Annotated in this window: 53 protein-coding genes and 1 other RNA gene (2 of these 54 running past the window's edge); 44 read left to right on the top strand and 10 right to left on the bottom strand. The window is 64.5% G+C overall.

Annotated elements, in window-relative coordinates:
* Positions 1–1,143 carry the 3' portion of a serine hydrolase gene (locus LCM4576_RS08820; protein ID WP_071031750.1) on the top strand. 240 nt of this gene lie to the left of the window's left edge, so only the last 1,143 of its 1,383 coding nucleotides appear in the window; its start codon lies off the left edge, out of view; it ends in the stop codon at positions 1,141–1,143.
* 9 nt (positions 1,144–1,152) lie between these two features.
* On the opposite strand, the gene LCM4576_RS08815 is transcribed toward LCM4576_RS08820, so the two are convergent.
* Genes LCM4576_RS08815 through LCM4576_RS08805 form a run of 3 tightly spaced genes read right to left on the bottom strand, consistent with a single transcriptional unit; the run spans position 1,153 to position 6,790 of the window.
* Positions 1,153–1,818: a class I SAM-dependent methyltransferase gene (locus LCM4576_RS08815; protein WP_071031726.1), complete on the bottom strand. Its 666-nt coding sequence runs from the start codon at positions 1,816–1,818 to the stop codon at positions 1,153–1,155.
* Entirely contained in the window at positions 1,815–3,113 is a 1,299-nt protein-coding gene (locus tag LCM4576_RS08810; protein ID WP_071031725.1) for a DUF3419 family protein, read from the bottom strand. Before LCM4576_RS08810 ends, LCM4576_RS08815 begins: the two co-directional genes overlap by 4 nt.
* A gap of 44 nt (positions 3,114–3,157) precedes the next feature.
* The gene (locus LCM4576_RS08805) at positions 3,158–6,790 is read right to left on the bottom strand and encodes a hydantoinase B/oxoprolinase family protein (protein WP_071031724.1); all 3,633 of its coding nucleotides are present in this window, start codon (positions 6,788–6,790) and stop codon (positions 3,158–3,160) included.
* Positions 6,791–6,965: 175 nt separating this feature from the next.
* Between LCM4576_RS08805 and LCM4576_RS34560 the strand changes: the two genes are divergently transcribed.
* From LCM4576_RS34560 to LCM4576_RS08775, 7 genes are all read left to right on the top strand, one after another.
* On the top strand, positions 6,966–7,172 hold the full coding sequence (locus LCM4576_RS34560) for a hypothetical protein (protein ID WP_082047404.1): 207 nt from the start codon (positions 6,966–6,968) through the stop codon (positions 7,170–7,172).
* Between the two features lie 135 nt (positions 7,173–7,307).
* Positions 7,308–8,027: a DnaJ family molecular chaperone gene (locus tag LCM4576_RS08800; protein ID WP_071031749.1), complete on the top strand. Its 720-nt coding sequence runs from the start codon at positions 7,308–7,310 to the stop codon at positions 8,025–8,027.
* Positions 8,024–8,809, top strand: coding sequence for an N-acetylmuramoyl-L-alanine amidase (locus LCM4576_RS08795; protein WP_071031723.1), 786 nt, complete (start codon positions 8,024–8,026; stop codon positions 8,807–8,809). Before LCM4576_RS08800 ends, LCM4576_RS08795 begins: the two co-directional genes overlap by 4 nt.
* 167 nt (positions 8,810–8,976) lie before the next feature.
* Positions 8,977–9,684: a lytic transglycosylase domain-containing protein gene (locus LCM4576_RS08790; protein WP_071031722.1), complete on the top strand. Its 708-nt coding sequence runs from the start codon at positions 8,977–8,979 to the stop codon at positions 9,682–9,684.
* Positions 9,685–9,819: 135 nt separating this feature from the next.
* An RNA gene (gene rnpB / locus LCM4576_RS08785) (RNase P RNA component class A) lies at positions 9,820–10,215 on the top strand.
* A gap of 151 nt (positions 10,216–10,366) precedes the next feature.
* Positions 10,367–10,651, top strand: a complete 285-nt coding sequence (locus LCM4576_RS08780; protein WP_040982280.1) for a type II toxin-antitoxin system ParD family antitoxin — start codon at positions 10,367–10,369, stop codon at positions 10,649–10,651.
* A complete protein-coding gene (locus tag LCM4576_RS08775) occupies positions 10,648–10,926 on the top strand; it encodes a type II toxin-antitoxin system RelE/ParE family toxin (RefSeq protein WP_244510718.1) in 279 nt (92 codons plus the stop codon). The genes LCM4576_RS08780 and LCM4576_RS08775 overlap by 4 nt, the downstream gene beginning before the upstream one ends.
* 21 nt (positions 10,927–10,947) lie before the next feature.
* Here LCM4576_RS08775 and LCM4576_RS08770 read toward each other — a convergent pair whose 3' ends face one another.
* Entirely contained in the window at positions 10,948–12,063 is a 1,116-nt protein-coding gene (locus tag LCM4576_RS08770; protein ID WP_071031720.1) for a cystathionine gamma-lyase, read from the bottom strand.
* A gap of 396 nt (positions 12,064–12,459) precedes the next feature.
* On the opposite strand from LCM4576_RS08770, the gene mraZ reads away from it, so the two are divergent.
* From mraZ to LCM4576_RS08665, 21 genes are all read left to right on the top strand, one after another.
* On the top strand, positions 12,460–12,918 hold the full coding sequence (gene mraZ / locus LCM4576_RS08765; RefSeq protein WP_071031719.1) for a division/cell wall cluster transcriptional repressor MraZ: 459 nt from the start codon (positions 12,460–12,462) through the stop codon (positions 12,916–12,918).
* On the top strand, positions 12,915–13,931 hold the full coding sequence (rsmH, locus tag LCM4576_RS08760) for a 16S rRNA (cytosine(1402)-N(4))-methyltransferase RsmH (protein WP_071031718.1): 1,017 nt from the start codon (positions 12,915–12,917) through the stop codon (positions 13,929–13,931). Before mraZ ends, rsmH begins: the two co-directional genes overlap by 4 nt.
* A 4-nt stretch (positions 13,932–13,935) precedes the next feature.
* Positions 13,936–14,331, top strand: a complete 396-nt coding sequence (locus LCM4576_RS08755) for a hypothetical protein (protein WP_071031717.1) — start codon at positions 13,936–13,938, stop codon at positions 14,329–14,331.
* Positions 14,328–16,052, top strand: coding sequence for a penicillin-binding protein 2 (locus tag LCM4576_RS08750; protein ID WP_071031716.1), 1,725 nt, complete (start codon positions 14,328–14,330; stop codon positions 16,050–16,052). Before LCM4576_RS08755 ends, LCM4576_RS08750 begins: the two co-directional genes overlap by 4 nt.
* Before the next feature lie 54 nt (positions 16,053–16,106).
* Complete coding sequence (locus LCM4576_RS08745; RefSeq protein ID WP_071031715.1) at positions 16,107–17,561, top strand: UDP-N-acetylmuramoyl-L-alanyl-D-glutamate--2,6-diaminopimelate ligase; 1,455 nt, start codon at positions 16,107–16,109, stop codon at positions 17,559–17,561.
* Positions 17,558–18,991, top strand: coding sequence for a UDP-N-acetylmuramoylalanyl-D-glutamyl-2,6-diaminopimelate--D-alanyl-D-alanine ligase (locus LCM4576_RS08740; protein ID WP_071031714.1), 1,434 nt, complete (start codon positions 17,558–17,560; stop codon positions 18,989–18,991). The genes LCM4576_RS08745 and LCM4576_RS08740 overlap by 4 nt, the downstream gene beginning before the upstream one ends.
* Positions 18,992–19,018: 27 nt before the next feature.
* Positions 19,019–20,101 (top strand): phospho-N-acetylmuramoyl-pentapeptide-transferase, encoded by a 1,083-nt coding sequence (gene mraY, locus LCM4576_RS08735; protein ID WP_071031713.1) that lies wholly within the window; start codon positions 19,019–19,021, stop codon positions 20,099–20,101.
* A 10-nt stretch (positions 20,102–20,111) separates the two neighbouring features.
* A complete protein-coding gene (murD, locus tag LCM4576_RS08730; protein WP_071031712.1) occupies positions 20,112–21,515 on the top strand; it encodes a UDP-N-acetylmuramoyl-L-alanine--D-glutamate ligase in 1,404 nt (467 codons plus the stop codon).
* Positions 21,515–22,666 carry a putative lipid II flippase FtsW gene (gene ftsW / locus LCM4576_RS08725; protein WP_071031711.1) on the top strand — a complete coding sequence of 384 codons (1,152 nt, stop codon included), beginning with the start codon at positions 21,515–21,517 and terminating at the stop codon, positions 22,664–22,666. The genes murD and ftsW overlap by 1 nt, the downstream gene beginning before the upstream one ends.
* Before the next feature lie 6 nt (positions 22,667–22,672).
* Positions 22,673–23,797, top strand: a complete 1,125-nt coding sequence (gene murG, locus LCM4576_RS08720) for an undecaprenyldiphospho-muramoylpentapeptide beta-N-acetylglucosaminyltransferase (RefSeq protein WP_071031710.1) — start codon at positions 22,673–22,675, stop codon at positions 23,795–23,797.
* On the top strand, positions 23,794–25,200 hold the full coding sequence (gene murC, locus LCM4576_RS08715) for a UDP-N-acetylmuramate--L-alanine ligase (protein WP_071031709.1): 1,407 nt from the start codon (positions 23,794–23,796) through the stop codon (positions 25,198–25,200). Before murG ends, murC begins: the two co-directional genes overlap by 4 nt.
* The gene (murB, locus tag LCM4576_RS08710; protein WP_071031708.1) at positions 25,197–26,162 is read left to right on the top strand and encodes a UDP-N-acetylmuramate dehydrogenase; all 966 of its coding nucleotides are present in this window, start codon (positions 25,197–25,199) and stop codon (positions 26,160–26,162) included. The genes murC and murB overlap by 4 nt, the downstream gene beginning before the upstream one ends.
* A gap of 312 nt (positions 26,163–26,474) precedes the next feature.
* Complete coding sequence (locus tag LCM4576_RS08705) at positions 26,475–27,401, top strand: D-alanine--D-alanine ligase (protein WP_071031707.1); 927 nt, start codon at positions 26,475–26,477, stop codon at positions 27,399–27,401.
* Positions 27,389–28,333, top strand: coding sequence for a cell division protein FtsQ/DivIB (locus tag LCM4576_RS08700; protein ID WP_071031706.1), 945 nt, complete (start codon positions 27,389–27,391; stop codon positions 28,331–28,333). Before LCM4576_RS08705 ends, LCM4576_RS08700 begins: the two co-directional genes overlap by 13 nt.
* A complete protein-coding gene (gene ftsA / locus LCM4576_RS08695) occupies positions 28,330–29,637 on the top strand; it encodes a cell division protein FtsA (protein ID WP_071031705.1) in 1,308 nt (435 codons plus the stop codon). Before LCM4576_RS08700 ends, ftsA begins: the two co-directional genes overlap by 4 nt.
* A gap of 68 nt (positions 29,638–29,705) precedes the next feature.
* The gene (ftsZ, locus tag LCM4576_RS08690; protein ID WP_071031704.1) at positions 29,706–31,370 is read left to right on the top strand and encodes a cell division protein FtsZ; all 1,665 of its coding nucleotides are present in this window, start codon (positions 29,706–29,708) and stop codon (positions 31,368–31,370) included.
* Positions 31,371–31,749: 379 nt separating this feature from the next.
* Entirely contained in the window at positions 31,750–32,697 is a 948-nt protein-coding gene (gene lpxC, locus LCM4576_RS08685) for a UDP-3-O-acyl-N-acetylglucosamine deacetylase (protein WP_071031703.1), read from the top strand.
* Positions 32,698–32,899: 202 nt separating this feature from the next.
* Complete coding sequence (locus tag LCM4576_RS08680) at positions 32,900–33,769, top strand: outer membrane protein assembly factor BamD (protein WP_071031702.1); 870 nt, start codon at positions 32,900–32,902, stop codon at positions 33,767–33,769.
* A gap of 8 nt (positions 33,770–33,777) precedes the next feature.
* Entirely contained in the window at positions 33,778–35,451 is a 1,674-nt protein-coding gene (recN, locus tag LCM4576_RS08675) for a DNA repair protein RecN (protein ID WP_071031748.1), read from the top strand.
* 134 nt (positions 35,452–35,585) lie between these two features.
* Positions 35,586–37,793: an NAD-dependent DNA ligase LigA gene (ligA, locus tag LCM4576_RS08670; protein ID WP_071031701.1), complete on the top strand. Its 2,208-nt coding sequence runs from the start codon at positions 35,586–35,588 to the stop codon at positions 37,791–37,793.
* Positions 37,793–38,485 carry a DUF2461 domain-containing protein gene (locus LCM4576_RS08665; protein ID WP_071031700.1) on the top strand — a complete coding sequence of 231 codons (693 nt, stop codon included), beginning with the start codon at positions 37,793–37,795 and terminating at the stop codon, positions 38,483–38,485. Before ligA ends, LCM4576_RS08665 begins: the two co-directional genes overlap by 1 nt.
* Positions 38,486–38,617: 132 nt before the next feature.
* On the opposite strand, the gene LCM4576_RS08660 is transcribed toward LCM4576_RS08665, so the two are convergent.
* Entirely contained in the window at positions 38,618–39,376 is a 759-nt protein-coding gene (locus tag LCM4576_RS08660; RefSeq protein WP_071031699.1) for an SDR family NAD(P)-dependent oxidoreductase, read from the bottom strand.
* Positions 39,377–39,555: 179 nt separating this feature from the next.
* On the opposite strand from LCM4576_RS08660, the gene LCM4576_RS08655 reads away from it, so the two are divergent.
* From LCM4576_RS08655 to LCM4576_RS08605, 11 genes are all read left to right on the top strand, one after another.
* Positions 39,556–40,965, top strand: a complete 1,410-nt coding sequence (locus LCM4576_RS08655) for an aldehyde dehydrogenase family protein (protein WP_071031747.1) — start codon at positions 39,556–39,558, stop codon at positions 40,963–40,965.
* Positions 40,943–41,782, top strand: coding sequence for an N-formylglutamate amidohydrolase (locus LCM4576_RS08650; RefSeq protein ID WP_071074223.1), 840 nt, complete (start codon positions 40,943–40,945; stop codon positions 41,780–41,782). The genes LCM4576_RS08655 and LCM4576_RS08650 overlap by 23 nt, the downstream gene beginning before the upstream one ends.
* 172 nt (positions 41,783–41,954) lie before the next feature.
* The gene (locus tag LCM4576_RS08645; RefSeq protein WP_040982255.1) at positions 41,955–42,539 is read left to right on the top strand and encodes a helix-turn-helix domain-containing protein; all 585 of its coding nucleotides are present in this window, start codon (positions 41,955–41,957) and stop codon (positions 42,537–42,539) included.
* Positions 42,540–42,678: 139 nt separating this feature from the next.
* Positions 42,679–43,404, top strand: coding sequence for an ABC transporter ATP-binding protein (locus LCM4576_RS08640; protein ID WP_071031697.1), 726 nt, complete (start codon positions 42,679–42,681; stop codon positions 43,402–43,404).
* A 42-nt stretch (positions 43,405–43,446) separates the two neighbouring features.
* A complete protein-coding gene (locus LCM4576_RS08635) occupies positions 43,447–44,601 on the top strand; it encodes an ABC transporter substrate-binding protein (protein WP_071031696.1) in 1,155 nt (384 codons plus the stop codon).
* Between the two features lie 16 nt (positions 44,602–44,617).
* A complete protein-coding gene (locus tag LCM4576_RS08630) occupies positions 44,618–45,322 on the top strand; it encodes an ABC transporter ATP-binding protein (RefSeq protein ID WP_041007815.1) in 705 nt (234 codons plus the stop codon).
* Positions 45,323–45,328: 6 nt separating this feature from the next.
* Positions 45,329–46,228 carry a branched-chain amino acid ABC transporter permease gene (locus tag LCM4576_RS08625; RefSeq protein WP_041007813.1) on the top strand — a complete coding sequence of 300 codons (900 nt, stop codon included), beginning with the start codon at positions 45,329–45,331 and terminating at the stop codon, positions 46,226–46,228.
* Positions 46,229–46,243: 15 nt separating this feature from the next.
* The gene (locus LCM4576_RS08620) at positions 46,244–47,341 is read left to right on the top strand and encodes a branched-chain amino acid ABC transporter permease (protein ID WP_244510716.1); all 1,098 of its coding nucleotides are present in this window, start codon (positions 46,244–46,246) and stop codon (positions 47,339–47,341) included.
* Positions 47,342–47,370: 29 nt separating this feature from the next.
* The gene (locus tag LCM4576_RS08615) at positions 47,371–48,765 is read left to right on the top strand and encodes a glutamine synthetase family protein (protein WP_071031745.1); all 1,395 of its coding nucleotides are present in this window, start codon (positions 47,371–47,373) and stop codon (positions 48,763–48,765) included.
* 213 nt (positions 48,766–48,978) lie between these two features.
* A complete protein-coding gene (locus LCM4576_RS08610) occupies positions 48,979–49,707 on the top strand; it encodes an AzlC family ABC transporter permease (RefSeq protein WP_071031695.1) in 729 nt (242 codons plus the stop codon).
* Positions 49,704–50,000 (top strand): AzlD family protein, encoded by a 297-nt coding sequence (locus LCM4576_RS08605; protein ID WP_071031694.1) that lies wholly within the window; start codon positions 49,704–49,706, stop codon positions 49,998–50,000. Before LCM4576_RS08610 ends, LCM4576_RS08605 begins: the two co-directional genes overlap by 4 nt.
* Before the next feature lie 236 nt (positions 50,001–50,236).
* Here LCM4576_RS08605 and LCM4576_RS08600 read toward each other — a convergent pair whose 3' ends face one another.
* From LCM4576_RS08600 to LCM4576_RS08590, 3 genes are all read right to left on the bottom strand, one after another.
* On the bottom strand, positions 50,237–52,081 hold the full coding sequence (locus LCM4576_RS08600; protein ID WP_071031693.1) for an aminopeptidase P family protein: 1,845 nt from the start codon (positions 52,079–52,081) through the stop codon (positions 50,237–50,239).
* Positions 52,082–52,179: 98 nt separating this feature from the next.
* On the bottom strand, positions 52,180–53,052 hold the full coding sequence (locus LCM4576_RS08595; protein WP_071031692.1) for a 50S ribosomal protein L11 methyltransferase: 873 nt from the start codon (positions 53,050–53,052) through the stop codon (positions 52,180–52,182).
* A complete protein-coding gene (locus LCM4576_RS08590) occupies positions 53,052–53,636 on the bottom strand; it encodes an SCO family protein (protein WP_071031691.1) in 585 nt (194 codons plus the stop codon). The genes LCM4576_RS08595 and LCM4576_RS08590 overlap by 1 nt, the downstream gene beginning before the upstream one ends.
* A 237-nt stretch (positions 53,637–53,873) precedes the next feature.
* On the opposite strand from LCM4576_RS08590, the gene LCM4576_RS08585 reads away from it, so the two are divergent.
* From LCM4576_RS08585 to LCM4576_RS08575, 3 genes are all read left to right on the top strand, one after another.
* On the top strand, positions 53,874–54,302 hold the full coding sequence (locus LCM4576_RS08585) for a CreA family protein (RefSeq protein ID WP_083354877.1): 429 nt from the start codon (positions 53,874–53,876) through the stop codon (positions 54,300–54,302).
* A gap of 68 nt (positions 54,303–54,370) precedes the next feature.
* Entirely contained in the window at positions 54,371–55,012 is a 642-nt protein-coding gene (locus tag LCM4576_RS08580) for a DapH/DapD/GlmU-related protein (protein ID WP_071031689.1), read from the top strand.
* 207 nt (positions 55,013–55,219) lie between these two features.
* Positions 55,220–55,501 carry a hypothetical protein gene (locus LCM4576_RS08575; protein ID WP_071031688.1) on the top strand — a complete coding sequence of 94 codons (282 nt, stop codon included), beginning with the start codon at positions 55,220–55,222 and terminating at the stop codon, positions 55,499–55,501.
* Positions 55,502–55,602: 101 nt separating this feature from the next.
* Here the strand turns inward: LCM4576_RS08575 and LCM4576_RS08570 are convergent, their stop codons facing one another.
* Entirely contained in the window at positions 55,603–57,258 is a 1,656-nt protein-coding gene (locus LCM4576_RS08570) for a hypothetical protein (RefSeq protein WP_244510720.1), read from the bottom strand.
* On the opposite strand from LCM4576_RS08570, the gene LCM4576_RS37120 reads away from it, so the two are divergent.
* On the top strand, positions 57,146–57,610 hold the full coding sequence (locus LCM4576_RS37120; RefSeq protein ID WP_407067365.1) for a low affinity iron permease family protein: 465 nt from the start codon (positions 57,146–57,148) through the stop codon (positions 57,608–57,610). The genes LCM4576_RS08570 and LCM4576_RS37120 overlap by 113 nt on opposite strands.
* An 8-nt stretch (positions 57,611–57,618) precedes the next feature.
* Here LCM4576_RS37120 and LCM4576_RS08560 read toward each other — a convergent pair whose 3' ends face one another.
* Positions 57,619–57,671: the final stretch of an SDR family NAD(P)-dependent oxidoreductase gene (locus LCM4576_RS08560; RefSeq protein WP_071031744.1), read on the bottom strand. The gene runs 814 nt beyond the window's last position; only the last 53 of its 867 coding nucleotides appear in the window; its start codon lies off the right edge, out of view; its stop codon occupies positions 57,619–57,621.

Here is a 57,671-nt window from a genome sequence, read left to right as displayed (position 1 = left end):
AGAGAAAGGGGGATGGTTTCGRCTGGGCTGCTCTGGGTTTTCGGCAAGAGCGTTGCCGTAGAACGCTTCGGCGTCGGCTGCGCATCGGTTCCCGACGGCGATACCGGCAAAGCGCGGCAGACCTCGCTGCGTGCGGTGCCGCCCGCCGCGGCGCAGCCTGATGCGCTCTGGCCCGAGGGCGAGCGGGTGGATGCTTCGCAGAACCCGGAAGTGGCGAAGATCGTCGACGATGCCGCCATGGCCGGCATCGGCATGCGCGCCATCGTGGTGGTGAAGAACGGCCGCGTCGTAGCGGAACGTTATGGTGAGGGTTTTTCGGCCAAGACGCCGCTGCTCGGCTGGTCGATGACCAAGACGGTGAATGCGGCCATCGTCGGGACCCTGGTCAAGGACGGCAAGCTGGCGATCGACAACAAGGGCCTGTTCGYGCCGTGGAAGGCCGATGGCCGCGCCGCCATCAGCCTTGCCGACATGATGGCGATGTCGAGCGGGCTGGCGTTCAACGAGGATTATGGCGATGTCGCCGATGTGACGCGCATGCTCTATCTCGAGCCGGACATGGCGGGCTTTGCCGAGGCCCAACCGCTGACCGGCGAGGTGGGAAAAGTATTTTCCTATTCGAGCGGCACGGCGGTGATGCTGTCGAGATTGTGGCAGGACGCGATCGGYGACAAGGCGAAGGCGCTGGCATGGCCGCGCACGGCGCTGTTCGAGCCGCTCGGCATGAAGAGCGCCGTGCTCGAAACCGACGAGCAGGGCACTTTCGTCGGCTCGTCCYATCTCTACGCCACGGCGCATGACTGGGCGCGCTTCGGCCAGTTTCTGCTGCAGGGTGGCGTCTGGAACGGAAACCAGATCCTGCCGGCCGGGTTCGTCGACTGGATGCGCGAGCCGGCGCTGGCCTCGAAGGTCTATGGCAAAGGCCAGCTCTGGATCGAGGGCCCGGGCGATGAGGAAAAGCCCGGTGYGGGCGTCGCCGCAGGCTTGCCCAAGGACACCTATTGGATGGAAGGCCATGACGGCYAGACGGCGGCGATCATCCCGTCGGAGCAACTGGTGGTGGTGCGGCTTGGGCTGACGCCGGCGAAATTCGGCTATCGGCCGCAGACCATGGTGGGCGCGCTGGTGAAGGCGCTGCATTGATAGCGATTGCTATCTGCCGGATCCGATCACGCCCAGCCAGGCATAGCCGCGATAAAGCGTTCTGAAACGGAAGGTTGCGCCGGTGCGCTGCGATTCCGATTCAAGCACGTCGCGCAGCGACGCGCGTGGTGTGACATGGAATTTCCGCAGCCAGCCGCGCAGGAGCGCGCGGAACCAGCGCGGCAGTCCTTCCTGCTGGCCGAAATCGACGACGTGCAGCGAACCGCCGGGGGCGAGCGCAGCAAGGGCGGCCGATACGGTCTTTTCCCAGCCGGGGATCATCGACAGCGAATAGGAGACAAAGACGCGGTCGAAGCGTTCGATGCCGAAGAGAGCCTTGGCGTCGAAATCGGTGGCGTCGCCGCGCGCCAGGCTGACCTTGCCGGAGAGACCTTCACGAGCGATGGCCGCGTTTGCCGTCTCCAGCATCTCGGCCGAGATATCCAAACCGAAGAAGCGGGCCTGCGGATAGCGGCGGGCGGCAAGCGCTATATTGCGGCCGGTGCCGCAGCCAAGCTCAAGGACGGTGCCGCCCTGCGGCACGTCCAGCCCGCGGATCAGACGGTCACGGCCGAGCAGGTAGTACTTGCGGGTGAGGTCATAGATATGGCGCTGCCAGCGGTAGACGCCGTCCATCAGTTCGGCGTGGCTGGCCGGCAGGTCCGTCGTGCTCATGCGRCACGCTTCACATAGAGGTGGAAGCCGCCATAGATCGCCGAGCGGTCTTTTGCCGAGAATTCGCGCGAGGCGTCGGCCTCGTAGGTCCATTGGTCGAGCAGCGAACTGGAGACGCGGCCAGGCAGCAAGCTGGGCTCCGCCGCGGTGCGGAATATGACGCKCGCGCCCACCGAAGCGGTGCGGGTGATCTCGGTCCACAGCGCGTTGAGCAGGTCGTCGGTCATCCAGTCCTGCGCGTCGAGCAGGACGAAGCGGTCGACGCTGCCCGCCTCCTTGGCCGCCAGGAACTTGATCAGGTTGGCATGGTGGATGGCGACGCGATCGATGTTGTCGCGGATCGTCTTGTAGTTGCGCTGTTCCAGATAGGCCGGCAGCGCTGCCTCGCCAGGTTGTGGATAGCGGCGGGCGAAGGCCTGCCAGGCGAAGTAATTGTTCTTCAGCGGGAAGTCGCAGGCTAGCTTTTCCAGCCGTGCCTTCAGCACGCTCGCCATCGAGCCGTCGCCGGAGGTGATCAGCGAATCGTACTGCGCCGGCGGAATGYCGAGGCCGAACAGAGAGGCTTTGCGTGACGTCGCCCAGCGCAGGAGCTTCTTGTCGAAGACCGGCGCCAGTTCCTCGTTGAAGAAGCGACGCTGCTCGCCGATATTCTGCGCCTTCATGATGCCGGCCGGGTCGACACCGAACAGCTTGCCGACACGATGGCCCATGGCGATGAATAGGCCGAGCAGGCCGGTCTGGTAKAAGTTGCGGTCGAAGACCGAGATGCGGCGGCGGCCGCGCCAATTGCGGCGCTCCCAGTAATGGCGACTCACCGGATCGAGATGCGGTGCGATGAAGCGGTCATAGGCGTCCGAATTGTGGCTGGTGCCGGCGGCGCCGAAGAAGCGGAACAGGTCGCCTTGCGACGGCAGGTGTCGCACYGCTTCCAGCTTCATGCGGTTCAGCGCGATGTGCGCGGCGTTGAGATCGACGGCGTCGACCCKGGCCGGCGAGCGGGTCAGGTAGGCCAGGATGTTGCAGCCGCCCGAAGCGATCGTGACGACCCGGTGACCGGCGCCAAGCTGCATGGCCTCCATGTCGACGTCGGGGTCTTCCCAGATCTGCGGATAGACGAGGCCGGAGAACAGGAAGGCGAAGAGCCGCTCGGAAATGCCATCCTTCGACAATGCCCGGTTCTGGTAGACCGCCTTTCCGACTTCCTTGCCACGACGATAAACGAGTTCTCCGGATACGTCCGACATGGAATGGCGATTCCCCGTTTGCGTTGGCGCAAGCGGGTAGCGCAGCGTCATGACAGGCAGGTGACAGCCTGTTGACGGCAGGCCGTCACGAATTCTTACGATTTTCCGAACGCCCCCGGCGTCGGCGTGGTGACGATGACGGCCTCGCCGGCGTCGAGCGTGGTCTGGTCGCAGGCCTTCAGTACATCGATCGAGCCGTCATTGCGCCTGACCTTGGTCGAGCCGGCCTCGCCGTCGCCGCCGCCTTCGAGGCCTTGAGGAGGCCGATTGCGGTGCGAGGACAGGATCGCGCATTCCATCTTTTCAAGGAAGCGGATGGTGCGCCTGGTGCCGTCGCCGGCATTCCACTTGCCCTTACCGCCGGAACCCTCGCGGATGTGGAAGTCTTCCAGCACGACGGGGAAGCGCAGTTCCAGCACCTCCGGGTCGGTGAGGCGCGAATTGGTCATATGGGTGTGCACGCCGGAGGTGCCGGCGAAGCCGCGGCCCGAATTCATTCGGCCGGCCGGCGAGCCGGAGCAGATCGTCTCGTAATACTGGTATTTCCTGTTGCCGAAGGTGAGGTTGTTCATCGTGCCTTGYGCATTGGCGATCGCGGCCATCGCGCCGAACAGCGCGTTGGTGACATGCTGCGAGRTCTCGACATTGCCGGCGACGACGGCGGCAGGGTAGGCGGGCTTCAGCATCGAGCCGTCTGGGATGACGATGTTGATCGRCCGCAGACATCCGGCATTCATCGGGATCATGTCCTCGACCATGACGCGGAAGGCATAGAGCACGGCGGCGCGCGCTACCGGCTCCGGCGCGTTGAAATTGTTCTTCATGACCGGCGAGGTGCCGGTGAAATCGACGGTCGCCTCGCGCTTCTGGCGATCGACGGTGATCTTGACCCTGATCACCTGGCCGGTGTCGGTGGGGTATTCGTAAGCGGCGCTGTCGGGAAGCCRTTCGATCACGCGGCGCACGCTCTCGGCGGCATTGTCCTGGACATGGCCCATATAGGCTTCGACGACATCGAGGCCGAAATGCGCGACCATCTTGCGCAGTTCCGCCACGCCCTTTTCGTTGGCGGCGATCTGCGCCTTCAGGTCGGCGATGTTCTGGACGGGATTGCGCGCGGGGTAAGGATGGTCGGTGAGCAGCGTCTCCAGCTCCTTCTCACGGAAGCGGCCGCGATCGACGATGCGGAAATTGTCGAACAGCACGCCTTCCTCGTCGACCGTCGTGGCCAAAGGCGTCATCGAGCCGGGCGCGGTGCCGCCGACATCGGCGTGGTGGCCGCGCGAGGCCGCCCAGAACAGGATCTCCTCGCGCGCATCGTCGAAGACAGGCGTCACCACGGTGATATCGGGCAAATGCGTGCCGCCATTGTAAGGCGCATTGAGCGCGAACACGTCGCCCGGATGGATGTCGCCGGAATTCAGGCGGATGATGGTTTCGACGGAACGGTCCATTGAGCCGAGATGCACCGGCATGTGCGGTGCGTTGGCCACCAGCGCGCCATGGCGGTCGAAGACGGCGCAGGAGAAGTCGAGCCGTTCCTTGATGTTGACCGAATAGGCGGTGTTCTRCAGTGTCACGCCCATCTGCTCGGCAATCGACATGAAGAGGTTGTTGAAGACCTCCAACATCACCGGATCGGCCTCGGTGCCGAGCGCCGCGACGCGCACCTTCCGTTCCATCCGGCGGATCACGACGTGGTCGAGGCTGGTGATTTCGGCCCGCCAGCCCGGCTCGACGACGATGGTCTGGTTCGGCTCGATGATCAGCGCGGGTCCCGCTACCGTGTTGGACGGTCGCAGGTTTTCACGGCGATAGACGCCGGCTTCGCGCCAGCGGCCCTCGGTGTAGATGCGCCRGCTTTCCGAAGGCTTGACCTCGACCCCCGCCGATCGGGCAGGGGCATACGCTTCGGCCTTGTCCTGTCGAGCCGTCTCCATGCCTTCGACGGCAACGGTCTCGACGACGATCGGCTTGTCGTCGTAGACGAAACCGAACTGCGCCCTGTGCGCGGCCTCGAAATCGCTCCTCGCGCGGAAGGTCGAGCCATGCTCGAAATTCACCGGCAGCGCCGTATCGGTGCCGTCATAGCGAATATGCAGGACAGGTCTCGTTGAAACCGCGTCCTCGGCAATGCCCTGCTTGCCAAGCTCGGCGACAACGTCGGTGCGCAAGGCAGCGATGAGTGTCTCGATCGCCGCGCGGGATTCTTCGGCAAGCGGCTCCAGCAGCGCCTGCTGGCGTGAGGCGAAGACCGACGAAAGGCCGATGYCGTAAGCCGAAAGCAGCCCCGAAAAAGGATGGATGAGCACGGCCTCCATGCCGAGCGCGTCGGCGACGAGGCAGGCGTGCTGACCGCCGGCACCGCCGAAGCAATTGAGGAGGTATTCGGTGACGTCGTAGCCGCGCTGCACCGAGATCTTCTTGATGGCATTGGCCATGTTCTCGACAGCGATGGTGACAAAGCCTTCGGCCACCGCCTCGGGCGTTCGGCCGTCGCCGATCTCGGCGGCAAGTGCTGCAAATTTTTCGCTAACCGTGCCGATGTCGAGCGGCTGGTCCTGGCTCGCGCCGAAGATCGCCGGGAAGAAATCGGGCTGCAATTTGCCGAGCATGACATTGGCGTCGGTGACGGCGAGCGGACCACCGCGCCGGTAAGCGGCTGGGCCTGGATTGGCGCCGGCGGAATCCGGACCGACGCGGAAACGGCCCGCTTCATAATGCAGGATCGAGCCGCCGCCGGCGGCGACGGTGTGGATGCRCATCATCGGCGCGCGGATGCGCACGCCGGCGACCTCGGTGTCGAAGGCGCGTTCGTATTCCCCATCATAGTGGGCAACGTCGGTCGAGGTGCCGCCCATGTCGAAGCCGATGACCTTCTCGAAGCCTGCGAGCTTCGCCGTCTCGACCATGCCGACGACTCCGCCTGCCGGCCCCGAAAGCAGCGCGTCCTTGCCCTGGAAYATGTCGGCGGCGGTCAGTCCGCCAGACGACATCATGAACATCAGGCGCGGGCCGGGGCCTAGCTCTCTCGCCACCCGCCGCACGTAACGCGACAGGATAGGCGACAGATAAGCGTCGACCACGGTGGTGTCGCCGCGGCCGACCAGCTTGATGAGCGGCGAGACCTCGTGGGAGACCGAGATCTGGCTGAAGCCGATCTTGCGGCAGACTTTCGCGACGGCCTTTTCGTGGTCCGGATATTTCCAGGCATGCATGAAGACAATGGCGACCGCGTCGATGCCGTCCGCCCTGGCCTGTTCGATCGCCGGGCGGCAGGCCGCGATGTCGAGCAGGCGCTCGACGCAGCCGTCGGCGCGCACGCGCTCGTCGATCTCGACGACGCGCTCGTAGAGCTGCTCCGGCAGGATGATCTCCTTGGCGAAAATGTCCGGCCTCGCCTGATAGGCAATGCGCAAGGCGTCGCGAAAACCCTTGGTGATGAGCAGAAGCACGCGGTCGCCCTTGCGCTCGAGCAACGCATTGGTGGCAACGGTCGTGCCCATTTTGACGTCGCCGATCGCGGCGGCGGAAATGGBGGCGCCCGCTTTCAAGCCCAGCAGGTCGCGGATRCCCTGGATAGCGGCGTCCGCATAGGCCTCGGGATTCTCGGAAAGAAGTTTTCGAGGGTGCAAGTGTCCCTGCGGATCACGGCCGATGATGTCGGTGAAAGTGCCGCCGCGGTCGATCCAGAAGTCCCATTTATTTGTTTCCGCGGCTGCCGGCATTCTGCTTATCCATCATGTCTTCGAGCGTATGTTCTGTTAGTTTGGGATTTCCGCGCCAGCAATCGCAAGTTGATGTTACACATAGAAATGCAACGTTACGAAACCGGCAGCCTGCTGATGCATTTCCCCTGCGACCGCTCACCGAAATGTGAGCGTCTGTCGAAGGAGAGATACCATGAAGAAGATCATCCTGGCGTCTGTGTCGGCGCTCGCCCTGTTGGGGGTCGCGGCTTGTAGCGACAATGGTACCGACAAGACCACAACCCAGAGCACCACTCCCCCGGCCAACGAGCAGCCCATGAAGCCAGCTTCGCCCGACGCTTCGAAGCCTGCTGAACCGGCTCCGGCAACAAATCCGGCTCCTGCCGCGCCCGCGCAGTAAGAGCCTGACCGACAGCATCGAAGAAGGCCGGCAATGCCGGCCTTCTTTTTGCGCCATCGATCCCGTACATCGCGATTACCCCTGCGGCATCGTCCCGGCTTGATAGAACCGCCCGGTTCGCACTATGAAGCCGACATGTCGATTTGGGACCGCCTTGGCGACTTCATCGCTCGTGTTTCGTCGTCGGCGTCCTCGGGAGTCGCGGATGTCGTGGAAGCCGTGCGCACCGTGTTTTCCGGCGATCCGGACCTGCGCCGGCGCGTGGCTTTCTCGGTGGYAATGATCGCGCTTTCGGCCAAGATGGCCAAGGCCGACGGCATCGTGACGCAGGACGAGGTGCGCGCCTTCCAGGAAATCTTCGAGGTGCCGCCGAGCGAGACACGCAATGTGGCGCGGCTTTACGATATCGCCAAGCAGGACGTCGCCGGCTTCGAGACCTATGCCCAGCGCATGGCGCAGCTCTGCGGTTCCGGCCATGYCAACTGCATGATGCTGGAAGACATACTCGACGGGCTGTTCCATATCGCCAAGGCGGACGGGCTCATCCATGAGCGGGAAGGGCAATTCCTGCACCGGATCGCCGAGATCTTTCGGATCGACGAGGTGCATTACGAGGCGATCCTGTCCAGGCACGTCAATCTCGGCGCCGCCGATCCTTACGTCGTTCTGGGCATCGAACGCGGCAAGCCGTTCGAGGAGATCAGAAAACGCTATCGCAAGCTGATCTCCGACAATCATCCGGACAGGTTGATCGCGCGCGGCCTGCCGCAGGAATTCATCAAGATCRCCACGAGCAGGGTCGCGGCGATCAATGCCGCCTATGAGATGATCGAGYGGGGCCTCAGGCACGCATGAGCGGCTTTTCGCCCGACCAGCCAGGCGCCGAGGTCCGGGTCTCGCCGAATTTCGGTCCGCGCCGCGAGACGCTTCGGCCCGATATGATCGTGCTGCATTATACCGGCATGGCAAGCGGCGCCGGCGCCGAGGCGTGGCTGTGCGATCCGGCAAGCGAAGTATCCTCGCACTATCTTGTTCATGAGGACGGCCGCATCGTGCAGATGGTGCGCGAGAGCGACCGCGCCTGGCATGCCGGCAAGAGCTCCTGGCTCGGCCGTACCGACATCAACTCCTGTTCGGTCGGCATCGAGATCGTCAATCCCGGGCATTCGCTGGGCTACAAGGCTTTCCCGAGGCGGCAGATCGGCGCCGTGATCGAGTTGTGCGCGGGTATCGTGGGCCGTTATTCGATCCCCGCGGCAAGGGTGCTCGCGCATTCGGATGTGGCCCCGGGCCGCAAGGTTGATCCCGGCGAGAAATTTCCCTGGAAGGCGCTGTTCGCGGCCGGTATCGGCCACCTCGTGCCGGCCGCGGCGATAAAGCCCGGCGCCGCGCTGAAGGCCGGCGACACAGGCTCCGATGTCGAGACGCTGCAGTCGATGCTGGCGCTCTACGGCTATGGCGTCGAGATATCGGGTGAATACGACAAGCACACGGAAATCGTCGTGGCAGCGTTCCAGCGACATTTCCGGCGGCGCCTGGTCGATGGCGTGGCGGACAAATCGACGATCCGCACGCTGGAACGGCTCCTGGCTACCCCAAAGGCAGGCACCGTCAAACAGTCGCCACAAGTTCCTTAAATTACAATCTGTCATTTAAAGTGAATTGCGCCGCCTTCATTGGCRCCAATTCCGCCTGCAAATGCCCGTCCTGCAAGTTGTCGGGCGTCTATCCCCCCAAGGCGCCCGATGTTGAGTTGACCTAACTGCGTGAAGTTCTTCGCGCGGCTCTAACAGAACAGGACTACATGCAAAGATTGACCGTTGTAGCGGCAGCCGTTGCTGCCGGAGTGATGACTCTTGCCTTCAATCCAGCGAACAGTGCCCCTCTGAGCTTACGGGGTGACAATGGCTTTGCGGCCGCCCCCGCGGCACCGAAGGCAAGCCCGGCCGCCACGGGTTCAAAGATCAAAAGAACCGCCCCGACCAAGCTAGAGAAGGTCGCTGTCGCCAAAGCGGCGAAAAAATCAGTAAGGCGCAATTCGAAGCGCAACAGGCAGACCATCGACCTGACCGCGACAGCCTCCATCCATCCTGAGAAGCCGGCTTTGTCGGCCTCCGCGACGGGGGGCGGCCAATATTCGGCGATCATTGCCCGCTATGCCGGGAGCTATGGTGTGCCGGTGTCGCTGGCGAGGGCCGTCATCAAGATCGAAAGCAACTACAGGCCGAACATGGTCGGCAGCGCCGGCGAGATCGGCCTGATGCAGATCAAGCCGGCCACGGCGCGCATGATGGGCTACACCGGTTCGGCCAAGGGGCTGTTCGATCCCGACACCAACATCAAATACGGCATGAAGTATCTCGCCATGGCGCAAGGTCTCGGCGGCGRCACCACCTGCGGCACGATCCTGAAATACAATGCCGGCCATGGCGCGACGCGGATGAATCCGATCTCGGCCGCCTATTGCAGCAAGGTGAAGGTGCAGATGGCGGCGCTGGGTTCGCCGGCCTGAGYCCGTCGTCGAAGTGGATTTGGGCAAGGCGTGTCTATTTCATGCATGTCGTTGTCCCAGATCCACTGCGCTTCGGGCGCTCACCCCAGCTTTTTCGTTTGCGTTTTCAAGCGGGAATCCCTTTATACGCCCTTGCCARCTGGCCGGGCGGCCGCGCCCGCGAGAGCCGAAAGGCTGCGGGTGAGGAAAGTCCGGGCTCCATGGAGACACGGTGCCGGCTAACGGCCGGCGGGGGCAACCCCAGGGAAAGTGCCACAGAAAGCAAACCGCCCCGGCATTGCCGAGGCAAGGGTGAAAGGGTGGGGTAAGAGCCCACCGCGCGACTGGCAACAGGAGCGGCACGGCAAACCCCACCGGRAGCAAAACCGAATAGGGGCGGTGCGAAGGGAAACCTTCGAGGGCTGTTTCCGGCCCACCGTCCGGGTAGGTTGCGTGAGGCGCGTGGCAACATGCGCCCAAGATGAATGGCCGCCACGTTCTCGCCGCGAGGCGAGGGCCATACAGAACCCGGCTTACAGGCCAGCTGGCATTTTCTCGTGGCGATAGCTGAACGGGATCAGGAGGTTACGCCGGAAGGCGTGTCTTTTGATTCAACATCGGGGGCGTAATCGCCTGAACGCGGTGAACTGTTCCTTGAAGCTGGTGCGATTAAATCGTACCTTGAGCGAAATAGGAGCACGTTATGGGCCAGGTCGACAAACGCAGCATCACACTTTCGCCGGAGCTGGCGGCGGCCGTCGACGATGTCGTCGCTGCCGGCGAATACGCCTCAGCCAGTGAAGTCATCCGCGACGCGCTCAGGCAATGGAAGGAGCGCCGCGACCTGCTCGGCTACACCATCGAGGAATTGCGGGAGCTGGTGCAGGAGGGCATAGACAGCGGGCCGGCGCTGGACGGCCCTCCCTTGATGGAGCGATTGCGCGCCAAATATGCGGAGATGGCGGAAGCCAAAGGCGCTGACGAGTGAAGTACCGCCTGCTTCCACAGGCATTGGTCGACCTCGAAGCTATCGGCGACTATATCGCCGCGCACAATCCTAATGCCGCAATCCGTTTTGTGGAAACTCTTCAGCAGCGATGGGACTTGCTCACCCTCCATCCCCGATCAGGCGCACCGCGCGACGACATCCTGCCGGGCATTCGCCACCTTGTTGTCGGGGAATACCTTACGTTTTATCGAATTGGCGACGATGCGATCGAAAATCCTCCGCGTGCTGCATGGCCGGCGCAAAATCGTGGCTGACGATCTGATTTAGCGGTCGGACTAGCTGGTGACTTTGTCCAGCGACGACTCGATCGCCTGCCAGAGTTCCTCGACCGGCTCGCAGCCGATCGCCAGGCGCACGAAGCCCGGAGGCACGGCATCGCCGCGCTTCGAGCGCCGCTCGGCCGATGTGTGAACGCCGCCAAAGGACGTTGCGGCTTCGATAAGCGGACAACCGTCGATGAACGCCTCAGCCTGTTCTTCGGAGGCGAGCTCGAAGGAAATCAGGAAGCCGAAGCGCTCCATCTGGGCGCGCGCCAGATTGTGCGAGGCATCGCCCTCGAGCCCGGGGAAGCGCAGGCCGCTGACGGCGCGGTGTCCCTTCAACCGCCGCGCGATGGTTTCAGCCGACGAGCACATGCGGTCGAAGCGCACTTCCAGCGTCTCGATGCCGCGATGCACGAGCCATGCCTCGAACGGACCGGGGATGCCGCCGGCCGTCTCGCGCCAATCCTTCACCCTGGCGACAATGTCGGGATCGCGGCTGGCGACATGGYCGAACAGAACGTCCGAATGGCCATTGATCGCCTTGGTGTCGGCCGACACCACAATGTCCGCGCCAAGATCGAGGGGGCGCTGGCCGAAAGGCGTCATCGTCGTGTTGTCGACGATCAGGACACCTCCTTGCGCATGGACGGCCTTGGCGACGGCGATTATGTCGCAGATGTCCAGTCGCGGGTTCGACGGGCTCTCGACGAAGACCGCCCGGTAGCCGGCGAAACCGCCGTCGAGCATGCTTGCCGTGGGCCGCACGTCATAGCCAACGCCGAGCGGTTTCAGGAAACGTTCGGCCAGCGCGCGGGTCGTGTGATAGCCGTCCGACGGCAAGAGGACGCGGTCGCCCGATTTTACGAGCGCGAAGAAGGCCGCGGAAATCGCCGCCATTCCCGACGGGAAGGCAACGCATTGCGCATCTTCCAGATGGCCAAGCGCATGCTCGACGGCATGCCAGGTCGGGTTGCTGAAGCGGCCGTATTGATCGAAGCCGGTCGCGTCGCCGGGCGCGTGGAAGATCGAGGCCATGGTCAGCGGCAAGGGGATGGGATCGCCCTTGGCGAAACCGGCGCTGCGCAGATGGGCAAGTGTCGCGGCGCGTGACTTCGCGGTGTCGGGCATCAACTCGATCCTTGGCTAGGGCAGAAAACTTCAACCGACGCTATGCGCGCCGGCCGTCCGCAGCAAGCTGCGTCTTTTTGGGCCAGAGGGCTCTAAACGCTTCGTTAGGCTTAATGGACGATAAAGACGAGACGTGCGTTCAGCCTGCGCTTTCTGGTTGTGGCGTGCGTGTTTGTGATGCCTGTTCCCGTTGACGCCCATAGCACCCCATGTTATCCCATTCGCATCATCAAGCTTTCGTTCCGCGTCAGGGTGAAGCGTACGCCAATCGGGCAGCCGCGGCGGCTGCGCGTTTGCCGGTTTTCGCCCCGGTGAGCGAAGCGATTTGTCGCGAGCGCCAGGGCGCGGAAAACAACATGGGAAGGGGTACAGCGGCGGAAGCGGCTGTAGCGTTCATTGGACCGGTTTCTGTCAAATGCGGTGAACAGGATCGATGCGAAGGGGCGGGTGTCCGTTCCGGCGCATTTCCGCGCCGTGGTGCAGAAACGCGGCTATTCGGAACTCTATGCGCTGCGCTGCCTGGACCTACCGGCCATGGATGTTGGCGGCCTCGATTTGCTCGACCGCTACGAGCAGCGGATCGCGCTGGAGGATCCATTCCTGCAGACGGCGGACGACATGTCGTTCTTCTGCCATGGCGACGGCGCGTTTCTGAAACTGGACCAGGACGGCCGCATCACCATGACCGATTTCATCCGCGAGCATACGGGCATCTCGAACGAGGTGGCCTTTGTCGGCCGCGGCAATTTCTTTCAGGTTTGGGAGCCGGGACGGCTTGCCGCCTATGGGGCGCAAGCGCGGGCCAGGCTTTTGCAGCTTCGGCAGGGGACGAAGCCCGGGGAGCGATCGGAATGATGGCTGGCCACGGCGATGACCCTCACGCCGTTGGCGGACTGGCCCGTCACATTCCGGTCCTCCTTGCCGAGGTGCTCGACGCGCTCGCGCCGAAGGCCGGCGATACCATCATCGATGGGACATTCGGAGCCGGCGGCTACACCGGCGCCATCCTCGATCGCGGCGCTTCTGTCGTCGCCATAGACCGCGACCCGGACGCGATCGCGGCGGGCAGGGCGCTCGAAGAACGGGCCGGCGGCCGGCTGAGGCTGGTCCAGGCGCCGTTCTCGACGCTGGACGAGCATGTCGAAAGCGCCGACGGCGTCGTGCTCGACATCGGCGTCTCGTCCATGCAGCTCGACCAGGCCGAGCGCGGTTTTTCCTTTCGCGCCGACGGGCCGCTCGATATGCGCATGGCGCAGGCGGGTCTCTCCGCGGCCGACGTCGTCAACACCTTCAAGGCGGGCGATCTTGCCCGCATCTTCGGCTTTCTCGGCGAGGAACGTCATGCCGGACGCATCGCGCGCATGATCGAGAGCCGGCGCGAGAAGAAGCCTTTCGAGCGCACGCTTGATCTCGCCGACGCCATCCAAACGCATATCGGACGGGGGCCGAAGGACAAGATCCATCCGGCCACGCGCGTCTTCCAGGCACTGCGCATCTTCGTCAATGACGAGCTTGGCGAGCTGGCAAGAGCGCTGCTCGCCGCCGAGCGTGTGCTGAAGCCCGGCGGACGACTTGCCGTGGTGACGTTCCATTCCCTGGAAGACCGCATCGTCAAGCGCTTCATCGCCGACCGTTCCGAAGCCGCAAGCGGCTCTCGCCACATGCCCGATGCGCCCCAGCACGTCGCCACCTTCCGCAAGGCCGGCGGCGGCGTGACGCCCGGAGAAGCCGAGCTGGACGCCAATCCGCGGGCGCGCTCGGCCAGGCTGCGCGCGGCGATCCGCACCGATGCGCYGGCGCGCGCCGGCGATTTTTCGATTTTCGGCCTTCCAAAGCTTCCCGCCGTCGAGCGGCCGGGGGAGAGGTGAGCACGTGTTTCGTACCAGCGACATAGTCCTGATCGCCGTCATGGTCTCGGCCGCGGCCCTGACCTACAAGACGAAGCGGGAAGCCGAAGAGCAATTGGCGGCGGTGCAAAAGATCCAGGCGCAGATCCATTACGAGGAAGAAACGATCGATCTCCTCAAGGCGGACTGGAGCTTGCTCACCCAGCCGTCGCGGCTGCAGAAGCTTGCCGACGTCTATAAGAGCCAGCTCGGACTCGAGCCGGTCAATGCGCACCAGATCGGCAGCCTCGACGACATTCCCGTGAAACCCGTGACCATCGAGGACCTCTCCTCGCAGCGGCTTGGCGGCATGGCCGACAATTCGGGCAAGGAGCCAACGGACGGCAAGGATCCAGTGGTCACCGGGAGCACCGTTCAATGATCAGCCGGCTTCCAAGGATCGGTGACCTRCTGAAGCGCCGAAAGAAGCAGGCTGAGGACGGCTCGATCGTCGTCGATGCGGCCCGCAAGGCGACGGGCGGCAAGGCAAGGACGCGCATCGTCATGACCATGGCGGTGTTCTTCACCATCTATTCGACCATTGCCGGCAGGCTCGTCTATCTCGGGCTGCAGAATCCGGATCTTTCGGGCGGACCGGAGAGCCGGGTCACGGCGTCGCGTCCGGATATCGTCGACCGCAACGGCGAAGTGCTGGCGACCGACATCAAGACGGCGTCGCTGTTCGCCGAGCCGCGCCGCATCGTCGACGCCGACGAAGCGATCGAGAAATTGTCGACCGTGTTGCCCGAGATCGACTACGAGCAGACCTACCGCAAGCTCAAGAGCGGCGCCGRCTTCGTCTGGCTGCAGCGCCAGCTGACTCCGAAGCAGCAGTCCGACATCCTGGCGCTGGGCATCCCGGGCCTCGGCTTCCGCACCGAGAAGCGGCGCTTCTATCCGAGCGGTGAGACCTCGTCCTATATCGTCGGTCTGACCAACATCGACAACCAGGGCATCTCCGGCATGGAGAAGTATATCGACGAGCAGGGGCTGAGCGACCTGCAGGCGTCGGGCCTTGCGGTGGCCAGGGATCTCAAGCCGGTCAGGCTTTCGATCGATCTGCGCGTCCAGCATGTGGTGCGCGACGAGATCGCCGCCGGCCTGGAGCGTTATCGCGCCATGGGCGCGGGCGCCGTCGTGCTGAACATCAAGACGGGCGAAGTGATGGCGATGGCCTCGGTGCCGGACTTCGATCCGAACAACCCTTACAATGCGCAGGAAAAGGACCGGCTGAACCGCATGTCCGCGGGTCTCTACGAGATGGGCTCGACCTTCAAGAGCTTCACCTCGGCCATGGCGCTCGATTCCGGCAAGGCGACGATGAACAGCCGCTTCGACGCGTCGCATCCGATCCGGGTCGGCCACCAGGCCATCCACGATTTCCACGGCAAGAACCGCGTGCTGTCGCTGCCGGAAGTGTTCCTCTATTCATCCAACATCGGCTCGGCCAGGGAGGCCGAGCTGGTCGGCATCGAGGGGCACCGCGAATTCCTGCACCGCCTTGGCATTCTGGACAGGATGCAGACCGAGCTGCCCGAGGTCGCCCGTCCGACCGAACCCAAGGTCTGGAAACAGGTCAACTCGTTCACCATCGCCTTCGGCCATGGCGTGTCGACGACGCCGCTGCAGGCCGCCGTCGGCTGCGCGGCGCTGATGCAGGGCTATCTGATCGAGCCGACCTTCTTGGTCCGCAGCGAGGAGGAGGCGATGGCGGTGGCCAAGAGAGTGGTCAGCGACAAGACGGTCGAAGGCATGCGCTACCTCTATACGCTCAACGCCGAGAAGGGATCGGCCAGAAACGCCAGGGCTCCCGGCTACCGGGTCGGCGGAAAGACCGGAACGGCCGAGAAGGTCATCAACGGCCGTTACTCCAAGGAGTTGAATTTCAACACCTTCGTCGCCGCCTTCCCGATGGACGATCCGCAATTTCTGGTGTTCACGATCGCCGACGCTCCGCATCCGGAAAAGCCCGGGATGACGGACGTCGCCGCCAACAATGCGGGGGTTATGGCCGGCAACATCATCAGGCGTTCTGCGGCCATGCTTGGCGTGAAGCCAGATTTCAGCCATGAAAATGGTGCAACGCTGGTTTCCTATCAGTGATTCTTCGGGCGCGCCGGCAACTGCGCGCTATTTTGTTGCGGTGAACGGGACTCAATGCATCTAAAAGACCTAGCCGGTATCCTGCCTGTCGAGGGAACAGCTTCCCACGATCTGGAGGTGACCGGGATTTCCTCCGATTCCCGCCAGGTTAAACCCGGCGTGGTCTTCTTCGCGCTCGCCGGCAGCAAGGCCGATGGCTCGATCTATGCGACTGATGCCGCCAGCCGTGGGGCGGCTGCAATCGTCGCCGGCAAGGGAACGGCCGTTTCCGGCCTGTYGATCCCGGTTCTTTCCGTCGACGATCCACGCCGGGCGCTGGCGCTCAGCGCGGCACGCTTCTTCGGACGCCAGCCGGCGACCATGGTCGCCGTCACCGGCACCGCCGGCAAGACATCCGTCGCCGCCTTCACCCGCCAGATCTGGGAGCAGACGGGTTTTGCCGCCGCCTCGATCGGCACGACCGGCGTCGTGGCGCCCGGCCGCAACGAATATGGCTCGCTGACGACGCCCGATCCGGTGGCGCTGCACCGGTTGCTGAAGGAACTTGCCGATGCCGGCGTCACCCACGCCTCGATGGAGGCCTCCAGCCACGGTCTCGACCAGCGCCGCCTCGACGGCGTGAAGCTTTCGGCCGGCGCCTTCACCAATCTCGGCCGCGACCACATGGATTACCATCCGACGGTCGAGGATTATCACCGCGCCAAGCTGCGCCTGTTCGACACGCTGCTGCCGAGGGGCGCGCCCGCGGTCGTCTTTGCCGACGACCCGTGGTCGGAGCCGACGATCAAAGCCGCGAAGGCCGCGGGCCTGAACGTGCTGACCGTAGGCCGCCATGGCGATTTCCTGACACTGAAGCGCGTCGAGCATGAGCGCCATCGCCAGCGCGCCGAAATCGTGGCGGACGGCGTGCTCTACGAAGTCGACCTGCCTTTGGCCGGCGATTTCCAGATCGCCAACGCGCTGGTCTCGGCTGGCCTTGCCATCTCGACTGGAACGCCGGCAGACAAGGCCTTGGCGGCGCTGGAGAAATTGAAAGGCGCGCCGGGTCGGCTCGACCTCGTCGGCACCACCGGCGCCGGCGCTCCCGTCTATGTCGACTACGCCCACAAGCCCGATGCGCTGGAGAATGTGCTGACCTCGGTCCGGCCTTTCACCACGGGCCGCGTCGTCGTGGTGTTCGGCTGCGGCGGCGACCGCGACCGCGGCAAGCGCCYGATCATGGGCGAGATCGCGACGCGRCTCGCCGACATCGTCATCGTCACCGACGACAATCCGCGCAGCGAGGTGCCCGAAACCATCCGCGCGGCGATCCTTGCCGCCGCACCCGGCGCCATCGAGATCGGCGACCGCCGCAAGGCGATCCACGAAGCAGTGGCGATGCTGCGCGCCGGCGATACGCTCATCGTCGCCGGCAAGGGGCATGAGGAAGGCCAGACGATCGGCTCCGAAACCTTCCACTTCTCCGACCATGAGGAAGTGCGCGATGCGCTCAAGGAGCGCGCCGCATGAAACTGCTGTGGACGTCGGAAGCGCTGGTTGAAGCTATGGGCGGCAGGCCGATCGGTTCGCTRCCGGAGGGCATCACCGGCATTTCGATCGACAGCCGCAGCCTGGAACCCGGAGACGCTTTCTTCGCCATCAAAGGCGAGGCCATGGACGGCCATGATTTCGCGACAGCGGCGGTCAAGGCCGGAGCGGCCGTGCTGGTCGTCGCCGAGGGCAAGCTGCCCTCGCTCGGTCGGCTGACGGCGCCGATGATCGTCGTGCAGGATGTGCTGGCCGCGCTCGAGAAGCTCGGCATCGCTGCCCGCGCCCGCTCGAAGGCCAGGATCATCGCGGTCACCGGTTCGGCCGGCAAGACGACCACCAAGGAAGCGCTGCGCCATGTGCTGTCTGCCGTCGGCAAGGTGCACGCCTCGGCGCAGTCGTTCAACAACCATTGGGGCGTGCCGCTGACGCTCGCCCGCATGCCGCAGGACTGCGACTACGCGGTCTTCGAGATCGGCATGAACCATCCTGGCGAGATCAGGCCGCTGGTCAAGATGGTCAGGCCGCATGTCGCCATCGTCACGATCATTGCCGCTGCCCATCTCGGCTTCTTCAAGAATCTCGACGAGATCGCCATGGCCAAGGCCGAGATTTTTGAGGGGATCGAGCCCGGCGGTTCAGCACTGCTCAACCGCGACGATCCGCGCTGGAAGCTGCTTGGGAAAATGGCGAGAGAGGCGGGCGTCGAGCATGTCTTCGGTTTCGGCGAAAATCCCCGTTCGGCCTTCCGCCTTGTCGGCTGCGAGCTCTATGCCGACCATTCCGACATCGCTGTCAAGATCGGCAAGAAGGACCTGACGGCCCGCGTCGGGGCGCCGGGCCGCCATATCGTGCAGAATGTGCTGGCCGTGCTTGGCGCCGCGCACCTGGTCGGCGCTGACCTCGACAAGGTCGCGGCCGCGCTGGCCGATCTTTCGGCCGAACGCGGCCGCGGCCGGCGCCACGTCCTGCATCATCCCAATGGGCCGATCACGCTGATCGACGAGAGCTACAACGCCAATCCGGCCTCGATGGCGGCGGCCATGGCGCTGCTCAACGYCACGCCCGTCTCCGGCGAGGGGCGGCGCATCGCGGTGCTTGGCGACATGCTGGAGCTCGGCAGCCATTCAGCCAAGCTCCACGCGGCGCTTGYCGAGCTGATCGTCGGCACGGGCACGCGCAACGTCTTTCTCGGCGGGCCGGAAATGCAGGCGCTGGCCAAGGTTCTGCCGGCCGATATCCAGGCGGAGTATCGGGCAGGCGCCGATGAGCTGAAGCCGATCGTGATCTCTGCGCTCAGGCCCGGCGACGTGGTGATGGTCAAATCGTCGAAAGGCATCGGGTTTTCAAAGCTGGTCGAGGCATTGCTCGGCAAATTTCCGGCGGAAGCCACAAACATTAAGCCGACTTGAGGTCGGGTTCCGGGGGACGGAAAGACCATGTTCACACTGCTCGTCGATTTCGCGGACAAGATCTCGTTCTTCAACGTCTTCCGCTACATCACTTTTCGCACCGGCGGCGCGCTGATCACCTCGGCGCTGATCGTCTTCATCTTCGGGCCGACGATCATCAATTCGCTGCGCCTGCGGCAAGGCAAGGGCCAGCCGATCCGGGCCGACGGCCCGCAGACGCATTTCAAGAAAGCAGGAACGCCGACCATGGGCGGGCTGATGATCCTGTCCGGCATCATCGGGTCGTCGGTGCTATGGGCGAACCTGTCCTCGATCTATGTCTGGGTGGTGCTTTTGGTCACCGTCGGCTTCGGCTCGATCGGCTTTTACGACGACTATCTCAAGGTCACCAAGCAATCGCATCTGGGATTTTCCGGCAAGGCGAGGCTGGCGATCGAGTTCGTCATCGCGGCAATCGCCGCGTGGGTGATCATGCACAATGGCCAGGCCCCGTTCTCATCGTCGCTGACCTTTCCCTTCGCCAAGGAATTCCTGATCAATCTCGGCTGGTTCTTCGTGCCGTTCTCCTGCTTCGTCATCGTCGGCGCGGGCAATGCGGTGAACCTGACCGACGGCCTCGACGGCCTGGCGATCGTGCCGATCATGATCGCGGCGGCGTCCTTCGGCGTCATCGCCTATCTCTCGGGCAACGCGGTGTTCGCCGAATATCTGCAGATCCATTTCGTGCCCGGCACCGGTGAGCTCGCCGTCGTGCTTGGCGCCRTGATCGGCGCGGGCCTGGGCTTCCTCTGGTTCAACGCGCCGCCGGCCGCGATCTTCATGGGCGACACCGGCTCGCTGGCCATGGGCGGGCTGATCGGGACCATCGCGGTCGCCACCAAGCACGAGATCGTGCTGGTCATCGTCGGCGGCCTGTTCGTGGTCGAGATCCTGTCGGTCATCATCCAGGTCGGCTACTTCAAGATGACCGGCAAGCGCGTCTTCCTGATGGCGCCGATCCATCATCATTTCGAAAAGCTCGGCTGGACCGAAAGCCAGGTGGTGATCCGCTTCTGGATCATCGCCGTCATCCTGGCGCTGGTCGGCCTCTCCACCCTCAAGCTCAGATAGGACTTGCCGCTTGATCCCCRCCGCTTCCTTTTCCGGCAAACGCGTTTCGCTCTTCGGGCTTGGCGGCTCGGGGATCGCCACCGCGCATGCGCTGATCGCGGGGGGCGCCGAGGTGCTGGCCTGGGACGACAATCCAGACAGCGTCGCCAAGGCGGCGGCCGCGGGCATTGCGACCGGCGACCTGCGTGCAGCCGACTGGCCGCGTTTCGCCGCCTTCGTGCTGTCGCCAGGCGTGCCGCTGACGCATCCGAAGCCGCATTGGACGGTGGAGCTCGCACGCGGCGCCGGTGTCGAGGTGATCGGCGATATCGAGCTGTTCTGCCGCGAGCGCAACAGCCGCGCGCCGGCAGCACCCTTCATTGCGATCACCGGCACCAACGGCAAGTCGACGACGACGGCGCTGACGGCGCATATATTGAAGTCGGCGGGCCGCGACACGCAGATGGGCGGCAATATCGGCCGTGCCATCATGACGCTCGACCCGCCCGAGCCTCAACGGCACTACGTGGTCGAGTGTTCGTCCTACCAGATCGACCTTGCGCCTTCGATCAACCCGACCGCCGGCATCCTGCTCAATCTCACGCCCGACCATCTCGACCGGCACGGCACGATGGCGCATTACGCCTCGATCAAGGAGCGGCTGGTCGCCGGCAGCGACACCGCCATCATCGGCGTCGACGATTCCTGGTGCGCCCAGATCGCCGACCGTCTGGAGCGGGTCGGCCGGCCGGTCGTTCGTATTTCCAAGCGCCTGCCTTTGACCGACGGCTATTTCGCCGACGGCACCAACCTGATGGAAGCGGTGCATGGCCACTACAGCCGCGTCGCCTTCCTCGAAGGCATCGGCTCGCTGCGCGGCCAGCACAACGCGCAGAATGCGCTGGCCGCTGTCGTCGCCTGCCTGAAAGTCGGGCTCGAGCTCGGCGAGATCCAGGCCGGGCTGGAAAGCTTCCCCGGACTGGCGCACCGCATGGAGCAGGTCGGCCGCAAGGACCATGTGCTGTTCGTCAACGATTCCAAGGCGACCAACGCTGATGCGGCCGCACCCGCGCTGTCGAGCTTCGCCAACCGTATCTACTGGATAGCCGGCGGCCTGCCGAAGGAAGGCGGCATCGAGCCGCTGCGCGGCTTCTTCCCGYGMATCGCCAAGGCCTATCTGATCGGCGAGGCGGCGCCCGCCTTCGCGGCGACGCTCGGCGAAGCGGTGCCCTATGAGATATCGGGAACGCTTGCGGMGGCGGTCGAGCATGCCGCCCATGACGCGGCAAACGACGCCGGCGGAGAGGCCGTGGTGCTGCTGTCGCCGGCCTGCGCCAGTTTCGACCAGTTCAAGAATTTCGAAGTTCGCGGCGAAGCCTTCAGGCAAGCTGCGACTGCTATTGATGGTATCAAATCCATCGGAGGGCCACGTTGATGCAAAGCCGTCTCGACAAAAGTCCTGTCGCCACCTGGTGGTGGACGATCGATCGCTGGTTCCTGGCGGCATTCCTGTCGCTGATGGGGCTGGGCATCATTTTGTCCTTCGCGGCGAGCCCCGCGGTGGCCGAGMGTATCGGCCTCGACAGCTTTCACTTCGCCACCAGACAGGTCATCTTCACCATCCCGGCGCTCATCGTCATGCTTGCGGTCTCCTTCCTGGAAGCGCGGCAGATAAGGCGTATGTCGCTGGTGATGCTCTGCATCATGCTGGTGCTGATGGTGGCGGTGCTCTACATCGGCGTCGAGGTGAAAGGCGCGCGGCGCTGGGTGTCGCTCGCCGGCCTTTCCATCCAGCCGTCCGAATTCCTGAAACCCGCCTTCGTCATCATCTGCGCGTGGCTGTTTGYYGAGCACAAGCGCCAGCCCGACATTYCCGGCAATCTGTTCGCCATGCTGTTGCTTGCGCTGGTCATCTCGCTTCTGGTGGCGCAGCCCGACCTCGGCCAGACCATGCTCGTGACGGGCACCTGGGGCGTCATGTTCTTCATGGYCGGCCTGCCGTGGCTGTGGATCGTGGCTCTCGGCATCGTCGGGGCAAGCGGCCTGTTCGCCGCCTATTCGGTGTTCCCGCACGTTGCCTTGCGCATCGACAAGTTTCTGACCGGCGAAGGCGATACGTTCCAAGTCGACATGGGCCGCGAGGCACTGATCAACGGCAGTTGGTTCGGTGTCGGGCCAGGTGAAGGAACCGTCAAGCGCATTGTTCCGGACGCTCATACCGATTTCGTCTTCTCGGTCGCGGGCGAGGAGTTCGGGCTGATCATGTGCTTCTTCATCATGTCGAWCTTCGCCTTCATCGTGCTGCGCGGCTTGAGCATCGCGCTCAAGGAACATGATGATTTCACCCGCTATGCAGTCGGGGGCCTCGTCACCGTCTTCGGCCTGCAATCGGCCATCAACATGTGCGTGAACCTGCAGCTGATGCCGGCCAAGGGCATGACGCTGCCCTTCATCTCCTATGGCGGCTCTTCGCAGATCGCCATCGCCGTCTCGATGGGCATGGTGCTCGCACTGACGCGCAAGCGGCCGGAAAAGCGCAAGCAGATGGGCTTCGTCCTCGCGCAGCGCGCAATGCCGGCGGAATGAGGCCGGATGTCAAAGGGTGTCATCCTGCTTGCGGCCGGTGGAACGGGCGGACATCTGTTTCCGGCCGAGGCGCTCGCGCATGAGTTGATCGACCGCGGCTGGAAGGTGCATCTTGCCACCGACCATCGCGCCGAGCGCTATTCCCGCCATTTCCCGGCAGCCGACATTCACACGATCCCTTCGGCCACGCTGGGTTCCAAGAACCCAGTCGCCATGCTCTCGGCCTTCTGGAAAATCTGGCAGGGCGTACGGGAGGCCAGCCGGGTGATCGCCAGGATCAAGCCGGAGGCGGTCGTCGGCTTCGGCGGTTACCCGACGCTGCCGCCGCTCTATGCGGCGACAAGACGAAGAGTGCCGACGCTGATCCATGAGCAGAACGCCGTCATGGGGCGCGCCAACAAGGCGCTCGCCGGCCGCGTCGACGCGATAGCCGGCGGCTTCCTGCCGGAAGGAGCGAGCGCCGCCGGCGCAAAGACCGTGACCACCGGCAATCCGGTCAGACCGCAGATCCTCGAAGCAGCGAAGACGCCCTATGTCGCTTCGAACGAGGGCGAGCCGTTCCGATTCCTGGTGTTCGGCGGCAGCCAGGGCGCGCAGTTCTTTTCCGATGCGGTTCCGGCTGCGATCGCGCTTTTGGCGGAAGATCTGCGCAAGCGGCTGGTCATCACTCAACAGGCGCGCGCCGAGGATGTCGCGCGGGTGAAGTCGGCCTACGCCGATCTCGACGTCGACGCCCAGGTTTCGCCCTTCTTCACCGACATGGCGGCGCGCATCGGGGCGGCGCAGCTGGTGATGTCGCGCTCCGGCGCCTCGACGGTTTCGGAAATCGCCGTCATCGGCCGGCCGGCGCTGCTGGTGCCTTACCCGCACGCGCTCGACCACGACCAGGCGGCTAATGCCGCGGCGCTCGCCGCCGCCGGCGGGGCCGAGCTCCATCCGCAGTCGACGCTTTCGGCGGAGCGGATCGCCGAACTGGTCGGCGGGCTGATCAAGGATCCGAACCGGCTGGCGACCATGGCCGCCGCCGCCCGCTCGGCCGGGAAACCGAACGCGGCGCGGTTGCTCGCCGATCTGACAGAGGCTATTGCGTCCGGCAAAACGGTTTCGGACTACAGGAGGACGCGCGCATGAAGATGCCGCAGACGATCGGCCTTGTGCATTTCATCGGCATCGGCGGCATCGGCATGAGCGGCATCGCCGAAGTGCTGCACAATCTCGGCTACAAGGTGCAGGGGTCCGACCAGGCCGACGGCGCCAATGTGCAGCGGCTGCGCGACAAGGGCATCGAATGCTTCGTCGGCCACAKGGCCGAGAATCTCGGCGACGCCGAAGTCGTGGTCGTTTCGACCGCGATCAAGAAGTCCAACCCGGAACTGAAGGCCGCGCGGGAGAAGTTGCTCCCCATTGTCCGCCGAGCCGAGATGCTGGCCGAGCTGATGCGTTTCCGCCAGGCCATCGCCATCGGCGRCACGCATGGCAAGACGACGACCACGTCCATGGTGGCGACGCTGCTCGAAGCCGGCGGACTTGACCCGACCGTCATCAATGGCGGCATCATCAACGCCTACGGCACCAATGCGCGCATGGGCGACGGCGAGTGGATGGTGGTCGAGGCCGACGAGAGCGACGGYACGTTCCTGAAACTGCCGGCCGATATCGCCGTCGTCACCAACATCGATCCCGAGCATCTCGACCACTATGGCAGCTTCGACAAGGTGCGCGAGGCCTTCCGCCAGTTCGTCGAGAACGTGCCGTTCTACGGCTTCGGCGTGATGTGCACCGACCATCCGGAAGTGCAGGCGCTGGTCGGCCGCATCGAGGACCGGCGCGTCATCACCTATGGCGAGAACGCGCAGGCCGACGTGCGCTTCACCAACCACCGCATGGAAGGCGCGACCTCGGCGTTCGATGTGGTGATCCGCGACCGCAAAGGGCGTGGAACCTCGACGATCAAGGATTTGCGCCTGCCGATGCCAGGCCGACATAATGTCTCCAACGCGACCGCGGCAATCGCGGTCGCGCATGAGCTTGGCCTCTCGGCCGAGGCGATCAAGAAGGGCCTGTCGTCCTTCGCCGGTGTCAAACGGCGCTTCACCCATACCGGCTCGTGGAACGGCGTCGAGGTGTTCGACGATTACGGCCACCATCCGGTCGAGATCGCGGCGGTGCTCAAGGCCGCGCGCAGCGCGACCAAGGGGCGTGTCATCGCCATCGCGCAGCCGCATCGCTTCACCMGGCTGCGCGACCTCTTCGAGGAATTCTCGGTCTGCTTCAACGATGCCGACACGGTCATGGTGGCGCCGGTCTACGCGGCCGGCGAAGAGCCTATAGAAGGCGTGACTTCCGACGCGCTGGTGTCGCGCATCCGCTCTGGCGGCCACCGCGACGCACGCTATATCGATGGCGCGGCGGCGATCGCGCCCGTCATTCGCGAGCTTGCCAAGCCCGGCGACTTCGTCGTCTTCCTTGGCGCCGGCAACATCACGCAGTGGGCCTATGCGCTGCCCAAGGAACTTGGTGGGACGCCTTCATGATGCGCGGCCAGGACCTCATCGATAAACTCGGCGACAAGCTTTCCGRCCTGCGCGGCCGCGTCACGCCGAACGCCGAAATGGACAAGATCACCTGGTTCCGGGCCGGCGGCTTGGCGGAGGCGCTGTTCCAGCCGGCCGACGAGGAAGACCTGGCGGCTTTCCTGCGCGCCGTGCCGGAAGAGATACCGGTCATGGTGGTCGGTGTCGGCTCGAATTTGCTGGTGCGCGACGGCGGCATTCCGGGCTTCGTCGTCAGGCTCTCGGCCAAGGGTTTCGGYGAGGCCGAGGCGACCGGGACGACCACGATCAAGGYCGGAGCGGCAACGCCGGACAAACGTGTCGCCGCGGTGGCTTACGAAGCCGGCATCGGCGGCTTCCATTTCTACCACGGCATCCCCGGAGCGGTCGGCGGCGCGCTCAGGATGAATGCCGGCGCCAACGGCGTCGAGACCCGCGAGCGGGTCGTCGAGGTGAGGGCGCTGGACCGCAAGGGCAATCTCCATACGCTGAGCAACGCCGATATGGGCTATGCCTATCGCCACTCATCCGCGCCTTCCGGACTGATCTTCACCTCAGCCATTTTCGAAGGGTTTTCCGAAGACAAGGCGGCCATCAAGGCGGCGATGGATGCCGTGCAGAACCATCGCGAGACGGTGCAGCCGATCCGCGAGAAGACCGGCGGCTCGACCTTCAAGAATCCGGAAGGCACCTCGGCCTGGAAGGAGATCGACAAGGCCGGCTRCCGCGGGCTGTTGATCGGCGGCGCGCAGATGTCGCCGATGCATTGCAACTTCATGATCAACACCGRCACGGCCACGGGCTACGACCTCGAATATCTCGGCGAGACGGTGCGGGCGCGGGTGCTCGAGAATTCGGGCATCCGGCTGCACTGGGAGATCAAGCGCCTCGGCAATTTTAGACCCGGCCATGAGGTGCAGGAGTTCCTCGGGCAACTTCTTTAGCGCAGGCTGAAGTTCATGTGATGCTTGAACTTCCAGCGGTCTGAACCGGCAGCAAACCGTTGCCTTAAAGACTCACAATTCACTTTTTGCTGCCGTTTTCGCGGAAAGTGAATCTCTCGGAATCATAGGTACTTGCCAGCGAATCAACTCTCTGATTCTCTGCCCTAAAGCGTTTCCTGATTTGAGTCGTTCGACGCGTTCAGCCGCGTTTTCCGTCTGGGGGGGCAACCTGCCGGAAGACTCGGACTCAATGCTCGGAAATGCGGTGCGGGAATATCGGTTGCAGGCCCGGCGTGAGAGGGGATGACGGGAATGAAGAAGAAGCATGTGGCTGTCCTCCTGGGTGGATTCTCCTCGGAGCGGCCCGTGTCTCTGTCCTCGGGGAAGGCGTGTGCGGATGCGCTGGAGAATGAAGGCTATCAGGTTACCCGTGTCGATGTTTCGCGCGACGTCGGTTCTGTGCTTGCCGAGCTCAAGCCCGACGTCGCCTTCAATGCGCTGCATGGTCCGTTCGGCGAGGACGGCACCATCCAGGGAATTCTCGAATATCTCACAATTCCCTACACCCACTCGGGTGTGCTCGCTTCGGCGTTGGCCATGAACAAGGAGCAGGCCAAGAAGGTTGCCAAGGCGTCCGGCGTTCCGGTCGCGGAATCCAAGGTGGTCAATCGCTTCGCCGTCCAGAACAAGCACCCGATGAAGCCGCCTYATGTGGTCAAGCCGGTCAATGAGGGGTCGAGCTTTGGTGTCGTCATCGTRCATGAAGGGCAGTCGCATCCACCGCAGGTGATCGGCTCGACCGAATGGCAATATGGCGAGATCGTCATGGTCGAGCGCTACATCCATGGGCGCGAATTGACCTGCGCGGTGATGGGCGATGTGGCACTTGGCGTGTGCGAGATCATTCCGACCGGGCATTCCTTCTACGATTACGATTCAAAATACGTTCCCGGCGGATCAAAACACGAAATCCCTGCTAAAATTTCACCGAATATTTACCAAAAAATACAGACACTGGCCCTCAAGGCTCATCTTGCCATTGGTTGCCGGGGCGTTTCCCGATCGGACTTCCGTTACGACGATCGCCACTCCGAAAACGGCGAGGTTGTCTGGCTCGAGGTCAATACTCAGCCGGGCATGACGCCGACGTCTCTGGTGCCTGAAATCGCCGCGCAAGCGGGACACTCGTTCGGCGATTTGTTGAGTTGGATGGTGGAGGACGCTTCGTGTCTGCGTTGAGGTGGGGGCAGGGTAATGGCGGTGGCGCGGCTCGGCCCGCGCTGTTCGGCATGTCGCTGTCATTCGACCRTTTCGTGTTGCCACGCCAGCTCCGCCGGCCGATGCGCGTGCTGGCGCGCCTGTGCGACGGCGAGTATGAGGCGCCGCGCTTCTCCGCGGCGATCCTTTCCGCTGCGCTGATCGCATCCAGCAGCGCCTATGGCGCCTTTCTCGGCGGCTACGCCGACAGCATCGTGCAGGGCATCACGGCCCGCACCGGTTTTGCCGTCGATCAGATCAAGGTCGTCGGCAACCGCCAGACATCCGAGATCGATGTGCTGGACCGGCTCGGCCTCGATGGCTGGACCTCGCTGATCGGCTTCGATGCCGAGGCGGCGCGTGAGCGCATCGCGACGCTGCCCTGGGTCGAGGGCGCGGCGGTGCGCAAGATCTATCCGCATACGCTGGAAGTGCGCATCGAGGAGCGCGAGCCCTTCGCGCTCTGGCAGCAGGGTGCCTCGGTTTCCGTCATCGAGCGGTCCGGCGAGATGATCGCGCCATTCTCGGGTGGCAAGCAGGCGCTGCTGCCGCTGATCATCGGCGCCGGCGCTCCGGCGATGGCGCCGGCCTTTCTCGCCAAGATCGAACGCTATCCGGAGCTTGCAGCCCGGGTCAAAGGTTACATCCGGGTCGGCGAGCGCCGCTGGGACCTGAGGCTTGAGAACGGCATCACGATCAAGCTGCCGGAAGACGGCGAGGACCAGGCGATCGCCGAGTTGGTCAAGATCGATCATGACAACGGGCTTTTGACGCGCGACATCGCCGCCGTCGACATGCGGCTTCCCGACCGGCTGGTCGTGGAGCTCTCGCCGGAGGCGGCGACGCAGCGCGAAGCCGCGCTCAGCGACAAGCCGAAGAACCTGGCCAAGCGCAAGGCGGGGACGAAGATATGAGCTGGCTTGGCGGCAGTAGTGACGCTTCTTCGCGCCGGTCGGGCACGCTGACCGTGCTCGATGTCGGTTCCAGCAAGGTTTGCTGCGTGGTGRCGAAGCTCAAGCCGAACGAGGACGGCAAGCTCCTGCGTGGACGTTCGCACCGGATCCAGGTGATCGGCATCGGCCACCAGAAGTCGCAAGGCGTGAAGTCCGGCGTGGTGATCGATCTCGATCGCGCCGAGCATGCCATCCGGCTTGCCGTCGACGCGGCCGAGCGCATGGCCGGGCTCACGGTCGATTCCCTCATCGTCAACATGACGGCGGGCCGGCTGAAGAGCGAAGCCTTCTCGGCGACCGTCAATCTCGGCGGCCATCAGGTCGAGGAAGTCGACATCAAGCGCGTGCTCGCCGCCGGCGCCAAGCAGGCGCTGAGGGCCGAGCGCGAGGTGATCCATTCGCTGCCCGTCGGCTTCTCGCTCGATGGCGAGCGCGGCATACGCGACCCGCGCGGCATGGTGGGCGATGCGCTTGGCGTCGACATGCATGTGCTGACAGGCGATGCCGCGCCGATGCGCAACCTGGAGCTCTGCATCAACCGCTCGCATCTGTCGGTCGAGCGCATGGTGGCGACGCCCTATGCCAGCGGGCTTGCCTCGCTGGTCGATGACGAACTCGAAATGGGCGCCGCCTGTATCGACATGGGCGGCGGCACGACGACCATCTCGGTCTTCGCGGAAGGCAAGTTCGTCCACGGCGACGCGATCGCCATCGGCGGCAACCATGTGACGCTCGATATGGCCAAGGGACTGTCGACCTCGCTCGATGCCGCGGAGCGGCTGAAGGTGATGCATGGCTCGGCGCTGCCCGGCAGCGCCGACGACCGCGACCTCGTCTCGATCCAGCCGATCGGCGAGGAGGGCGACGTGCCGCTGCAGATCCCGCGCTCGGTGATGACGCGCATCATCCGCGCCCGCACCGACGAGACGCTGGAGCTTCTGCGCGACCGGCTGAACAAGTCCGGCTACGGCAATGCCGTCGGCAAGCGGGTCGTGCTCACAGGCGGCGCCAGCCAGCTTGCCGGCCTGCCGGAAGCGGCGCGCCGCATTCTCGGTCGCAATGTGCGCATCGGCCGCCCGCTGGGCGTCGCAGGCCTGCCGGAAGCGGCCAAGGGACCGGCGTTCTCGACCCCGGTCGGGCTGATGATCTATCCGCAGATGGCGAGCTTCGAGAGCCATTCGGCGAAAGGACTTTCCGGTTTCAGGATGACCGGAACGGGCGGAAAACTGCATCGCATGAGTCAGTGGTTGAGAGACAGTTTTTAATTTGACGGGGACAGCCCCATAGGCGGCCGCAGCGGCGAGGCGGCGGGAAAGGCAAAGGACGGAGACAAATGACCATCAATCTGCAGAAGCCGGACATCACCGAGCTCAAGCCCCGCATCACCGTGTTCGGTGTCGGCGGCGGCGGCGGCAATGCCGTGAACAACATGATCACAGCCGGCCTGCGCGGCGTCGAGTTCGTGGTGGCCAACACCGACGCGCAGGCGCTGACCATGTCGAAGGCCGAGCGGTTGATCCAGCTCGGCGCGCACGTCACCGAAGGCCTCGGCGCCGGCTCGCAGCCGGAAGTCGGTCGCGCGGCGGCGGAAGAGTGCATCGACGAGATCATCGATCACCTCTCCAACACCCATATGTGCTTCGTCACCGCCGGCATGGGCGGCGGCACCGGCACGGGCGCGGCTCCGGTCGTTGCCCGCGCCGCGCGCGAGAAGGGCATCCTCACGGTAGGYGTCGTCACCAAGCCGTTCCATTTCGAGGGCCAGCGCCGCATGAAGACGGCCGACATGGGCATCGAGGAATTGCAGAAATGCGTCGACACCCTGATCGTCATCCCCAACCAGAACCTGTTCCGGCTGGCCAATGACAAGACCACCTTCGCCGATGCCTTCGCCATGGCCGACCAGGTGCTCTACTCGGGTGTTGCCTGCATCACCGACCTGATGGTCAAGGAAGGCCTGATCAATCTYGACTTCGCCGACGTCCGTTCGGTGATGCGCGAAATGGGCAAGGCGATGATGGGCACGGGCGAGGCTTCGGGCGAGGGCCGCGCGATGGCCGCCGCGGAAGCCGCGATCGCCAACCCGCTGCTCGACGAGACCTCGATGAAGGGCGCCAAGGGGCTGCTGATCTCGATCACCGGCGGCCGCGACCTGACCCTGTTCGAGGTGGACGAGGCAGCCACCCGCATCCGCGAGGAGGTCGACCAGGACGCCAACATCATCCTGGGCGCCACTTTCGACGAGGAGCTGGAAGGCGTGATCCGCGTGTCGGTCGTCGCCACCGGTATCGACAAGTCGGCCGCCGAAATCGCGGCTGCGCCGATCTCGATCCGCGCGCCGCAGAAGCCGGCCGCTCGGCCGGCGGCGGCTCCTGCCGCCGAGATTCGTCCCGCTCCGGTTCAGCCGCAGGCCTACGAGCCGCGCGCGGTCGATCCGGTCGCCGAGGCGATCCAGCTCGCCGAGGCGAACGCCGCCGCCATGGCCCAGCAGCCGCGTCCMGCGCCGGTCGACGACTTCCGGCCGCAGAGCAAGATCTTCCAGGCTCCGCCAGCCCAGCCGCAGCCGCAGCCGGTGGTGCCGCAGCAGGTCATGCAGCAGCCCGCGCCGCAGCGCGAGATGCCGCAGCCGGTGGCCRCGGCCCCGCAGCGCATGCCCCGCGTGGAGGACTTTCCGCCGGTGGTAAGGGCCGAGGTCGAAGCCAAGACCCGGCCCGCGGACCATGAGAACAGCGGTCCGATGGGGCTGATCAAGCGCCTGACCAACGGCCTGACCCGCCGTGAGGAAGAGCCGGCACGGCTCCAGCCGGCGCAGCCGCGCGAGCCGAAGCTGCGCCAGGCGGCACCGGAAATGCGCCGCCTCGCCAGCCAGGATCCGCAGCTCTACGCGCCGCGCCGCGGCCAGCTCGACGATCAGGGCCGGCTGACGCCGCAGGCCCGCACGGTCCAGGAAGACGACCAGCTGGAGATCCCGGCCTTCCTGCGCCGCCAGGCCAACTGACCGATACGGCGGACCGCCGATCGTCGATACAGCGCGCCGCTGATCGTTAACGATATATAACGGTTGTTAACAGGCAGACGAGTTCTCGTCTGCCTGTTGCTTTTGTAAAACTGATAGAAAACAACGGCTTATCAGCTATTTTTGACACAATCCCGTGGTTACACGGGGTAAGAAACCGTGATTTGGAGTCTCCAAGGCGGGCCATTATCTTCGCCTCGGACTAAAGTCGGTTTGCCGGGATTCGGGGAGTAGCCCTGCCTGCCGATCACACAGAGCCRCATGCTCTTGCTTATTTTGCCGCATTCCGTGCGAGCGCCAGACCATCACCTGGCTGCAAGATACCCAAGGCCGATGGAGCGGACGCAGGCATTTTGGGCGTATGGGGTTACTCTTGCACGACTATCAGACGACAGTGAAATCGCGCGCGACGCTGGCTGGCATCGGCGTCCATAGCGGCAAGACCGTCACCGTTCACTTCCTGCCGGCCGACGCCGATACGGGCATCGTCTTCCATCTTTCGAATGGCGGCCAGACCCGCGAGCTCCGCGCCTTGGTCGCGGAAGTCGGCGCCACCGATCTTTGCACCATGCTTGGCGATCCGGCCGGCGAGCATATCGGCACGGTCGAGCATCTGATGGCGACGGTTTTCGGCCTCGGCATCGACAACCTCATCATCGAGATCGACGGTTCGGAAGTCCCCATTCTCGACGGCAGCGCCATGGCTTTCATCGAAGCCTTCGACCAGGCCGGCATCGAGACACTGGCGGTGAAGCGTCGCTATATCCGCGTCGTCAAGCCGGTGCGCGTGGAAGCGGGCGCGTCTTGGGCGGAATTCCGCCCCTATGACGGCACGCGATTCGAGATCGAGATCGATTTCGAAAGCCCGGYGATCGGCCGCCAGCAATTCGCCTCGGACATCAATCCCGATATCTTCCGCCGCGACATCGCGCGGGCGAGGACCTTCGGCTTCATGAAGGATGTCGAACGGCTTTGGGCCGCCGGCTACGCGCTCGGCTCGTCGCTCGAAAACTCGCTGGTCATCGGCGACGACAACCGCGTCATCAATGTCGGCGGGCTGCGCTATCCCAATGAATTCGCGCGCCACAAGACGCTCGACGCGATGGGCGACCTGGCGCTGGCCGGCGCGCGCTTCATCGGCTGCTTCCGTTCCTATCGCGGCGGCCACCGGATGAACGCGTCTGCCTTGCGCCGGTTGCTTTCCGACCACACGGCTTTCGAGATCGTCGAGACGAGACGCCGCGAGCGCGGCCGCTTCGCCGAGATGATCGCCGTCAGCCGGCCGGTCTACGCACCTTGGGTGATCTGATTTTTAACCGTTTTCTGGCTTTGTAGAGCGGACTTGTGTTGCATGATTGCATCACGAGTCGCTGAAATTGCACAACCACGGGCGTAGCGCCAGGCCGCCACAAAAATGTGCGATTGGCCGGACATAGCGTTGCCGGGCAAGGGGATAATGGTTTAAGGCTTCGGCCCGGACCGAAACGACGCCGAAGGGGCGGAATCCAAACATGTTTTTTTCGCGAGTTGGTCAATCGGTAGCGCCGCGTCGTGGTGTTTTGCTGGCGCTGTCGGTGGTTRCTCCCGCGCTCGTGCTGTCGGCCTGTATGTCCTCCGAGAAGGATGTCAACCTGGCGACCTATGTCGACCAGACCGAACCGGCCGACGTTCTCTACAACCAGGGTCTGGCCAACATGAATGCCGGCCGCCTCGATGAGGCCAGCAAGAAGTTCGACGCCGTCGACCGCCAGCATCCCTATTCGGAATTCGCGCGCAAATCGATGGTGATGGGCGCTTTCGCCGACTATCGCGCCGGCAATTACGATGAGGCGATCGGCACCGCGAAGCGCTACCTGACGCTTTATCCGTCGACCGACGACGCGGCTTACGCGCAATACATCATCGGCTTGTGCTACTACCGGCAGATCAAGGACGTCACCCAGGACCAGAAGGAGGCGCGCCAGACCATCCAGACCATGCAGGATCTGGTGACGCGCTGGCCGAACTCCGAATATGTCGCCGACGCCAAGGACAAGATCCGCTTCGCCAACGACCAGCTTGCCGGCAAGGAGATGCAGATCGGCCGCTATTATCTCGAGCGCCGCGAATACATCGCCGCCGTGAAGCGCTTCCGCACCGTGGTCGAAACCTATTCCAACACCCGCCATGTCGAGGAGGCGCTCGCACGCCTGACCGAGTCCTATTATGCGATGGGCTTGACCTCGGAAGCGCAGACAGCGGCGGCGGTGCTCGGCACCAACTATCCGGACAGCCCGTGGTACAAGGATTCCTACAAGCTCCTGCAGAGCAATGGGCTTGAGCCGCGCGAAAATGCCGGATCGTGGATATCCAAGGCCGGGAAGATGATCACCGGCGCCTGAAGCTTGCGATGCTGTCCAGACTGTCGATCCGCGATATCGTCCTGATCGAGAAGCTGGACATCGACTTCCTGCCTGGGCTTTCGGTGCTGACCGGCGAAACCGGCGCCGGCAAATCCATCCTGCTCGATGCCTTGTCGCTGGCGCTCGGCGCGCGCGGCGATGCATCGCTCGTGCGCCACGGCGCCGCGCAAGGCCAGGTCATTGCCGTGTTCGACGTGCCGCGCAACCATCCGGCGCGCGCGCTGCTCGTCCAAAACGACATCGAAGACGATGGCGATATCATCCTGCGCCGCGTGCAGACGGCCGACGGCCGCACCCGCGTCTTCGTCAATGACCAGCCCTCCAGCGTCACCCTGATGCGCGATGTCGGCCGCGCGCTGGTCGAGATCCACGGCCAGCATGACGAACGCGCTCTGGTCGATCCCGGCGCGCATCGCGAATTGCTGGACAGTTTCGGCGGCCATCTGGGCGCCGTGCGCGGCACGGGCGAAGCCTGGCGCTACTGGCGAAACTGCGAGCAGGAGCTTTCACGCCACCGCGCCAAGGTCGAGGCTGCGGCGCGCGAGGCCGATTATCTGCGCGCTTCCGTCGCCGAGCTTGCGAAGCTCGATCCGCAGCCGGGCGAGGAGACGGAGCTTGCGGAACTACGCGCGCAGATGATGCGCGTGGAAAAGATCGCCGCCGAGATCCATGATGCGCAGGATGTGCTGTCGGGACCGTCCTCGCCCTTGCCGCAGCTTGCCAGCCTGTTGCGGCGGCTGCAGCGCAAGTCGGGCGAAGCGCCGGGCCTGCTCGACGACGTGGTGAAATCGCTGGACGAGGCGATGATCTCGCTCGATGCGGCGCAGTCCGGCGTGGAAGCCGCGCTCYGCGCCACCGAATATGATCCGCAGCGCCTGGAGAAGGCGGAAGAGCGCCTGTTTGCTTTGCGCGCCGCTTCGCGCAAGCACAATGTCGCGGTCGACGACCTGGCGCAGCTGCGCGACACGATGGTGGCCGATCTTGCTGATCTCGATGCCGGCGAGGAGCGGCTGCATGCGCTGGAGAAGCAGGCGGCAGCCGGGCGCGAGGCCTATGATATTTCCGCAGCACAGCTCTCATCGCTGCGCCACGCGGCCGCTGCGGGCCTGACCAAGGCCGTCATGGCGGAGCTGCCGGCGCTGAAGCTCGAACGGGCCGAGTTCATCGTCGAGATGGGAAGCGATGCCGAAAGCCGCATGGAAGAAGGCATCGACCAGGTCGAATTCTGGGTGCGGACCAATCCGGGCACCAGGCCGGGGCCGATGATGAAGGTCGCCTCGGGCGGCGAGCTCTCGCGCTTCCTGCTGGCTTTGAAGGTGGCGCTCGCTGATCGCGGCTCGGCGCCGACCCTGGTCTTCGACGAGATCGACACCGGTGTCGGCGGCGCGGTGGCCGACGCCATCGGTCAGCGACTGGCGCGACTTTCGAAGCGCGTGCAGGTGCTTTCGGTCACGCATGCGCCGCAGGTTGCGGCACGCGCCGCGACGCATTTCCTGATCTCGAAATCCGGCGGCAAGGACCGTGTCGCCACCGGCATCGCCGAAATGGACCGCGCCGCACGCCAGGAAGAGATCGCGCGCATGCTGGCCGGCGCCGTCATCACCGATGAAGCGCGCGCGGCGGCGGAGCGGCTGCTGCGCGAGAATACGGCGGCAGCTTAAGATTTCTGGAGGCTGGCAGGTAGAGTCAGCAGATGGCTRCATCCCGCTGTTCAGCAATGATTTCTTCGCAATCCGACTCCCTCGCAGCGAATCCTGATTTATAGTGGCCCGCCATAATTCGAGGACCGCGTTTCATGTCGGAAAAACCAGTCGAATCGCTGAGCGAAGGCGAGGCCGCGGAGGAGCTGAAGCGGCTCGCGGCGGAGATCGCCGAGCACGACCGGCGCTACCACACCGAGGACGCGCCGACGATTTCGGACGCCGAATATGACGCGCTGGCGCGGCGCAATCTCGCGATCGAGGCTCGCTTCCCCGATCTCGTACGCGAGGATTCGCCGTCGCGCCGGGTCGGCGCGCCGCCGTCGGAAGGCTTTGCCAAGGTTCGCCACGCGGTGCCGATGCTGAGCCTTGCCAAGGCCTATACCGACCAGGATGTCGCCGATTTCATCGAGCGCGGCCGGCGCTTCTTCGACCGCGACAAGGACCTCGACATCGCCTTCACCGCCGAGCCGAAGATCGACGGGCTTTCCGCCTCGCTGCGCTACGAAAACGGCGTCTTCGTGCAGGGCGCAACGCGCGGCGACGGCGCGGTCGGCGAGGACATCACCGCCAATCTGAAGACCATTGCCGACATCCCGAAGAAGCTGCAGGGCTCGGGCTGGCCGGAGACGATCGAAATCCGTGGCGAGGTCTACATGACCTATGCCGAATTCGAGGCGCTGAAGCAGCGCTCGGCGGCGGTCGGCGGCCAGGATTACGTCAATCCGCGCAACACGGCGGCCGGCTCGCTGCGCCAGAAGGACCCCTCCGTCACCGCCAGCCGCAATCTCAAATTCTTCGCCTATGCCTGGGGCTACACCACCGCCGATCCGGCTCCGACCCAGTACGATTCCGTGCAGAAGTTCAGGGAATGGGGCTTCAAGGTCAGTCCGCTGATGGTGAGGGCGAAGTCGATCGACGAGCTCATCGCGCACTACCACCGGATCGAGGAGCAGCGTTCCTCGCTCGGCTACGACATAGACGGCGTCGTCTACAAGGTCGACCAGCTCGAGCTGCAGCRCCGCTGGGGTTTCGTCACCGGCGAGCCGCGCTGGGCCGTCGCCCACAAATTCCCGGCCGAGCAGGCGATGACGACGGTTGAGAGGATCGACATCCAGGTCGGCCGCACCGGCACGCTGGCGCCGGTGGCGCGGCTGGCGCCAGTGACCGTCGGCGGCGTGGTGGTCGAGAACGTCACGCTTCACAACGAGGACTATATCAAGGGCTTCGACAGCAGCGGCCAGCCGATCCGCGACGGCATCGACGTGCGCATCGGCGACACGGTGGTGATCCAGCGGGCAGGGGACGTCATCCCGCAGATCGTCAGCGTCGTCATCGACAAGCGGCCCGCCAATGCCGTGCCTTACGAATTCCCGCATACCTGTCCGGTCTGCGGCTCGCCGGCGACGCGCGAGATCAACGAGAAGACCGGCAAGGAGGATTCGCGTCGACGCTGCACCGGCGAGCTGATCTGCGCCGCGCAGGCCGTGGAAAGGCTGCGCCATTTCGTGTCGCGCGGCGCGCTCGATATCGAAGGCCTGGGCGCGGAAAACATCGACCTGTTCTTCAATTCGGGGCTGGTGAAGACCGCCGCCGATATCTTCACGCTGAAAGATCGCCGCCCGGCGGTCACCAGGGCGCTCGCCGAGCGGCGCGAGGAACAGGCGAAGCTGCGCGAGGAAGCCTCGGGCAAGACGCGCAAGAACGTGCGGAGCGTCGAGGAGCGCAACTATGAAGGCCTCGACAAGCTCTTCGCCGCCATCGACGCGCGGCGCGAGCCGGAGCTCGACCGCTTCATCTTCGCGCTCGGCATCCGCCATATCGGCGAGACGACGGCGGCCGTGCTTGCCCGCCAGTTCTCGACCATCGAGGAACTGATCCGCGTCGGCAAGGAAACGGCAAAGGCGGAAGATCCGCATACCGTCTTCCCATCGATCAACGGCATCGGCGACACGGTGATCAATGCGCTGCGCGACTTCTTCGGCAATGAGCGCAATGACGACGTGCTGGATGCCTTGCTCGCGCAAGTCCACCCGAAACCTTACGTTATGGAACTCTCGGCCGGCAGCGAAGTTTCCGGCAAGACGGTGGTGTTCACCGGCACGCTGGAGAAGATGACGCGCTCGGAAGCCAAGGCGATGGCGGAGCGGCTCGGCGCCAAGGTGGCGGGCTCGGTTTCTGCCAAGACAGACCTGGTGGTGGCGGGTCCCGGCGCCGGCTCGAAGCTGAAAGTTGCAAGCGATCTCGGCATCGAGGTGATCGACGAGGACACCTGGCTGCAACGCATCGGCAGGGGCGGCTGATGGCGGGCGGGTTCAAGGGGTTCGGGCAGAAGGCCATTCCGTTCCTGAAGGCGCTCGATTTCCACCAGAGCCGGGAATGGTTCCAGGAAAATCGCGACCTTTACGACAGCGAGCTGCATGGGCCGTTCTGCGATCTGGTCGAGACGCTCAGCGAACGCTTCGAGGCGGCCAAGCTCGGCCTGCGCGGCGACCGCAAGAGGTCGCTGTTCCGCATCAATCGCGACGTGCGCTTCTCGAAGGATAAGCGGCCCTACAACCGGCACCTCTCGGCGATCCTGTCGCCCGACGGTACTAAGATGGAGCAGGGCGTCTTCTATGTGCATATCGGGCTCGAGCGCTGCTTCGCGGGCGTTGCCTGGTGGCAGCCGGCGCCGGAATTGCTGCAGGCCATGCGCAAGGCGATCGTGACCAGGCCGGCCGCGTTCCGCGCCATGGTGAAGTCGCTCAGGAAAGCCGGCCTGGAGCTCGATGCGGAAGGCCGGCTGAAGCGGGCGCCGCGCGGTTTCGAGGATGTCGGTGACGAGGATCTCGCTCAGGCGATACGGAGCCGGCATTTCGTGGTCCGGCACGATATCGATCCGGCGACCATCCACTCGCCGGTGCTGGTCGACGATCTCGTCGGTTTCACGCTTGACGCCAAGCCGCTGCTCGACTGGGGCAGGGCGATCCAGGGGACAGCCGTGGCGGCCTAAAGCGCGTCGCGATCTTTCAGATTCGCTCCATGCGCTTTAGATTTTTGATTTTACGCATGTCTTTATCCCGAAACCGGCTTCCACCTTCGGGAGACATGCGTCTACGCCGCCGTTCCGGCGGTCGCCAGGAGCTCACATCCGCATCAACAGGCCGCCGTCGACGGGGAGCTCGATGCCGGTGATGTAGCTCGCGGCATCGGAGAGCAGGAAGAGCGCCGCATTGGCCATGTCCTGCGGCGTGCCGATGCGGCCGAGCGGCGCGTAGCTCGCCACGGCGGCGCGTTTCTCCTCGGTGTCCCAGCGCGCCTGCAGCGGCGTCAGCGCCATGYCGGGGCAGATCGCGTTCGAGCGGACGCGCTCGGCGGCGAGCTGCATGGCGAGCGACTTGGACAGCGCGCAGACGCCCGCCTTCGACGCCTGATAGGCGTCCTGCGGGTTGGGGTCGCCGCGATACCACTGGATGGTCGAGAAATGCACCATGGCGCCGCCGCGCCCGCCGGCGCGCATATGGGGGACGACCGCGCGCGCCGTGTGCACAAAGGATTTCAGGTTGATGTTGAAGACGTCGTCCCAGACGCCGAGATCCATGWCGAGCGCCGACTTGTCGCGGCCGARCCACAGCACGCCGGCGACATTGGCGAGATAGTCGATGCCGCCGCGCTCGCGGCCGGCGGTGCCGATGACCTGTTCGACGAAGGCTGCGTCGGTGAGGTCGCCCTGGGCGAAGGTCRGGCGGTCGTCGTATCCGGCAAGCGAGGCCGGACGCGCCTTCACGTCGATGGCGGTGACGGAGGCGCCGGCATCGAGCAGCGCAAGCGCGATGGCCTCGCCCATGCCGCCGCCAGCGCCGGCCACCACCGCATGCCTGCCGGTGAAATCAAAGACAACCATCCGTCACCCCTCTTGATGTTGGCGCCAAGGCGCGATTTTTGTCGGCGCCAAGGCGCGATGGCGGGACAATAGGGGCGGACAAAAAATCCATCAAGCCGTATTCGAAAAAATTTGCCAAAATGGAAAATCGCGATATCGTGCCGCGATTGACAGCTTCCTTTTGGGTGGATTCCAAGACCATGAACCTGCATTCCGGCGCGCGGACCTTCTCGGTGACCTCTCCCGTCGACGGCTCGATCTATGCCACGCGCAGCTACGCGGACGGCGCGGCGATCGAGGCGGCTGTCGCCCGAGCCCGCGCGGCGCTGCCGGCCTGGCGGCGCACGCCGCTGCCCGAACGGCTGGCGATCCTTTTGCGCTTCGGCGAGGAGATGAAGGCGCGCGCCGCCCCGCTTGCCGAGGCGGTGGCATGGCAGATCGGCAGGCCCTTGTGGCAGGCCGACGAAACGCCGCGGCTGGCGCTGATCGGCGAGCTGCTTGCAGGTGCGGCGCCGGACACCCTGGCCGACATGCCCTTTCCGTCGGATGAAAACATCCGCCGCTATGCCAAGCCGGTGGCCGGCGGCCTGCATTTGTCGATCTGCGCCTGGAATTACCCGACCGCCATGCTCGGTTATCTGGTCACGTCGCCACTAGCCGCGGGCAATGTGGTGATCTTCAAGCATTCGCCGCAGACGCCGCTGATCGCCGAGCTTGCCGAGGAGGCGTTTCGCGCCGCCGGCGGGCCGGAAGGGGTCTTCCAGAGCCTGCATCTCGACCATCCGGATGCCGAGCGGCTGATCGCCTCCGGCGCCTTCAACGCCGTCAATTTCATCGGCTCGGTCAATGGCGGCCGGCGCGTGCATGCGGCCGCGGCCGGCACCTTCACCCAGGTGCATTTGGAGCTCGGCGGCAAGGATCCGACCTATGTGCGCTCCGACGCCGACCTCGAAGCGGCGGTTCCGCTGATCGCCGAGGGCACCTATTCCAATGCCGGCCAGTCCTGCTGCTCGGTCGAGCGCATCTATGTCGATCGCTCGATCCATGACCGCTTCGTCGAGGCACTCGTTGCGGAGACCGCGAAATGGACAATCGGGCATCCGATCGGCGAAAAGCCGATGGTGGGCCCGGTGGTGCGCGCGGTCGCGGCCGACGCCATCCGCGGCCTCACCGAAAGCGCGGTGCGGGCAGGGGCCAGGCGCCTGATGCCGCAGGATGGCGCGCTCAAGGCGGCAAGCCTCGGGACCGCCTATGTCGCGCCCGAGGTTCTGACCGGCGTCGACCACAACATGCAGATCATGCGCGACGAGCTGTTCGGGCCGGTGGCTTGCGTCCAGGCGGTCGGCGGCGACGACGAGGCGATCAGGCTGATGAACGACAGCGATTACGGCCTCAGCGCCTCCATCTGGACGCGCGATGTCGAGCGCGGCGTGGCCTTGCTCGACGAGGTCGAGGCCGGCACGGTCTATCTCAACCGCTGCGACCATGCCGACCTCTATCTGCCCTGGGGCGGCATCAAGAATTCCGGCCTCGGCCGCACCAACGGACGCGCCGGCCTGATCGAGGCGACGGCGGCGAAGGCGTACCATGTCCGCTCCGTCATCGCCTGACCGCCAAAGGCATCCGGTCGTGCTGGACCTTGAAAAACTGGGCGATGCGGCCGTAGCGGCGCTTGCCGCGGCCGGGGTGGAACGGCTGCTGCCGGATGCGGCCAGCCCTTATCTTCTGATCGCCGAGCATGCCGGCAACATCGTGCCGGCGCCGTGGCGCGATCTTGGCTTGGCGGAGCCTTATCTCGGCACGCATTTCGCGATCGACATCGGCGTCGATGCGCTGACGCGGCGGCTGTCGCGGACGTTGCGTGCGCCAGCGGTGATCGCGCGCTATTCGCGGCTGTTCCTCGACTATAACCGTCCCGCCGATGAGTGGGATTTCATGCGGCCCGACCTCGGCGGCATCCCGGTGCCGGGCAATCTGGCCGTGGACGCGGCGGACGCGAGGCTGCGCAAGCTTGTCGCCTGGGCGCCGGTCGAACGGGCAATCATCGAAGCCGCCGCCGGCAGGCGCGCGCTGATCTCTGTGCATTCCTTCACGCCGGTGATGGGCGGGGTGAAGCGCAATGTCGATATCGGCGTGCTGTGGCGGGAACAGTCGCCTTATGTCAATTCTGTGCTGAAAACACTGAGGACCCAGGGCGCGGAAGCAGGCTTCAGGATCGGCGACAACGAACCTTACGACTGGCGCCAGGCCGTCGGCTACACGCTGAACCGGCACGGGCTGCAGCAGGGCAGGCCCTGCCTCTACCTCGAGGTGCGCAACGACCTGCTTGCCGATCCGGAAACTTTCGAACGCATCAGTCGCCTTCTCGAAAATGCTTTTGCCACCGTCGCGATGTCCCTATGGCCGCAATCAGCCGTAGCCGTCTAAAGGCTGGACGCTCAAATAGCGGAACGCTAGAGCGTTTCACCGTTTCACGGAAACGGYGAACCGCTCTATCTCTTTGTTTTTACGCAATTCCGGACGGAAAACCGCTCACACTTTTCCTGGAATTGCTCTAGAGCTTGTCAAATTGGAAACACGGCAGCCAAGGGCGTGGACAATGCAAGGCAATGTGGGCAGCAAGATCCGCGACGCTCGCAAGCAGCAGAACATCACCTTGCGTGACCTCAGCGAGCGCTCCGGCCTTTCCGTTTCGCAGCTCTCGAAGCTGGAGAACGGCAAGGCCAGGCTGACCGTCGACATCGCGCTGATGATCGCCGGCGTGCTGCATGTGCCGGTGGCCTCCTTCCTGTTCAGCCCGAAGCCCGGACCGCAGGCGCGCCGCTCGATCACGCGCGCCGGCAGCGGCATCCTGCATGAAGGCAACGCCATGGAATTCGAGGTCTTGTGCAGCGATTTCCGCGACAAGACCAACATTTTCTGGCGCGTCACGCTGCGCGCCAGGAACTTCGAGGAAAAYGGCGGCTGGCGCAGCCATTCGGGTGAGGAGTTCATCCATGTGCTGAGCGGCAGCCTGCAGCTCCACACGCTCCACTACGACCCGACCGTGCTGCAGCCCGGCGACAGCATCTTGTTCGACGGCGAAATGCAGCACGCCTATGTCGCGCTCGGTGACGAGCCCGTCATCATGCTGATGTCGAACACGGTGCCGCGCGACGGACTGCCGCCGGGAGCAGGCGTCTGACCGACGGGCCAAGGCCTTTCCGTTCAAGAATTTTTCTAAAATGGAAAAAAATACTTGTTCTGGAAAAGTCGGGGGACTAGCATCCTTTTGACCGGCCGACAGGAGAACAGCCAGCGGCCGGGAATGGGAGAGATGACCGATGCTGTCGGTTGAGGCAGTCAGCAAGACATTCGGCGGCGTGCAGGCGTTGCGCAACGCCTCGCTGACCTGCGAGGCCGGCGAGATCCTCGGCCTCATCGGTCCGAACGGCGCAGGCAAGKCGACGCTCGTCAACGCCATTTCGGGCGTGCTCAAGCCAGACAGCGGCAGCGTGCGCCTGGCGGGCGAGGAGATCACCGGCCGCGGCCCCGAACATTGCGCCCGGGCAGGGGTCGGCCGCACCTTCCAGACCATCAGGCTGTTCAAGGATTTGACCGTACGCCAGAACGTCGAGGTGGCACATATCACCTGCCGTGCCGTGCGCCCCGACGCCGCCAAGCGCATCGGCGTCGATCAGCTGCTGCAGCAATATGAGCTGGCAGGCTTCGCCGACAGCCCGGCCGGAACGCTGCCCTATGGCAGCCAGCGCCGGCTCGAGATCGCCCGTGCGCTGGCGCTGGGGCCGTCCCTCCTGTTGCTTGACGAGCCGGCCGCCGGCCTCAACGAGGCCGAGTCGGAGACGCTGGCCATCGCCATCGAAGGCATCCGCCGCGACGTCGGCTGCGCGACAATCGTCATCGATCACGACCTGCGCTTCATCAACCGGCTCTGCGACCGGCTTTGCGTGATGGACCAGGGCCAGGTGATCGCCTCGGGCGAGACGGAAGAAGTGTGGCGCGATCCGCGCGTCATCKAAGTCTATGTCGGGCAGTCGGAGACAGCCTGAGGGCCGGGAAGAACAACCGCAATGAGAGGAAGGAGGGGTAGAATGGAAAAGATTTTGCTGGGAGCCGCGGTCTTGACCGCGGGGCTGCTGCAGGCAGGGCATGCGGGCGCGGCCGACCTGAAGATCGGGCTTGCGGTCGCCATGACCGGCGCCTACGCGCCCTACAGCGAGGCCGAGGGCGCGCGCTGCATGGCCGATAGACTGAACAAGGCGGCAGGCGCGAACGATCCCAAGGTCGAGCTGATGATCGAGGACAACCGCTCCGACCCGCAACTTTCGGTCTCGCTCGGCCAGAAATTCCTCGATGCCGGCGCGCAGATCATCACCGGCGTGCCGTTCCCCGATGCGCTGATCCCGATGGCGCAGACCGCGCAGTCTTACGGCGCCACCGTGTTCTCGGCGCCGAACACGCAGCTCGAGATGCAGCAGGCCGGCCTCGACAATTTCATCGCCGGCGCGGTGCCCGATCCGATCAATGCCGCGGCCACCGCCAACGCGCTTTACGGCAAGGGCGCGCGGACCGTGGCGCTGATAGTGTCGCCCGATGCGGGTTCCTATTCGGAGAAGCTGCCGGAGTGGTTCGGCGAGGTGTTCGAGCATCTCGGCGGCAAGGTGGTCGGCAAGTTCAACTATTCCTACGGCACCACCGACTGGTCGCCGCAGATCGCCTCGATCAAGGCGTTGCCGCAGAAGCCGGACGCCATCCATATCTGCGCCGTGCTGCCTGATGTCGGCATCCTGATCCGGCAGCTGCGCGCCAATGGCTACGACGGCTGGGTGGCCGGCTGCGACGCCTTCGACGACAAGTCGCTGGAAGGCACCGTCGGCGATCCGAAGTCGCTGGAAAAGGTGATGTTCGCGACCCACGGCGCGACCGGCGTCGACGGGCCGATCGACAAGTTCCTCGCCCAGTGCAAGGCCGACGGCTATAAGATCAACGGCATCTTCGACGCTCTCGGCGCCGACATGGTGCAGATCAGCTACGAAGCGGCGAAGAAGGCCGGCACCGTCGATCCCGCCGCCTTGCGCGAGGCGATCCGGGCGCCGGGCGGCTATCCGGGCACGACGGCGCCGACGATCTCGTTCGCCGAGAAGAAGGGCTATCCGGTCAAGGCCGTGCCGGTGATGGGCTTTGCCGACGGCAAGCGGGTGCTGATCACCGACACGCCGCCGACCTTCGTTCCGGCGCTGAACTGAAGCGGAGCGGGGAGACGTGCTGAAGGTCGAGAAGCTTGTCGTGCGCTATGGCGCCGTCATGGCGGTGCGCGAATTGTCCCTCGAGGTCGGGCAGGGCGAGCTTGTCGCCCTGCTCGGGCCCAACGGCGCCGGCAAGAGCTCGACCATCAACGCACTGACCGGGCTGGTCACGCCGGCTTCGGGGCGCATCGTGCTCGACGGCAAGGATATCTCGCATGTCCGCACCGAGGACCGCATCCGCGCYGGACTGACCTCGACGCCGGAAGGCCGGCACATCTTCTCCAACCTGAGCGTCGGCGAGAATCTGCGGCTGGGGGCCGCGACAAGGCGCGACCCGGCCGGCGTGCGCCAGGATATCGAGCGGTTCCTGTCGCTGTTCCCGGTGCTGTCCGAACGCTACGGCCAGGCGGCCGGCACGCTTTCGGGCGGCGAGCAGCAGATGCTGGCAATCGCCCGTTCGCTGATGTCGCGGCCGAAGCTGTTGCTGCTCGACGAGCCGTCGCTCGGGCTGGCGCCCAAGATCGTGGCGCGCATCTTCGATTTCATCGGCGAGCTCAAGGCGCAAGGGCTGACGCTGCTGGTGGTCGAGCAGAACGCCAAGCAGGCGCTGCGCTTCGCCGACCGCGTCTATGTCGTGAGCTCGGGCACGCTGCGCTATGACGGACCGCCGGCCAGGCTCGCCGACGAGCACGGCCTGTTCAACCTTTATATCGGCGGGTAGGCGACGATGGATTACGCCTTGCAGCAACTCCTCAATGCGCTCGCCTTCGGCGCCGAATATTCGCTGGTGGCGCTTGGACTTGCCGTCGTGTTCTCGATCATGGGGCTGGTGAATTTCGCGCATGGCGAGATCATCGGCGTCTCGGCGTACAGCGTGTTCCTGGCAGCGGCGCTCGGGCTGACCTCGCCCTTCGTCGCGGTGCTGCTTGCCGTCGGCATGGCCGCACTTGCGGCGGTCGTGTTCGAGCGCGTCGCTTTCAGGCCGGTGCGTTACGCGCCGACCACGACCGGGTTGCTCACCGCCTTCGGCGTGTCGATCGTGGTGCAGAACCTTTTCATGCTTCTGATCTCGCCCAAGCCGCAGTCGGTCTCGGTCCTCAACGGCCTGAACCAGATGTGGTTCTTCGGCCCCTTCGCCGTCTCCTCGCTGCAGGTGATGGAACTGATCGTCTCCGGCCTGACCATCCTTGCGCTGGTGCTCTTCCTCAGCCGCTCGACTCTCGGGCTCGCCATTCGTGCCGCCTCGCGCGACTTCGCCACAGTGCGGCTGATGGGGATCAAGGCAAACCGCGTGATCGCCACGGCCTTCGCGATTTCTGGCGCGCTGGCGGGCATCGCCGCCGTCTTCATCCTGGCGCGGCGCGGCAGCGTCTCACCCGATCTCGGCTTCGGCCTTGTGCTGAAGGCCTTCGTCGCCTGCGTCATCGGCGGCTTCGGCTCGCTGCCGGGCGCTGCTGTCGGCGGCATGCTGCTCGGCTTCATCGAAGTCGGCCTGCTTGTCGCGCTGCCGCAGGAATATGCGGGCTTCCGGGACGCGCTCACCTACGCCATCATCGTCGCGCTGCTTGTCTACCGGCCGGAGGGTCTGCTCGGCCAGCGCATCGAACTCGGCGACAAAGAGATTTAGGGCGGGGGATCCGACGTGGCAGGCTCCGAACTCTCGCAAGCGGTCGACCAGATGGCGGCTCCGACCGGCGCAACGCGATCCAACAATGCGCCGGTCCGCTCGCTGATCGGCGGGCTGGTGACGGCGCTGCCGGTGTTGGTGATCGGGCTCCTGGTGCTGAATTTCGCGCCGACCTACTACACCTTCCTGGCGCTCGGCGCCTTCGTGAACCTGATCGTGGTGGTCGGGCTGCAGGTGTTCATGGGCAATTCCAACATCGCCAATCTCGGCCACAGCGCCTTCGTCGGGCTCGGCGCCTATGGCGTCGCCATCCTGTCGACGCCGCTTGCCATGAAGAAGCTGTCGATCCCCAACGCGCCGTTCGGCTTTGCGACGCTGGAGCTCGATCCGGTTTCGTCGGCGCTCATCGCGCTCCTGGTCGTCGGCATCGTGGCGCTGGTCAGCGGCAAGGTGATCAGCCGGCTGTCGGGAGTTGCGGCGACCATCGTCAGCCTGGCGCTGCTGATCATCGTCCACTCGGTGTTCCTCAACTGGACCGATCTGTTCAAGGGCAACCAGGCCTTTTTCGGCATCCCGAAAGTTGTCGGCCTGCCGTGGATGCTGGTCTTCGCAGTGCTGGCGATCGTGGCGGCGCGGCTCTTCAAGGACAGCCGCTGGGGCCTGCAGTTGCGAGCCAGCGCGCAGAGCCCGCAGGCTGCCGCGGCACTCGGCATCGATGCGAAAAAACTGCGGCTGATGTCATGGGTGCTGTCGGCGCTGATCTGCGGACTCGCCGGGGTGCTCTACGCCTATTTCGCCGGCACGATCAGCCCCAAGCTCTTCTATTTCCAGATGATCTTCAACACGCTGGCGATGCTGATCCTCGGCGGCATGGCGACGGTGACGGGAGCGGTGACCGGCGTCATCGTGCTTTCGATCGGACTGGAATTCATCCGCAGCATCGAGTCCGGCGTGACCGTCGCGGGCATCCAAATGCCGCAGCTGCTCGGCCTGTCGGRCGTGGCGCTCGGCGTGGTCATCGTGCTTTGCATGGCGTTCCGGCCAAGCGGCATCAGCGGCCGGCATGAGCTCGACGAGCTCTTCTCGCTTCTGTTGCGGCGCAACGCCAAATAGCTCAGTCATTTCCTGGTGGAGGGTTGAACGTGGAATTTGAGGACAGGGTGGCGGCGTATGCGCCGAAGCTCGAAGCGCTGCAGGCCGAGCTCGCCAAGCGCGGCGTCGAGTTCGTCGAGGTGCATACGGTCGACACGTCGGGCGTCGTGCGCTCCAAGATCGCGCCGCTGAAGCTCTCCACATCCGGCGAGTCGATCAACGCCATCCTCTATTGCGTCACGCATGGCGATGGCCAGCCGATGGGCGACGTCGCCTTCGCTTCACCGAGCGCCAATGAGGAGAACGGCTTTCCCAACATCAAGGGCATCATCGATCCGGAGACGGTGGTGCAGCATGGCTGGAAGCCCAAATTCGCTTCCGCCATCACGCGCTCCTACATGCTTGACGGCGCGCCTTGCGCCTACGATCCGCGCAACGTCCTCGCCCGTGTCGAGGAGCGCGCGCGGGCGCTCGGCTACGAGCCGAAATTCGCCCTCGAATACGAGTTCGGCATTTTCCACGCCGACCACGACCTGATGCGCGCGGGCCGCTATCGCGAGCTGAAGCCGTGGGGCCATTCGCTGATCAACTACGACTTGGTGCGCAGCGGCGAATACCAGGATTTCGCCGCCGAGTTCATCACGCGCATGAAGAGCATCGACATCGGCGTCGCCTCGCTCGTCACCGAATATGGCTATGGCATGTATGAATACGCGCTGACACCGAAGAGCGCGCTCGCCGCGGCGGATGCCGCCATGCGCGCCAAGCTGCATCTGCGCGAGCTGTGCGCCGAGCGTGGGCTGGTCGCCACCTTCATGACGCGCTTCCAGCCGCCGGGCAAGGAAAGCGCCTGCGGCGCGCATCACCATGTCAGCCTGTGGCAGGACGGCAAGCCGGCCTTCGCCGCCGGCCCGAACCGGCTGACGCCGGTCGCCGAGAAATTCCTTGCCGGCGTGCTCAACCGCATGCAGGAGACGCATATCTTCTTCCGGCCGACGGTCAATTCCTACCGCCGCTTCGATCGCGGCGCGTGGTCGCCAGAAGACGTCGCCTGGGGTTTTGAGAACCGCACCGCGCCGATCCGCGCCATCACCACGCCGAACGATGCCGCCTGCCGGTTCGAGCACCGGGCGCCCGGCGCCGACGTCAATCCTTATCTCTCGATCGCCGCGATCCTGGCGGCCGGCTGCGAAGGCATCGAGAAGAACCTGCCGCTCGAGGCGCCGGTGACGAGCAACCTCGCCAATCTCGACAAGCCGAAGCTGCCGCGCACGCTGAACGCTTCCATCGAGGCTTTCGCGGCATCCGATTTCTGCGCCGAGGCTTTCGGCGAAGCCTTCCGCGACAATTACGCCGAGAGCCGCCGCGCCGAGCAGGCCGCCTTCGATGCCTGGCAGGCCTCGCACATCACCGACTTCGAATGGCAGCGCTATTTCGTCAGCTGAGCCAGCAAACCATAGGCGCGTCACAACCCGGCGATCAGTTCCGCTGATCGCTGGGTCAAGCGAATTGGTGTGACAAGCGGGGCGACGCTCCCTACATGAGGCCGCCTAAAGAGCGTCGCGCTGAACGAATCCAGGCGATGCGCTTTAAATGATGCATGTCGTTGTCCCAGAACCGCTGCGCACTTCTGGGCGACGTGCACTAGGAGCGRCTTGATGACGGCGGAAGCAATCTCTGAGAGCAGGGCCGGCGGCGATTTCTGGGACGGCGTGCGATTGTCCACGCCGGTCGTCGTCGCATCTGCGCCGTTCGCGATCCTGTTCGGCGCGATCGCCGTCGACAACGGTTTCTCCGTCCTCGAAGCCTTCCTGATGAGCGCCATGATCTATGGCGGCGCCAGCCAGATGGTCGGTATCGAGCTGTTCGGCCAGCACGTCGCGCCATGGCTGATCGTGCTGTCGATCTTCGCGGTGAATTTCCGACACGTGCTCTATTCGGCCGGCATCGGTCGGCGCATCGCGCATTGGCCGCTGCTGCAGCAGGCCGCCGGCTATTTCATCCTGACCGACCCGCAATTCGCCATCGCCGAGGCGAGGGCGGAGTCGGGCCGTCCCGTCGGCTTCGTCTGGTATCTGGGGCTCGGCCTGCCGGTCTACGTGTTCTGGGTGATCGAAAGCGGATTGGGCGCGGTCTTCGGCAAGATGATCCCGGACACGCATGCGCTGGGCATCGATTTCCTTTTGCCGATCTATTTCCTCGGCCTGGTGCTCGGCTTCCGCAAGCGGCCGCTCTGGGCCCCCGTCGTCGCCGCCAGCGCCGTCGCCTCGATCATCGCCTATCGGACCGTCGGCTCACCCTGGCATGTCTCGATCGGCGCGCTTGCCGGCGTTCTCCTGGCGGTGATCCTGCCGCCGCACCATAGCGGCGTGGGCAAGCGGCCATGAGCACGACCTTCTGGATCATTCTCGCCGGCGCCGTCGCCACCTATCTGACCCGGGTCGGCGGCCATCTCGTCATCTCGCGCTTCGAGACCATCCACCCGCGCGTCGAGGCGGGGCTGAACGCCGTGCCGGCCGCGGTGCTCACAACACTTGTCGCGCCGGAACTGCTCAATGCCGGACCGGCGGAATGGGCAGCGCTGATCGTCACCGTGCTGGTGTCGCTGCGCGGTGGGTTGATGTCGATGTTTTTGGCCGGCGCGGCGGTTTTGGTCCTGGCGCGGCAGTTTGTGGGGTAGGTTTTCCATCCTCAATGCTTGGCGCTGCCCCTCATTGCTCCGCAGCAGCTGCGGAGGGTGGACCGGGCATTTCTCCCTGTGAATGGTCCTTGCTGGGGAGATGCCTGGCAAGGCAAGGGGGCGCTGTCCCGCCAGYCTATCCCTCGTCATTCTAGGGTCTGCGCGCGTCGCTTCGCTCCTTGCTCCGCCCTAGAATGACGAAGAACACGTTGCCGCTTCACGCGAGAATCCTAACCTCAAATCTTCGCGTCGTGCGGTAGCGGCGCGGTGGCTTTCTCCAGCCAGGCCAGCGTCTCGCCGTCGACCATCGGGCCGATCTCGGCCAGCACCCAGGCGTGATAGCGGTCGAGCCATTGCAGCTCGTCCCGGTGCAGCAGGTCGGTGCGGATGAGCCGCTTGTCGATCGGCGCCAGCGTCAGGGTCTCGAAGCCGTGCATGGCGATGTCGCCGCCTTCGATCTGCTCGGCCGGCGTCACCAGGATAAGGTTCTCGATGCGGATGCCGTAGGCGCCTTCCTTGTAATAGCCCGGCTCGTTGGACAGCATCATGCCGGCGAGCAGTTTTTCGGTGCCGGTGCGGGCGATGCGCTGCGGCCCTTCATGYACGGCGAGATAGGAGCCTACGCCGTGGCCGGTGCCGTGGGCGAAGTCGCAGCCATGCTTCCACAGCGCCATGCGCGCGACGGCGTCGATCTCCGAGCCGCGCGTGCCGGCGGGGAAACGCAGCGTCGAGATGCCGATCATGCCCTTCAGCACCAGGGTGAAGCGCTCGCGCATCTCCTGCGTCGGCTCACCGATCGGCACGGTGCGGGTGATGTCGGTGGTGCCGTCCTGATACTGGCCGCCGGAATCGAGCAGGAACAGCTCGCCGCTCTCGAGCTTGCGGCTGGTGGCGCGCGAGACGCGGTAATGCATGATCGCGCCATTCGGGCCAGCGCCCGAAATCGTGTCGAAGGAGACGTCGCGCAGCGGCATCTGCGTTTCCTCGCCGGTCTGGCGCCGCACCTCCTCCAGCTTGGTGACGACCGCTATTTCGTCGAGCGTGCCCGGCTTCTGTCGGTCGAGCCAGCACAGCAGCTTGGCGACCGCGGCGCCGTCGCGGCGATGCGCGGCGCGGCTGCCGGCGATCTCGGCCTGGTTCTTGGTCGCGCGGGGAATACGCGCCGGGTCGGCCGCTAAGACGACCTTGCCGCCATTGTCCTCGACCAGCATGCGGAGCTTCTCCGCCGCCAGCACCGGGTCGAGCGCGATCTTGCCGCCGTTCTTGGCGAGATCGGCGATGGCGGTTTCGAACTCGCTTGGGTCATGCGGATCGGCAAGCTGGGTAAGATAGGCCGCGACCTGCCGCGAGAACTTGCGCTGGTCCATGAACAGCTGATGCTTGCCGTCGGCGGCGAGGATGGAGAAGCCCAGCGCCAGCGGCGTGTGCGGCACGTCGCCGCCACGGATGTTGAAGGCCCAGGCGATCGAGGAGGGATCGGTCAGCACCGCATGGGTGGCGCCATCCTTTTCGATCGCCCTCGCCAGCCGCGCCAGCTTGTCCTTCGCCAGCTCGCCGGCAAGGTTTTGCGGATGGATCTCGACCGGCGCGCGCGGCGGTTCCGGTTGGTCCTTCCAGATGATGTCGATAGGATTCCTGTCGAGCGGCACCAATGTCGCGCCGGACTGCTCGGCCGAGGCCTTCAGCGCCTTGATCTCGCCGATCGTGTGCAGCCACGGGTCGAAGCCGAGCCTTGCGCCCTTGCCGAGATTGTCCTTGATCCAATTGGCCGGCGGATTGTCGATGAGGCTTTCGACGGTGAAGATCGAAAGGTCGACCTCATTGCGCACCTGCAGCGTGTAGCGGCCGTCGACGAAGATGAAAGCACGATCGCGCAGCACGATCGCGACGCCGGCCGAACCGGAGAAGCCGGTCAGCCATTTCAGCCGCGCCGAGCGATCGGCGACATATTCGCCCTGATGCTCGTCCGCGCGGGGGACAAGGAAGCCATCCAGGCCATTCTCGGCCAGCCATTGCCGCAGCAGCGCCACGCGCGGCTTACCGACGGCCGGATCGCCTGCGGAATCAAAGGTCTGGAACATTTTGGGCTCCCTCGAGTGGCTTGCGGCGACCGTAGCGCATGATCGTGAAAACCGGAATCGATTTCGGCAGGGCCAGACCTGCTGGATGCAAGCCGATCTCAGCGCTTGAGGTGGATGGTCACCCAGCCCTCGCGATGCAAGGTGCGAACGTGGCGGAAGGCTTGGCCGACATAGGCCGAGATCACCGCATCGCGCTGCCGGTCGAGGATGCCGGAGAGCACCAGCGAGCCGCCGAGCCTGACGTGTTTGGCCATTTCGGGCGCGAGCCGCATCAGCGGCCGGGCGAGAATGTTGGCGACGACGAGGTCGAAAGGCGCGCGCCTGGCGAAGATCGGATGATGGAAGCCCGGCGCCGTCACCGTCTCGACCAGCGCCTTGACGTGGTTGAGGCGGGCATTGGCGGCGGCGACGCGGACGGCGACCGGATCGATGTCGGTCGCCAGCACGGGGATATGCGCGAGCTTGGCGAGCGCAATCGCAAGCACCGCGCTGCCGGTGCCAAGGTCGAGCGCGTTGCGCGGCCGCTCGCGCAGCACCACCTGCTCCAGCATTTCGAGGCAGCCGGCCGTGGTGCCGTGATGGCCGGTGCCGAAGGCAAGGCCCGCCTCGATCTCGATGGCGAGGTCGCCAGCGTGGCGTTTGGCGCGGTCGTGCGAACCATGGACGAGGAAGCGGCCGGCGCGCACCGGCTTCAAGCCTTCCAGCGAGCGCGACACCCAGTCCACATCTGGAAGAACCTCGCGCTCGACGGGTTTTTCCAGGCCCAGACCGGCGAGGATGTCCCTAACCCGCGCCTCGACGGGATCGACGTCGCCATCGGCATAGAGCGACACTTCGTGGACGTCGTTGTCCTCGTCGAGTTCCAGCACGGCGATCGGCAGGCCGTCATCCTCGAAGGCTGCCTCGAGCGCCGCGAAGATGCGGTCGGCTTCAATCTTGTTGGCGGTGRGGTGGAGCCTGGTCTGCGACATCAGGTTTGGCCACCCRCAGCCAGCCGCTTCAGCTTGGCGATCGCGGTGTCGGCGCTTTCACCATAGGCGATGGTGCCGGCGAAGTCGCCCCTGGCATTGAGCAGCAACACCGAAGCCGTATGGTCCATCGTGTAGTCGCCATCGCCGGTGTCGACCTTCTTCCAATAGATGCCGAAGGCCTTGGCCATGGCATGCACCTTGTCCGGATCCCCGGTGATGCCGGTGATGCGGTCGGAAAAGTTGCTGACATAGGTGTTCATCGTCTCCGGCGTGTCGCGCTCCGGATCGACGGTGACGAAATAGGCGTTGAGGTTCTTGCCGCTGTCGCCCATCGTCTTCAGCCAGCCGGCCAGCTCGAACAGGGTCGTCGGGCAGACTTCCGGGCAATGGGTGAAGCCGAAGAAGACGACGCTCGGGTGGCCCCTGAAGGCGGCTTCGGTGATCGGCGCGCCTTTCTGGTCGACCAGGGTGAAGGGCGCGCCGAAGGGCTCGCCGCCATAGTGGCCGCGGTACCAGTCGAATGTCAGCCAGCCGATACCCGCCGCCATCAGGACGAGAATGCCGATCAGGATTGAACGCATCATCAGTGAATGTCCGTCGCCATTGCTTTGGCTAAAGCCAGTTTGGCGACAGTCTTAACGGGTCGGCGCAGGGCGCGCAAAGATGTCGCGTTGCCGCAAGCGGCCGTGCAGTCCGATTGCGGCTTGCAAACGCCACGATCCTGTCCCACCTGACATCGGCAAACGTGAACCGAGGAGGCTTCCTTGCGAAAACTGATCGGCTTGTTCGCCGCCTGTCTTGCCCTGAGCGCCGGCGCGGCCATGGCTGACGAAGTGGGTAAAGTGGGTGTCGACTGGGTCGGCAACGACATCATGGTCGATGCGATCAAGGACCCGAAGGTCGACGGCGTCACCTGTCATGTCGCCTATTTCGACCGCAGCATCATCGACCGGCTGCATAAGGGCAACTGGTTCGAGGATCCTTCCGATTCCTCGATTTCCTGCCGCCAGACGGGGCCGATCAGCATCGGCGACATCGACATGAGCGAGGGCGGCGAGGAGGTGTTCAAGCAGGGCCTCAGCCTGATCTGGAAGAAGCAGGTGGTGAACCGCATCTACGACAAGAAGAACGAGACGCTGGTCTATCTGTCGCATTCGCGCCAGGTGCAGAACGGCTCGGCGAAGATGTCGATCACGACCGTGCCGCTCTACGGCCAGAACGTGGTGTGGACCAAGGGCAAGCCGCAATAGCTTCCCGACAGGGCAGGCAGCGACAAGCCGCGCTTGCGGGGCCGTCCCCGCCGGCGTAAAGCCCCCTCATGGACCGTCCTGAAAACCTTGTCCTCAAGGACCCCGAGCCGCGCATCCATCCAACCGCGGAGCTGAAGGGATGCAAGCTAGGCCGCTATGCCTCGATCGGCGAGCGGGTGATCCTGCGCGAGGTGAGCGTCGGCGACTTTTCCTATTTCGAACGTCATTGCGAGGCGATCTACACGACGATCGGCAAGTTCTGCTCGATCGCCGCCAACAGCCGCATCAACGCGCTCGAGCACCCGATCGAGCGGCTGACGCAGCACAAGGTCAGCTACCGGCCGAACGAGTATTTCCGCTGGCTGGGCGTCGACACCGAATTTCGTGCGCGCCGGCAGGCGAAATCGGTCGGTGTCGGCCACGATGTCTGGATCGGCCATGGYGCGGTCGTCATGCCGGGCGTCACGATCGGCAATGGCGCCGTCATCGGCGCCAATGCCGTCGTGACGCATGACGTCGCGCCCTACACGATCGTCGCTGGCGTTCCGRCCAAGCCGCTGCGCCGGCGGTTCCCGGCAGCTGTCGCGGCACGTATCGAGGCGCTGGCCTGGTGGGACTGGACGCCCGAGAAACTGGCGCGYGCAATCCCCGACATCCAGGCTATGCCGATCGAAGCCTTTCTCGATCGCTGGGAAGACAATACCCCCTGATCTACCTGCACCCCCGATCTATTTACCATTGCCCGTAACCAAGGTTTTTAACGTAAAATATTAGCGTTAAAAATTGGAAAACGGCGTGTATATATCGGATTAATCACTCTGTGGTTGCAAGCATTTCCGCAAAATGTACAAGTCTCTTCGGAGGTAATATCGGGGTGAAGTTGAAGGAAACACCGCAAGCAACAAAGGAGAGTAGTCATGAAGAAGTTCGTATTTGCACTCACCGCAGCTGTTGTTGTTTCCTTCTCGTCCGCCGGCGCCTATGCCGGTGGCTGKGGTGGTAGCTCGGGCAGCCTCATCAACGTGTCGCCGAACGTCAATCTCGGCGCGTTGAATGGCGTGCTCAACGGCAACAACATCCTCAACGGTAACGTCGTTTCGGGCATTCTGAACGGCAACAAGACCAATGTCGTTTCCGGTATCCTCAGCGGGATCGGCGTCAACRTCGGCAGCAACAACTACTCGCTGAAAAGGCACTGAGCAGAAGCGCGGAAAGCTAGCATCCGCAACGGACAGGAGGGGCTCGCACACCCTCCTGTCTGTCGTTTCTGGCCGCCGACTGGCGGGCTTGGCCGCAAACGTTAGATGTTCGTACGTACGCCGACGAAGGCGTCGACCGTGCTCTCATGCTCGTCGAGAATGGTCTTTTCTTTCTGCGCGTAATCGACACGGAACACGATGTTCAGCGACCTGGTCGCGCCCCAGGTGGCCTCGGCATAGACGCCCTTGCTGCGCTCGACATTCTCAAGCAGCAGATTGTCCTTGAGCTGGGCAAAGATCCCGGTGCCCACGGCAAGATTTTCGCGCAGCTTCAAGCCGAGCTCGAGCTCGGCGCGGCGCAACCATGAGGCCAGGGGATCGTCGGTGTCGGATGTCTCGTAGCGGCCGAAGCAGGTGCCGCGCAACTCGAATCCCTTCGGCAGCGGTTTGACGAAATTTGCCTGCCAGGCCGGCAAGACACGCTCGTAGATGCCGTCGGCGCCGCGTAGATACTGCGCGCCGAGCGCCAGGCCGAAACTCGAGCCGTCCTTGCCCTTGAAAGCCGCTTCGGCCTGCGCGGTGTACTGGAAGAACGAAAGCTGGAGCGGCGGGAAGCCGACACGTTCGACCGAAGCCAGCAACGCCGATGTCGAGCCGCCGAAGGCATATTCGCCGACGGTCCGCGTCAATCTTGCCGCCACCTGGGAAAGGATGCGGTCGGCGTGAAGCTTGGTCGGCGAAATGAGATCGTCCTGGAAATGGGTGTCGCCGACCTTCTCGATGCTCTCCGTGGCCTCGATGGTGAGCGAGGTCGCATTGCCGAGATCGACGCCGAACTGCCCTTGAGCGCTGAAAATCTGCTTCAGTTCACGCGTGCCGATGATGAGCGGRCCGATCCCCAGATCGTCGCCGGTGCTCAGCACGCGATAGCTGAGCGTTCCGCGCAGCTCGAGCCCTGCCTCCAAGCGCCGGAAAGCTTCCGCCGACAGCGCCAGCGAACGGTCGTCCTCAATCGAGGCCCTGTCGTAGCGCGATGCCTCGAAATCGGCATGGATCCTGGCATTGGCGTCGGCATCGCCCCATTGCTGGTCGATCGAGCCGCGCAGCAGCGTGTACCAATCGGTGACGGCGCGATCGCTGTCCAGCGCGTTGGTGGTCCAGTGCTGTTCTATGCTGCCGGTGATCTTCGGATCCGTTCCGGGATCGGCTTTTGCCTCAGCGCTGACCAGCAGAAGGCCGAGACACGCGGCGCCGCCAAACAATCCGGGTGAAAGATAGCGCGTGACAGGACGGGGCGTTTCGATGGTCATGCTCCGCGCTCTGATCGTGAGTGCCCCTTCCGCCATGCGGGGGTGGCGCAGCGGAAGGGGCTTGGAGGTAAACCGCCGTGAAGCGGAAGGAACAGGCTTTCTGGCCTGCACCGGCACTATTGCAAACAAACGGATAAGGTGTTTTTTCGCGCGCCTGCGCCTTCTGCGTGTATCCGATTGTGGCTGCGCGCGGGCATGAAGATTCGTTCCATGGGAACCGGAGCGGGCGGCAGCTTGTTTCTTCGCAAATGCCTGCGCATCCACGGTTCGAGGGACTTGCATGATCGAGAAAGTTTTTACGCGGATAGCCAACCAGGTGGCACATCTGGCGGGCCTGCCGGCCACCTTCGCCATCTGCGTGCTGATCGTGGTTGCATGGGCGGCAAGCGGGCCGATCTTCGGATTCTCGGACACCTGGCAATTGGTCATCAACACCGGCACCACCATCATCACCTTCCTGATGGTGTTCCTGATCCAGAACACGCAAAATCGTGATGGCGCGGCGATCCAGGCCAAGTTGGACGAACTGATCAGGGTCGGCCGCGCCCACAATCATTTTATCGGCATCGAGCACCTCACGGAATCGGAGGTCGAGGAAATCCGCTCGAAATGCGAGGCGGCGGCGAAACGGCATGATCGCGAGATCGCCGAAAAGGCAGCCGACAAAGCCGCGACCGGAAAGAACGGGGGCAGGCATGCGCCAAAGAACGCTACCAAGCATGCGTCCAAGACCGCCGGCGCGGGCACGAGGAAGACCGCGGCCGGGAAGAACGCCTCGAAGAAGAAAGCGACGGCTTGAGGCGGCCGTCAGCGATTCATGAAGGCCGCGAATGCGTCCTTGTGATCGGGATGCCAGCGCG

The organism is Mesorhizobium sp. LCM 4576, assembly GCF_001854815.1.
GTDB lineage: Bacteria > Pseudomonadota > Alphaproteobacteria > Rhizobiales > Rhizobiaceae > Mesorhizobium > Mesorhizobium plurifarium.
Note: the sequence above shows the minus strand (reverse complement) of the source record. Positions and strands in the feature narration are given on the sequence as shown.

Bases quoted from the DNA above. Each gene is read 5' to 3' on its own strand.
- LCM4576_RS08815 (WP_071031726.1), bottom strand. From the start codon at position 1,818: ATGAGCACGACGGACCTGCCGGCCAGCCACGCCGAACTGATGGACGGC.
- LCM4576_RS34560 (WP_082047404.1), top strand. From the start codon at position 6,966: ATGAAGAAGATCATCCTGGCGTCTGTGTCGGCGCTCGCCCTGTTGGGG.
- LCM4576_RS08795 (WP_071031723.1), top strand. From the start codon at position 8,024: ATGAGCGGCTTTTCGCCCGACCAGCCAGGCGCCGAGGTCCGGGTCTCG.
- LCM4576_RS08780 (WP_040982280.1), top strand. From the start codon at position 10,367: ATGGGCCAGGTCGACAAACGCAGCATCACACTTTCGCCGGAGCTGGCG.
- murG (WP_071031710.1), top strand. From the start codon at position 22,673: ATGTCAAAGGGTGTCATCCTGCTTGCGGCCGGTGGAACGGGCGGACAT.
- LCM4576_RS08665 (WP_071031700.1), top strand. From the start codon at position 37,793: ATGGCGGGCGGGTTCAAGGGGTTCGGGCAGAAGGCCATTCCGTTCCTG.
- LCM4576_RS08655 (WP_071031747.1), top strand. From the start codon at position 39,556: ATGAACCTGCATTCCGGCGCGCGGACCTTCTCGGTGACCTCTCCCGTC.
- LCM4576_RS08650 (WP_071074223.1), top strand. From the start codon at position 40,943: ATGTCCGCTCCGTCATCGCCTGACCGCCAAAGGCATCCGGTCGTGCTG.
- LCM4576_RS08635 (WP_071031696.1), top strand. From the start codon at position 43,447: ATGGAAAAGATTTTGCTGGGAGCCGCGGTCTTGACCGCGGGGCTGCTG.
- LCM4576_RS08625 (WP_041007813.1), top strand. From the start codon at position 45,329: ATGGATTACGCCTTGCAGCAACTCCTCAATGCGCTCGCCTTCGGCGCC.
- LCM4576_RS08610 (WP_071031695.1), top strand. From the start codon at position 48,979: ATGACGGCGGAAGCAATCTCTGAGAGCAGGGCCGGCGGCGATTTCTGG.
- LCM4576_RS08605 (WP_071031694.1), top strand. From the start codon at position 49,704: ATGAGCACGACCTTCTGGATCATTCTCGCCGGCGCCGTCGCCACCTAT.
- LCM4576_RS08585 (WP_083354877.1), top strand. From the start codon at position 53,874: ATGGCTGACGAAGTGGGTAAAGTGGGTGTCGACTGGGTCGGCAACGAC.